The sequence below is a fragment of the Roseburia sp. 1XD42-34 genome, from assembly GCF_009917385.1.
In the GTDB taxonomy this organism is placed as follows: Bacteria; Bacillota; Bacilli; order Bacillales; family Amphibacillaceae; genus Virgibacillus.
On record NZ_QWLJ01000036.1, the window covers coordinates 1 to 49,636 of the forward strand.

A 49,636-nucleotide genomic window follows, 5' to 3' on the forward strand; every position below is an offset into this window, starting at 1 on the left:
ATCTATGCCTCAAATGGATAATTAGCGCTTGACTTGAAGCATTACTTTTTATGCAACGCTAGTGTAATTTCCTAGACTAGAACAAAAGGTGGATAATTCCATTCATAGTAGTTAGACATGGAAAATAGCCTAAATCCTATAAGATTTTCGATAATGCAATAGGATTTTGTCCTCCGTCTTTATTATACCAAGTGAATCTCCCATCAGTGGATGTTTTCATTATCCCACACTGATCGATCGTTATTACCGTCATGGTATGAACTAAAGACCTGTTATCAAATAAAACAAAGGGCTGTTTTCCTCTACTTTGCCTTGGATTGCAGGACGAACTATTTACCAGACTTACAGCACCTTACCTACTGACAAAAACACAGCAAATAGATGAAGGAGTGGAAAAAACCTGTGGGAAGAAGAAAAGGTTCCATGATTGAAAAACAAGTTAAAAGTGCTTACTTACAAGAAAATATGACCTTAATGATTTATCAGCCAGAAGGTTTTTCTCCCTTGTATAAATATAATCTATGCATCATGCAAGATGGCAATGATTATTATCAGCTTGGCAGAATAGCTACTTTAAGCGACAGACTCCATGCTAGTCAAGAAATTTCTACTACCATCTTTGTTGGTATTCACTATAAGGATAAGTATGATCGCCGTGATAAATATCATCCAAGTGGTAAACAGAACGAAGCATATACGAAATTTTTGTGCCATGAAATCGTTCCCTTCCTGGATGAATTATTTCCAACGTATTATATGGGACAATCGAGAACTTTGTTGGGAGACTCCTTAGCTGGAACGTTTGCTCTGTTGACAGCAATTCGGTACCCAAACACATTTGGCAAAGTTATTATGCAATCTCCTTATGTGGATAATACTGTGTTAGAAGCGGTAAAGTCAGCGAGAGATATGGATCGAATTGATATATACCATACAATCGGGCTAGAAGAAACAGATGTAAACATGACAAATGGTGAAAGCATGGATTTTCTTACACCAAATCGCAAACTCCATCAATTATTAAAAAACACTGCCATTAGTTACGATTATTACGAATTAGAAAATGGCGAACATACTTGGAAATACTGGCAAAAAGATTTGCCACGAGCCTTAACTTCCATATTTCTGTAGTATTTTTCAGATAGTGCAAAATACTCTCTTATTTTAGTGTTATTTTTGTTATAATAAAAGTTAAGTTTAACTAGCTTTTTGGGGTTTGGAACATTGCATAATCATTGATTCTAACGAGGAGGTTTTATGAAATGAAATACGGCATTGTTATTTTTCCAACGAAAGAAATTCAAGATGAAGCAAACTCTTACCGAAAAAGGTACGATCCACACTACGCTTTAATTCCTCCGCATATTACATTGAAGGAAGCTTTTGAAGTAGAGGATCAACGTATTGAAAGTTTAATTACCGAGTTAAAGCGGATTGCCAATGAGACAGAGCCGTTTATGATTAATATCAATAAGGTAAGTACATTTGCTCCAATTACCAACACCGTTTATTTAAAAGTAGAGCCAAGACAAGAGCTTATTGATTTATATAAAAAAATGCATACTGGTAAATTTCCTGACAATCAGGAATACGCATTTGTTCCACATATTACCATTGCTCAAAAGCTACCCCAAGATGAATATTCCGATGTGTACAGTAGCTTAAGTATGAAAAAAATCCGCTTTGAAGACAAAATTGACCGTTTCCAATTAATGTATCAATTAGAAAATGGTTCTTGGACGGTTTATGAAACGTTTGTATTCGGGAAAGAGTACCTATAATGATAACCCGAGTAACTACAAAGGAAGAACTGGAACACGCCTATCATATTCGCACGATAGTCTTTATTCAAGAACAAAACGTTTCTCCTGAAGAAGAAATGGATGAATATGATGATGAGGCGATCCACTTTATTGCTTATGATGGCAAGACCCCCATTGGAGCTAGTCGTCTGCGATTTGTAGATGATTATGGCAAGTTAGAAAGAATTTGTGTACTACATGAATACCGCGGTAAATCAATTGGTAAACAATTGATTCAGGCGATGGAACAAGCTGTGCTTGAGCGTGGATACCAGAAAGCAAAGTTAAATGGGCAAACGCATGCGGAAAGTTTTTATCATCATTTAGGATATAAAACGGTTTCCGATGAGTTTCTAGATGCAGGAATACCGCACGTTACGATGATAAAACAGTTAGCTGCCCCGTCCAGATAACCAATCTATATTAAGCTTTACATTGAAACTCATACTATGATTTTCTTTGAACAAAAGTCCCCTGAATTATATTTTTGAGATTCATTGCTTTCATGGAATGTTTGCAGCACCTATGAGCCGGTATATAACAGGAGTTGGTTGAATTATAACCAACTCCTGTTTTTATGAATGATTTTCTCTTATTTGGTAAACCTAGAACTGATTGTGCTCCAAGGAGGTTATTTAATTGAATAATTACTTACAAATGCTTACAGATACCTTATTTGGATTTGTTGCTTTGTTTTTACTTACAAAAGTATTAGGGAAAACGCAAATCACCCAATTAACTCCATTTGATTTCATATCTGCATTAATCCTTGGAGAATTAGTTGGAAATGCGTTATTTGACAAAGAAGCGAGTGTTGTTGAGATTGGCTTTGTGATCGTACTTTGGGGAGGACTCCTTTATTTAACAGAAATTATTACGCAAAAATTCAAACGTACACGAGGCATATTGGAGGGTGGACCCGATTTTGTCATTTATCGCGGTAAACTAATAAGAGATGTAATGAAAAAGAATAATCTTGATATTAACCAATTGCATAGTTTATTGCGCGCAAAAGATGTATTTTCTTTAAAAGAGGTAGAATTTGCGTTCATGGAAACAAATGGAACTGTCTCTGTTATTCGAAGACCTCCATACCAAACCCCAAACAAACAAGATCTTCAAGTTTCTACAGATAAAGTATATTTAGCCACTACGCTAATTAATGATGGTGAAATTATTTATGATAATTTAAAAGAAAAAAACTTGACCGAAGAGTGGTTAATGGAGCAATTAGAAGCGCAGCAATATAAAAACGTAACTGATGTTTTTTACGCGGAATATAAAAAAGGAGAGGATTTATTTATTCTCCCTTTTGTAAACAGAAATCACCACAAATACGATGGGAAGTAATCAGCATTACTTTCCACCGTATTCAGTGAAAATACATAACACGCTTCCTCATACTTCTTTGCTAAACCGTTCTCCTTTTTTGTACTTGGAATAAAATCTAGACGCATTCAGTGCATCCTGTTGTTTTAGCCCGTACCGATCATATCCTGCTGTGTGGAAACGTTCATATTGTTTTGATAATTGCTGATGACGCTTATCAAGTACACTTTTAAATGGACGATGGACTGGTATCGTATCCTGTCGCTTTGTATTCATTCTTTGGTGATATTGCTGATATTGGTATTGCTTTATTGGCAATATATACCCCATTACCACCACTCCTTTATTTACTGTTAATCTGCCTTTCTATTAGTATATACCCTTTTTTAGAAAAGTCTATTCCTTTTTATTCTTCTAATTTAGTTCCAATTTTTTTCAAGACATTTTCGATTTGGACGATTTGTTTTAAAAAAGCGTCATTCCAAGCATCTATTTCCATCTCCAAATGTTCTGCTTTCTTATCTGGATATTGCAGCCACTTTTCATTTTTCTGAAGGTGCTTATCAATAATGTCCATGTTTTGTAACCATTTGGGTACAGATATACTCATATTTTGCTCCTCCAATATAACTCCCTTATAGCATATTTGGTGAAGATTCAAAGAGTATCTATTACTTAGCAAGTACTCTTAGCATTTATTTAAAACCAGGAAAATGGCGATCTGCGTCCATCTTCTCTATGTTCGCCATCAGCTTCTTTGTGCTCTTCTTCCTCAAAAAGTTCATCTTGCTCATGTCCTTCGTTTTCATGCTCATCTATAGGACGGCTTGAAAAGAATGGATCTCTCCTATACGGTGGACGCGGGGTCCGCTGTGGTTCAATATAGACATTATCTGCTTTAATTACAAGATCTTTCACATGAATAACCTGCTTTTTTCTTTCTGACATTTGTATGTCACTCCTCCTTATTATGGTCGTTATTAGTCTATGTTCCATTTTGAAATTAGTATAGTCATTCGCCCGTAATTTATTAGAAAACGATTAGCAAATAAATCCACTTCACACATCATAATTCTCTTCTTAGAATTAGTGGTGGTGCCCACACAATCCTTGTATTCATACATATTCTAGTAAAGACAAATGAGTCAATTACAAGTTGAAAGGAGAAATAATTCATGGGTTGTGGAAAAGATTTTGATACAGGAAATTGCGTATGTGATATTTTAAAGGAGATAGCTGAGGCACAAAATGATGTTATTGAAAATTGCTGTGATTCCAGTTGTGAACAATCAATTAATGATCTTCTAGGGGAAACAGATCAAGGAAATGGTCTTGATACCGTTCCTTTAATTTTGTACTGTAAAGGAAATTGTAAGCCATTTAAAGGTTTCGGGGCTCATCCAAATGATATCGGTGATATCGTTGCAAGCTTCTTCTTTAGAGTGAAAAAGGTAAAAGACGATTGCTGTGCAGTTCTAGAACTATTAAGAGACCCTCGCGACGATAAGGCGAACCCACATGATCCAGTAGAGCAAGATACTAAACCATTACGCGCTACAGGAATTTGTATAACAGTAGACCTAAACTGCTTCTGCCATGTAACTTGTCTACCAGCAATTAATGCATTGAACTAATTTCAAGATGAACACTGAGAGAATATTGTCTCAGTGTTCATCAATACAATGTGTAACTTTAGAAAGTAAAGCAGATACAAAAGTGGGACTAAACCAGTCCCACTACATCCAAATTAAAAACCTAAAAGCTTAATATGCTTAATATCATCTAAACTTACTTTTATGCTGGATGAACGATTTCCTACGCGAATAAATACATCGTTTTCTTCAGCTCCAGTGATGATACCACGATATGTTCGTTGCTCTGTTTTAATTTCACACTTTAATTTTGGAGCATAGCTGGGAGATTTAATAAAATAATCCACTTTTTCTTCAATGGACAAGTCTTTAAACTTTGGCTTTTCTCCAGCTTGCTCACTTTCTTTTGTTTCTTTCTCCACTTCCTCTTCTTGGTTCGTAAAATTTTTGTTAAACGATGGATGCCGCATTGCTTTTTTCTTCCCCCCGTCTGTAGTTGACTTTACACGTTGTTCCTTCTTTGGTGTCACATACATATGCTGCATAGGAGCATGCAGATCCCTTTCATTTGGTTGATGGATGAAAAGTAATGGTTTTTTGGCATACTTCTTCCCCATTCCTTCTTCCCCCTTTCCTTAACTCCATTATATGAAACTACCCACGGAAATGTGTTGTTCTCAAATATATGCCACAAATTTAAAAGTACAACAAATAGTATAAATCCTTCCTAGCCGTTCCCACAGAGGCACAACTAGAACTTAGAATCCCCAAAAGGAATTGCCCTTAAAAACCAATATTGAAATTGGATGCATTCATTTCCTTATCCCAACAAATGTAATAAAGCCTTTATATTCGACTTCGGAGGAGATTGGTGTTTGCAAAAGCGTACAAGATCCCGCCTCCTTTTATGCCGATCATTCTTTGGAAATAATAGCAAGACAAATCTTCCACAATGGACTTTGCTTCTCCTAGATAGCATACTTAACACAAAAAAAGAGACTGGACATAACTAAAATGGCTGATTAACACAACGATCCATAAATCGCAATGGTATATACGCAAGTTTTAGCGTAGTCAAATTAGGTAGACACCTACGGGAACAGCACGAACTGAAGATCCCACATGAAAGCGGTTTTTGCTTTCCGAGGAAGCTGAAAAGATCTGCGGAAAAAGAAAAATTTTGACATAGCGGTCATAAAACTTTTTTCATGCAAATAAGCCGACCATTATAAATGGTTCGGCTTTTGCTATAGTATTTTGCTTACGTCTCAGGGCTCTTTTCTCTAGGTTAAAAACCTCATGAAAAAAGTTGCTAAACTAAAATAAATTAAAATAGAAATTATGTCATTAATTGTAGTTATAAAAGGGCCTGACGCTACCGCTGGGTCAATTTTAATACGATCCATAAAAATAGGAACCAATGCACCGGCAAGTGTAGCTACGAATAAAGTTGCAGCAATGGAAATCCCGACTAGCAAGCCTAAATAAAAATTATGCTTCCAGACATAAATGACGAGCATAATAACAATACCGCAAATAATACCATTTATTAACCCTGTACTCGCTTCTCGTAATACAAGCTTCATCTCCCCTTGCTTGCCATAATCGCCGCTAGCTAAGCCACGAACTGCAACTGCTAATGCTTGGGTGCCTGAGTTCCCTGCCATTCCAGCGATTAGAGGTATAAAAATAGCTAACACAGCTACTTGATTTAACGTTTCTTCAAACCGACCAATTAAACTGGCAGTAAACATACCTAGAAATAACAAAATGATTAACCACGGTAAACGTTTTTTCACGGAAATTAATGCACTATCGTTAGGTCTTTCCACATCAGTTACCCCGGCAAGCTTGGAATAGTCATCGCTTGCTTCTTCTTCCATAACGTCCATAATATCGTCTACGGTGATAATTCCTAATAAATGGTCTTGAAAATCCACAACTGGTAACGCCAAGAAATCGTAGTCTCGCATCATTTGCGCGATTTCTTCCTGGTCTTTTCCTACAGATACAGCAACTACTTTCTCCATCATGATAGCTTCTATCCGTGTATCTTCTTGGGCTACAATTAAATCTCTTAACGATAGCACACCGACTAAGCGTTTATCTTCATCTAACACATATAAATAATAAATCGTTTCTGCATCAGGAGCTTGTTCCTTTAATTGTTGCATCGTTTGCTTTGCTGTGTTCGTTTTATAAGTCGCAATATATTCGGTGGTCATAATACTACCAGCAGTTTTTTCTTCATAATGCAATAATTGTTTTATTTCATCTGCTGCAGATGGATCCATAATGGTCAAAAAGCTAGCAATATGGTCTTTATCCATCTCATTCAGTATATCAACCGCATTATCCGCCGACATCTCTGCCAAAACCATGGAAGCAAATCGTGGGTCCATTTCGCTAATTAAATCACGAACCTGTTCCTCTTCATCTATACTCTCCATAATGTCGGCAACCTCTTCTGGAGATAAGTAGGTGTAGATTTGCAAACGGACGGATTTTTCCTGTTCGATGAAAAACATGGCCTGATCATAAGGGTGCATATCAAGGAATTCGTTGCGAAACCCTTCTATATTGTCCAGTTCCAAAGTCTGCTGTAGTTTCTCCCAATGCTGCTCATACTGCTCTTCATAATTTTTATCATAACGATGATTGGTTTCCATACGATCACTTCCTTCTACCCTATTCTCATACCTGTTTTGGAGTCGAATAAACCCTTTTACTTGGATGAATAACAGGGGTTTGTTTATAATATAGAACAGCTTATACCGTTTACGGAATGTTTTATTACGGACATATCATATCCAAAAACAGACAACAAATCAAGGAGTGTTTTGATGAAAATAGATGTAATTGGCGATGTTCACGGATGTTTAGAGGAATTAGAACAACTATTCTACAAACTACGGTACAAAAAAGAACAGGGGATTTTTATCCACCCAAACCAACGTATACCAGTGTTTGTGGGGGATATCACCGATAGAGGACCACATTCGTTAAAGGTGATCACGCTCGTATATCATATGGTTGTTACCCATGAAAGAGCACGTTATGTTCCTGGAAATCACTGTAATAAATTATATCGATATTTTTCAGGAAATAAGGTGCAATTACGTCACGGACTAGAAACGACAGTCGCTGAGTATAATCACTGCTCAGCAGAAATGCAATCTACCATACGTCACCAATTTATGACATTATATGAACAAGCTCCCCTGTACTTACATCTACCAAACTTAAACGCAATCATCGCCCACGCCGGCATAAAAGAAAGCTACATTGGAAGAATTGATAAGCGCGTAAAAACGTTTGTGTTATATGGAGATATAACTGGTGAATTCCATGCTGATGGTCGACCAATCCGCCGTGATTGGGCAAAGTTATATAAGGGAGATAATTGGATTATTTATGGACATACGCCTGTTTTAGAGCCGCGCTTTTTAAACAAAACAGTAAATATTGATACTGGTTGTGTGTTTGGAAATCAATTAACGGCATTTTGTCTGCCTGAAGAAAAAATAGTGGCTGTCCCTTCTAAACAGCCATTCGTTCCAGAAAATTTTACAACTTTTGAAGTGCCGTAACCATATCCATTGGTAAATCCGCCGAAAAACGCAATATCTGTTTAGTCATTGGATGTGGTATTGACAAGAAATAACAGTGTAATGCTTGACGTTGAATAATGTTGAGGGAACCTCCGTATAATGTGTCTCCGCACAGAGGATGTCCAATTCCTGAAAAATGAACGCGAATTTGATGTGTTCTGCCTGTCTCTAACTGAACATTAATAAAGGAATATGTTTCCAAGTCCCGTTCCACATCATAATGAGTAATTGCCCGTTTCCCATCAAACCGAATTTCTCGCTCAATGATGGAATCAGATTTTCTCCCAATTGGCGCATCAATCGTTCCTGATGGCTTACTCAAAGAACCTTCAACGATAGCCTGGTATTTTCGATTCACTTCACCAGCCTGTTGCAAAGCGGATAAAATAGAATGACTGTATCTGTGCTTGGCAACTAGCATCAATCCAGAAGTATCTTTGTCCAGCCTTGTAACAATATGAACCGTAGAGGTACTATGATGTTTGTCATAATGTGCCAGTAATCCATTGGCTATGGTACCTTTAGGATAGTGATAAGATGGAATAACTGCTATTCCTGAAGGTTTATTAATTACAATAATGTCGTCATCCTCATAAACAATGGAAAGGGGGATATTCTCTGGTACCATCAGGTTACCCCGCTTTTCTACCGGCAATTCAATTTTTACTTTATCTCCTGTTGCTAAAGCATAACGAACAGATTGTTCTATACCATTCACTAAAATCAATCCGCCATCAAATTTGATAGTTTTTAAAATCCTCCTTGAAAACCCCTGAACCTGACGGAGGTAATCGCGAAGCAACATTCCTTCATGCTGTTGTTCAATTTTCCATTCCATATCTTCGTCACTTTCCCGCCATTAGTTATTGTCATCTGCCACAAACGATTCACGCACACGTTTCCAAAACGGAAATTGTCGAAAACGAGCAAATCGTATGCGCTCTTCAGCTACACGACATTGGATCGATTTCACATTTGCATAGTTCGTTGTAAAATGGTCAATAGCAATTAAAAAGCTGCGATCTACTACAGGCTTCAATAAGCATGTGTGATGTTTTGGTAAAATGAGCGGTGAGCCTATTGTTCGAAACACCCGATTATTGATGGATGCCATTTCTGTCAATTGAATGGCATCAATAGAAGGGTGAATGATTCCTCCTCCTAGTGCTTTATTGTATGCGGTACTACCTGAAGGTGTAGAAATACATAACCCATCACCACGAAATGTTTCAAAATGCTCTCCTTTAATCTCTACATCAAAAACGACAGAGCCATCTGACGTCTTAATTGTAGCCTCGTTTAAAGCTAAAAACCGGTCCTCTATACCACCTGATTTTCCCCGAATGATTACTTCTAGTAACGGATATTCAACAATTTGAAATGGGGTTTTGGCAATTTCAATAATTAGTTTCTCTACTTCATCTGGAACCCAGTCAGCATAAAAACCGAGATGTCCAGTATGTATGCCGATAAATGCGGTTTCCTTTAAACGCTGTACATAGGTATGAAAAGCTTCTAAAAAAGTTCCATCTCCACCAACAGATATGACTAAGTCAGGCTCATTTTGATCATATTCCAATTGAAAATCTGTTAAATACTGCTTCATTGTCGCTTTTATTTGTTCGGAGCGCTCGTCTCCTTTTGATACAATAGCGAACCTCATCATTGCCTCCTCCTCTCATTTTTCAAGTAATAAAATGAATCTTCCATCAGTGGTGGTTTTCATTCATTCTCCACTGATGGTTAGTAGCCCTATGACCGAAATCTTACGAAATAGAGCATTTAGATGCATGCTGTTACCTCCAGCTTAGACTTGCTGCAGTACAATTATCCAACTCTCAAGTGGCAGTCTTACAGCACTTTATATACTGGATAAATAAAACGCTATTCAGTAAGACAAGCATTCCTACCTCAATAAATGCTCAAAGTAACATAACCATTAACAATGGAAACATGAAACAATAAAAGCGGTAATATATATTGCTACCATACCTTGCCTCGTTCTGTGAAAGAAAAAGCCATTCCTTGTTATAAAACTTAGGGAGGTCTCTACTTTCGATGAAACATTTTTTGAGCTTCTTGAACTTCATGTTTAATCTTTGACATTTCTTCATCCAATTGAAAAGCAGCTTCTGCTGCATTTTGCAACCGTACTTTAATATTTGCTGGTATACTACCTCTATACTTATAATTTAACGAATGCTCATTGGTCGCCCAAAAATTCATGGCTAGTGTTCGTATTTGAATTTCTGCTAACAATTTTTTCATGCCCGTTATTGTCTCTACCGGATACTCAATAATGAGATGGTAGGATCGATAACCACTTTCTTTTTTCTCGGACACATAATCTTTTTCTTCCATAATAGTTAAATCATTCCTAGCACGAATCATTTCTACAACGGTATAAATGTCATCTACAAATTGACAAACAACTCGTACACCAGCAATATCTTGAATTTCGCTTTCGATATTCTCTAACGAAATTTTACGATTCTCAGCTTTTTCAATGATACTAGGTACTGGTTTTACTCGACCAGTTATAAATTCTATCGGTGAATGTTCAGATTCATATTCGAATTGTTTACGTATTCCTTTTAATTTAATTTTTAATTCTTCAACAACTTGCGCATATGGCGCAAGTATGGACTGCCAGTTCACATTAAACACCGCCTATAGATTGGATCAAATTATAAGCAAAAAAATAGTTATAAGCCCCTATTATTGTACCATAAATTGTAGCGATAACTAATCTTTGCAAATTTACAACAGATTAGCGATAATCAATGATAGCACAACTGTAGTAAATTCTAGAGGAGGTCTAGCATGACCCAAGAAATAGAAATTGAATTTAAAAATTTACTAACTCCCAGTGAGTACAATAAATTATTAACTGATATCCCATTTCCAATCGAAGCGATAACTCAAACCAATTATTATTTTGAAACAAAGGAGCGTACTTTGCAAGATTTAGGGAGCGCGTTACGAATCAGGCAAAAAAACGGACGTTATCAACTAACTTTAAAACAGCCGCATAAGCTTGGTCTACTTGAGACACATGATCTGTTAACAGAAGCAGAAGCAAAATCTTGGATCCATGGGGAGATGGTTAAAAAGAAAGCAACTGCTAAACAGCTAAAACAGCTAGGTATAGATATCTATTCTCTAAAATGCCTTGGCAGTCTAACTACCGAACGCAGAGAATTGCAAATGGAAGATGTTCTTCTCGTTTTAGATTATAGTATGTATAATGGAAAAGCAGACTATGAGCTCGAACTAGAGGCTATATCGCAAAAATCGGGCATTGATTATTTCTATAAATTACTACACAAGTTTGGTATTCCTATACGCAACACACCTAATAAAATCGAACGATTCTTTACCAGTTTGTAGCCGTTTTTTTTAATAGAAGTTCTTAAATACCTCTCTTTATTTAGAGCTTGGATAATCAGATTATTTGCCCAGTAAGCCTTCCGTTGCTACAATATATAGAAACTGGTAAGGGGACTGCACATGAAGAACCAAACAAACTCTATTTTTGAAACAATTGGCGGGATACCTGCTGTTGAACGACTGGTTGAAGCTTTCTACGTAAGAGTTGGCAAACATCCTGATTTAATTCCTATATTTCCTGAAGATTTAACAGAAACAATCCATAAACAAAAATTGTTCCTCACGCAATTTTTTGGTGGACCGCCTTTATATGCAGAAGAACGAGGTCATCCAATGTTACGCAGGAGGCATTTACCTTTTAAAATTACTCCAGCACGTAAAGATGCGTGGCTTAATTGTATGGCACATGCACTCATCGAAGCAGAAATCGAAGAACCTTATCGTTCAGCTATATTTGAAAAACTAACCTTAACTGCAAACCACATGATGAACACGCCAGAATAGGAGAAAGGAGAATCGGTGTGAGTTGGGAATATTCCGGAGTAGATCCCTTGTATCAAAACACATCGGAAAAATATAGCTTTTTTGATTTTGTTCAAAAGCCCATTGAAATTTATGTTTTTATTGACCCACTCTGTCCGGAGTGCTGGGCACTTGAGCCGTTTTTAAAGAAACTTTCTACAGAATATGGTCGTTTCTTTACGATTCGTCCGATCATAAGCGGTCATTTAAACACGTTAAATCAAGATAATTTTGATCGTCCCAGAAACATCAGAGATTTTTGGGAAAAAACAGCAAAACGAACAGGAATGTGTTGTGATGGGGATTTGTGGGTGGAAAACCCTGTAACCAGCCCATGGATTGCTTCTTTAGCTATTAAAGCAGCTGAACTACAAGGGAAAAAAGCAGGAAAGATTTTTCTTCGTAAAATCCGCGAAAGTGCATTCTTATATAAACATAATATTTCTAAAGAATCCACACTTTTAGCTTGTGCGGAAGAAGCTCATTTAGACGTTAACGAATTCGCATCTGACTTATATTCCACATCGGCAAAAAAAGCATTTCAATCTGATGTTAAACTCACAAATGAAATGGAAGTTGATTATATTCCAACGATTGTTTTTTTTAACCAACTAACAGAAGAGCAAGGAATTAAAATTTCTGGTCTTTATCCATATGATATTTACGTGCGCGTACTAAGAGAAATATTGAAAAAGCAGCCAATTCCTTCGGAGAAACCAACGTTGGAAGATTTTCTTTCTTACCACAAAACCGTAAGCACCAAAGAAATAGCAGTCGTTTATGACTGGCCATCAACGAAAGCTGAGCGAGAATTGAAAAAACTGCAATTAAAGCAAAAGGTAAAACGTATCCCTATAAAACATGGCAGCTTCTGGGTGTATCAATCATAACAAACATTTCCTATTCTCAATACGTATAACAGAGAGTGAATAAGGTGAATTTTTCATCCATAGGTTTTCTTCTTTACCCACTTGGTGATTATTAGTACCGCTAAAGTATGGATTAGTGGTCTCTAAACAGAATGAAGCATTTAACTTGCAGTTAGGACATCCTCTCTCTCCCATGATAGAAGAGCAAGTCTTACTGCCAGTTACATCAGGATAAAACCAAACAAGTAAACTTGAAATCATCTAAAAATATTATGTAGATTTGCAATAATGATTCATGGAAATAATTGTTATACGGCTAGCTTATTCACTTCTGTAAATCCATATCGTCCAAAAGCCTTTTTAGGGCTTTTTTATTTTTTCACAAAAAAAAGAAGGATATGCGGGGCAGCGCATATCCTTCTTTTCTCTTTGTAATAACAAAGGGGGATGGGAGAAAGTTTCATGATCAAACAAAGGGGTTTTGTTTGTATCTAACTTACATTCTTAATATACCAAGTAATTTTAGGAGACGCAAGTGTTTTGTGCATCGTTTCACAAAAATGTCACGATTAAAACGCTTACTTGTCAACTTTACTATTTAGGATAGCTAAAAAAGGCATTTTGAACTAATAAAGACCATAAATAAAGTGAAATTTTTACCAGTCTGGGGGAATGGCAACTTATATTCCAGAAAAAAGAGTATAACCTAAAGTTTTTGAACATAAACATAACAGAACGTTTGTTTTCTCGTTAGATCTTTTACTAACTCCTCGGATGATATGACAGCTTTTACTATCAGTTACGTACTGGATAAATTTCCATCCATTAACATACGTTAGTTAAAATCATATGATAAGTAAATTTCTTAAGCGTAAACGAATATTGAAAGCAGATTATTAATAATTTATATATAGAGGTGATCAAATGAAACAGTTCATACAACCGATCCTTTTTTTAATTTTAACTGGCGTTGCTTTTATTTTAAACATTTTAGGCCTGATGCAAGTTATTCCACTTTATATTACATTGCCCTTATTATTTATTACTATCTATTTAACTATCTATTCTTTTGCTCATAGACGTACATATCGAGGTATGCGTTAAAAATATCAAGCTTACAGTTAATGAAATGGTTTGTAAAAAATAGGACAAATCGTTATTTTCTATTACCTACTCATTCCATTAACAAAAGCAAGGTGCTGAATTGCACCTTGCTTTCTATTTATTGAAGCAGTTCTTCCAATTGCTCTAACTTTTCAGCAAACACATCTAATGCATCTAAAACAGTTTGCTTGCTATTCATATCAACGCCTGCTTTCTTCAATACTTCAATTGGATAATCACTGCTTCCAGCTTTCAGGAAATCAATGTAACGCTCAACTGCTCCTTCATTTTCTGTTAAAATTTGCTGTGCTAAAGCAGTTGCAGCCGAATAGCCAGTTGCATACTGATACACATAATAATTGTAATAGAAGTGAGGAATTCGCGCCCACTCGAGGCCAATTTCTTCATCAGACACGACGTCATCACCGTAGTATTTTTTATTTAAGTCATAATAAATTTCTGTAAGTTTTTCTGCAGTCAAAGCTTCTCCTTGTTGTTGCTTTACATGGATCATATGCTCAAACTCAGCAAACATCGTTTGGCGGAATACTGTGCCTCTAAACCCTTCTAAGAAATGGTTTAACAAATATAGCTTTTGCTTTTCGTCACTAAGATTATTTAATAAATAGTCATTTAACAATGCTTCATTACATGTAGAAGCTACTTCAGCAACAAATATGGAATAATTTCCATAGCGATACGGTTGGTTATTTCTCGTATAGTAACTGTGTACAGAGTGCCCTAATTCGTGAGCTAATGTAAACATATCATTTACATTATCCTGCCAATTTAGCAGGATATACGGATTCGTTCCATATGTTCCAGAGGAATATGCCCCACTGCGCTTTCCTCTATTTTCTTCCACATCAATCCACCGATTGTCATATGCTTGTTTCACTATCTCCAAATAATCCTCACCTAAAGGCGCAAGTCCTTCTAGTACATACTGTTGCGCTTTTTCATAGGTTATCTCCATATTAGCATCTTGAACAAGCGGTGTGTAAATATCGTACATATGCAATTTATCTAACTCTAATACCTTTTTACGCAATTTAATATATCGATGAAGCAAAGGTAAGCGCTCATTGACAGCTTCGACTAAATTGTCGTAAACTTTTTCCGGAATATTATTATCATCAAGAGCAGCTTGTCTAGCAGAATCATAATTTCGGACTTTGGCAATGAAATTGTCCTTTTTAATATTTCCACTTAACGTAGACGCAAAGGTGTTTTTAAACTTACCATACGTTTCATACATCGCCTGAAAAGCTGCCTTACGTACTGAACGATCTTGTGATTCCATAAATCGAATATATCTGCCATGTGTAACATCCACATCTTCACCATTTTCATCTTTAATAGACGGAAAAGTTAGATCGGCATTATTTAGCATACCGAATGTCTGTGAGGCAACTCCTAAAGGCTCTGAAGCTTCCGCTAGGATCGCTTCTTCCCGCTTATTTAAAATATGTGGTCTTTGACGGGTAATTTCATCCAATGTTTTTTTATAGTCTTGCAACCCTTTTTCATCTTGTAAAAACTGTTTCAATGTTGATTCATCAATCTCCAAAATCTCAGGAACGATATAGCTCATTTTACTGGACGCAACTGTAAGTACGTTTTCAGCTTGTGCGTTTAGTCGCTGATAAAAAGAGTTTGTTGTATCCTGATCATAGCGCATATGCGAATATGTAAACAGCTTGCCCAACCGCTCTGATAATTGATCCTGAAGCTTTAGCACATCATATAAATTTTTCGCAGAAGCACCTAGTTTGCCTTGAAAAACCTCCATTTCAGGGATAGCTTTTTGCAAAGCTGCCAATTCTTTTTCCCATGCTTCGTCTGTTTCAAAAATATCCTCCAATCTCCATGTTAATTCAACCGGGATTTCCTCTCTTTTAGGTAACTGTTTACTTGCTTTTACCACTTAAATACCTCCTTATTGTTCTTTACTAGGATACCTCTTTCAGCACCCTCTATAAAGAAATTCGCTTTCCTAATGAATTACTTTTATAATCATTTGTTATTTAGTATAGCTTATTATCTACAAAACATGCCTTTATTTTGCTTTTTCAAAGTATGGAGAAGTCGTTTATCTGCCGCAACAGCCTCATCGATTGTTGTTGGAAAATAGATGGTGGCTTGTTTTACAAATGTAGTTTTGGATAGTTGTCTAAATATACCAAGCTGGTGAAGGATGGACATATATTCTTCTAATGGGTTGTACGTATTGGAAATTAAAGGAAGGTCTTCATTTAAGCTGCTATTTTTATCTATCATTGATGTCTCTGGTTCGATATTGATAGCTCGCCCAATTTTACACCATACTAATTGTTCAATCACCCATTGACTTTGCCATTTCCAAAGAGGGGTTTGCATGATAATTTGCGATCGAAGCGGTAAATAAATGATCGGAGGCAGAGTTTGGAGATATAGGTTTTTACTATAAAGCCACCTATGCCATTGAAGTTCCAGATTAGAAAGTCTATTTCGTGGCTTTGTTCGAAAGACTAACTTTTCTTTATTCCATAACGTATATAATTTCTCTCTGGTAAATCGTGTATCGTGAAATAATTCTAAAAATGTTACTTGCCTAAGAGGATGAGTGGTTAAGTTTCCGAGCGCCGTTTGTTTCGTTACCATATATAAATCTTGCACAATAATGATATGTTTTGTGGATGGACAAAGAAAGAAAATGCGAGGAGATATATTTAAGGAGAATTGATGAATAAAAAATCGAATAAATGTATTGACCCGCAGTTTATTCGTACTGCTTCGTTGCAAATGCTTTGCTCCTAAAACCCAAAGCGGTGAAATACCGATAGAACGGTATCCTTCTGTTCGAGCTTTTAAAACTTCTGGAGAAGTAGTTGCACATTGATACTCAATAGCTATTCGCTTTTTTCCAATGTTAAGCAGAATATCTGGACGTTGCTTAATTTCTTTTATATACGGTTCTAATTGAACAGCTAACTTCTGTTCCGACAGCCATCTAAAAAGCAACATCTTCCCTTGTTCATGATATACGCCTTCACCTCCTTCAAAAGAACGGCATTCTTTTATTGAACGATGGGCAAAATGAGGAATGACCTTTTTACCAGCACGTATATATACCGCCCCTTTACAAACAGGACAATGAAAATCTTGCCCGCTTTTCTTTATATCTACTATTTCTCGAAATGATTTTGTAAACAAAATTACTTTGTTCCCATACTGATCTATGGCTTGCAGCATGAAAACCCTCCCTTATACTGATAATTTTATTAAGCTGAAAACATGATCCCCCTGTTGGTTTAACGTCATTACATTTTCGCAAATGATAGACTTAGGATAAGATTCATATTTTCTTTTCTCCAACGAAGCAAGAGTTTGTATCTAGCGTAACATTTCATCAAGGTATACTGTTCACTTTGAAACTAAGATAATTCCCAAATTATTAATTCTAGTTAAAAACGAATGTTAGACCAACAGCGCCTTTCCTTGTCCTAGCAAACTGAATAATCCGTATTTTATAGTTTTTATTTAAAAAATATCAGTCATGTAGACGCTGTGCTAAGGTATCAAAATTATATTCTGTCATTCCCTATCTTATTCTACTCTAGAAAGCAAAATCATATTGATCAAAAGACAAATAGAGATAATTTATGGAGGTATGAAAAAACTGAAAATTCAGATCATAATAGCATTGAATTATGAAAGAAGTCAACAATGAAGGGAATTGGAATGTATTAAATGTACTCTAGGGATATGGAGGGGGCATGGAAGAATTAAATATATAGGCACCCATACTGAGTGCCTATATATTTGCTGGGAAATGTGATCTAACTTCTGAAAACGTGTTACGATCAAAGATTATTTTCCCGTATTCGGATAATACGTGAATGGTAATGTCTGCATCGTTACCAAACTCAAAAACCTTACTAATCATATTCTCTTGTTCTTCTTCTTCTAAATCCTCTTCTGAGAATTCCATATATAAATAATAGGTCTCGTCGTAATGGTACAATGTTTCTGTTGTTCCAACATCGTTATTAGTAAAGTAATGGCTTAACTGTATCACATCTTCAAAGTCTTTGAAGCTAGCAATAATCCAAAGATTTTCGTCATTATCTGGCTCACTAACTTCTTCATCATCTTCTTTGCCAAACTTGTCTTCTAACATATTTTCAATTTTCTTGTCTACAGGGAAATCTACCGTATTTCCATCATCTGTTTGTAATTCAATGCTGTCACCATTTTTAGAAATTTGCGCCTTTGTTACAATTATTTCCAGACCTTTCTCTAAAGCTTGAACTTGAATCCATAAAGGTCCATCGACGTTGAAATCCTCTTTATAATTCACTTCATCCATCATTTGCCAGAATAACTGCTCACTTCGTTCTCGATTGTACCAAATCTCTTCACGCTCAAAACCCCGATCTTCAATATCCATATATGAAATGTAAAACTTAACTGTATTTTCATTTATTCTTTCAATTTCCATTTTTTTCTCCCCCTTCTTTTTTAGGTAGGTGGAAGGTACAGTCTTACCACATACAATTTATAGCACAATACCCTTATTCGTTTATTCTTAACCTTCTTGTATTCAGCATAAAAGGTTTCACATTCTCTCCTCTTTTCAACCAAGGAGACCTTTAAAAAAGAAAACTATACACTTAATCATATTGTATGATAAGAAGAGACGATTTGGAAACATATATGCCTATTTAATTAGTAACATATTTTAACCTATATTAAAAGATTTGTCACGTTCTTTTGGTGACGAATTTAGCAATTAAAAATAAACTGCTTTTCTTTACCTGTTTGTAGTGTTTTTAATACGTTGGCCTCTTTCCTATTTACAAGGCTGTATATATGTTTCCATGTAAAAAACACAGACCAAACATAAGGTCTGTGTTTTTTTACTAATCCCTCAAAGTTGCCGGCCACTTATACTTGCTTTAATATGCTGCCACAGTCATTTTCCCTAGATAATCCTATCCTTGGTTAGTTAACCATTCTCTGCGCTTCACGTAATTGAAATGTACGTACTGTTCTTGGAAGGAAACGACGGATTTCATCTTCATTATAGCCTACTTGAAGACGTTTTTCATCTAAGATAATTGGTCTTCTCAAGAGGCCTGGGTTTTGTTGAATTAAATGAAAGAGGTCTTTCATCGGTAATTGGTCAATATTTACATCTAATTTTTGAAAAACTTTTGACCGAGTTGAAATAATTTCATCCGTACCATTTTCAGTCATACGCAAAATTTCCTTTATTTCATCCAATGTTAACGGTTCGGAAAATATATTACGCTCCGTAAACGGTATATTATGTTCTTCCAACCATGCTTTAGCTTTTCTACACGATGTACAACTTGGTGAGGTATAAAGTGTAACCATCAAAAACTTCACTCCTCATTCTAAATAGTTTATTCCTTTATAAACTTTGAATGTTTTATCAAATTAAAATAAGTTTAAATTACCTTATATGTAGATTATACTACAAATGTCAAGCGAAAGGTAGAGGATATTTGAGAAAAATTTAGGTTTTGCACTTATTCATGAAATTATTTTTTATCAATTACTTGTAAGTTACCCATAATTATTTTTATTTAAACCTGCTATATGAAAAAATTACACATTATCTCTATTTTATTGAAGAATTGGTGCTGATTTTTTGATAAATTTAAATAACACCCTTAATCTTTGCAGGTTCTACAGTTGTTCACCTTACTAGTGCAGCAGGTGCCTTTGTAACGGTACTGTTCTTCGTATCTCATATTAGCGAACATTCAGAAATAAAATTAATACAATTCTAGGTCACAACATTCCGTTAGGTGTTTTAGGAGTTTTTATACTTTGGTTAGGATGGTTTAGTTTTAATGGTGGAAGCTCATTAGCTGCAGACCCTACCTTGGTTCCTATGGTAATCGGCACAACATTAATATCTACTTCTTCTTCGGTAATTGCTTCTTCTTTTTATTCTAAATTGCGGTTTAAACGGGTAGATGCCTCTTTGTCCTTCAACAGCATCTTAGGTGGTTTAGTTGGAATCACCGCTGGTTGTGCTGAAATACCACTGGTACCATTATGGTAGATGCGATATCTGGGTTCATACTAGTTGAAGGAATTCATTTATTAGGTACAAAACTAAAAATGGATGATCCAGTTGGCGCAATTGCAGTTCACGGACTTTGCGGTATTTGGGGGACACTGGCAGTCGGTCTTTTTTTCAACTTCTTCTGGCTTATTTTATGGAAATGGTTTAACACAACTTGGCATTCAAAGTGTTGGTGTTATGGCAGTTGGCTTTTGGACTATGGCCTGTTTAAGCATTTCTTCTATGGGCCATTAAGCAAGTAACTTCATCACGGGTTTCAAAAGAAGAAATAGCCGGGCTGGATTTTAGCGAACACGGTTCAAATGCTTATGCATTTAAAGAGGTTGTTATCTCCAGTGACAAAGCATCTATAATCCCCGAACTTGAGCTAGCTGTTAAACTGAATCATTTGTCTAAAACGGAAGAAGTTGGCTAACGTCCCCTTCTCTTAAATAATTTTTATAGAAGATTTACATTGCACGCATTCTGCCAATATTGCTACATCCGTCTACAAGATGCTTGTAAATCGTAGAAAAGCGGCTGAACATAAGCAAATACTAGCAAAAGCCGAACAATAAATCATAATTGTTCGGCTTATTTGCATTTTAAAAATTTCTATCACCGCTGTGTCAAAATACTTAGCTTTCTGCGGGCACGGTCTCAGCTTCCTTGGCTTTCCTGCAGGATCTTCAAACTCGCGCTGTTCCCGCACTCCCTATTTTGACAACGCTAAAACTTGCGTGTACACCATTGACGATTTATGGTTTGTTTTTCAATCAGCTGCTTTCGTTATGCTCCTACCTCTTTTCTATTCCTTTTACTTATCAACTTCCAAATCATCAAAAATATTATTCATACCTCGATTCTCATCATATGTTAAAACTTCATCTACATGCTGGTAAGACTGACCATAAACTTCTTTATCCTTATACGTATGGATATCCTTATACATTTGCTTCATCTGTTCATATATAAAATCCTCTGATTCATCATTTGGCGACCAATATAGTATTTCCATTTGTGTATCTTTATCGGTAGCAAGTGAACGTCTGCTGTATCCAATGGATTGTGCGTGTGTAAAACCTTCTCTCCGGTAAAAGTGCAAACGTTTTGCTGTATCCGTATCTTCATAATCCACTGGCTCTACCTCTAAGATAATCGGTTTATTCTTTTCTTTTAGTTTCTTAATTAAAGAATGCCCAATTCCTTTCCCTCTTGCTTTAGCTGACACCCATAAATAATCAATAAAGATGAACGTAGCAAATTCCGCATACATCAATACATGCAAATCACTTTCATCCTTATAGTAGACATCAGCTTTTTCTTCCAATAGCCTTTCCATATGTTCCTTTGACTTCATCTCTTCTACTGGAAAATACTTATTTAACTTCACGTACCAATTCATTGATCTACTCCCTTGTTTTTCGTAGTCCTTATAAGTATAACGAAAAATAGAATATTTGTTAAATTGCCACTACACGTATTTTAGATTTCACATACGGATAGGAGCTCATGCAAAGAAATGAAAAAAAGAATACTGGCAAGAAGTAACAAAGGTTTTAGCAACATAGCGAATGGAACAAATCAACGAAAGATAAAACGAACCTTCCATCAGTGGGGTTTTTCTTCATCCCCGCTGATGGTTACACAAAGGTATGACCTAAAGGTCTTTGAACGAATCGAGGATTTTAGGTGCTGTTACCTCCCGCTTCGACTTGTTCAGCTCATATCTTCCATTCTTAGACCGCGGGAGTCTACAACGCCTTTTTACGGGATAAAGGAGTCATACTACTAAAATAGGGGTATGTCGACGTCCGAGGGCAAGCCCGTTTTTAGCCGGTCCTCCTCTTGTAGGAGGACCGATGATGACTTATCGTAGGTCAATAAAGTGAAGTCGCCTAATTGCTGGGCGCTTAAGCCGGAAGTGGCTATTCCATTATATCGTTATCCCAAAGCAACCATTTTTATGCTTTCTTATCTTTTAAAAAAAATAGAAAAGCTTTACTTTTCCTAAGAAAAAAGCAAGCTTTCCCATCATCTTTACTACTCTTTTAATCCAATTGTATAATCAACATTTTCTGTATACGTATTACCAGCATTCCAAAGCAGGAATTCGTTTATTCCATTCTCATACAATGCCTTAATTTGTGCTTCCACTTCAGCTTTTCCGTATTGTTTCGTTGCACCTGAATATAACCACGGTGCTTCAAAGTCCTGTAGCCAAGGCCTTGATACTGGAGGCTCTTCTAATGCTCCCAATACTTTATTTTCTACTTTCGCATATTCTTTCACTAATTTGTATGGCTCTGCATCTGGATTTTCAATACCAAAATAGGAAGTCCAATGACTCGGATAAATCATCGATGAAATAATATCTACGTTCTCAGATATTTTGGAGAAATTTTGCCCAATTCCTGGCGCCTCTTCAATTGTAGCCGCATAGCCAAAAATGTCTACGGAGACATCAACATCATAATTGGATAATTCTTCTCGAGCGTATTTCACAAAATCAGTAACTGCTTGAACGCGCTTTTGAACATCATCTAAATCACTGTCCTTATAATCTCCTAAGCTATAATCCAATTCCTTATCTCTCGTTTCAAATCCTTCTGGAAAACGAACATAGTCGAATTGTATTTCTTGAAATCCCATCTTTGCCGCCATTTTGGCTACTTCTACGTTATATTCCCACACTTCTTTTTGGAAAGGATTAACAAACGCTTCACCTTTACCATTAACCCACACTTGCCCGTTTTTCTTGAATGAAAGTTCAGGACGTTTCTTTGCAAGAACAGAGTCTTTAAAGACAACGATTCTAGCAATCGGGTAGATCCCTTTTTCCTCAAGCACCTCCATCATTTTCTCTGGTTCCTTAATATAATTTTGTGCCATATCTTTATATGGTGATCCTTCCTCAGGTGTAAAGGTTAAATGACCATTATCTTCTTTCACATCAATAACCATTGTGTTTAATTCGGTTTTGTCAATAAGATTAACAAGGGAGTTGAATTTACTTCCTCCTGCAGAATTTCCAGTAACATATATGCCACGTACTGCATCTGGATATTCAAACTGATAATCTGACGTATGTACAAACCGTTTCATTTTATCGTCTAACGGCTTTAGACTAAATTCACGCTCTTGATGTAAACTAGCAGTTGTAGCTCCTTCCCCATGTGCAATTACAGGAGCACTTAGTATTGCAATGCTAATCGCTGAGATTAGTAGATTCCGAGTTTTTTTCATACATATCAATCTCCATTTTAATAATATGATTCTAGTATAAAGGAAAATATGTCAATTTTGAATGAAAAATATCATTTTGTGTTGAAAATGATCACCATTACCTATATTACTGGTTAGTTAGAAATAATTAACAGTAAAAGGAATTTTTCTCTTCATTAATCGCTAACTCATTATAGAAAACATGTGCTCTTTTGTCGCGTATTTAATTACATAACCGCCCCTATATGCAAAATCAAAAAGTTTGTTCTATAATATGGGATAGATATATGAAGAAAGGAAGTCTTCTTTATGACGAAGAAAAACGTGAAGCTTACCACACTTACTACCAAAGGAGGGTGTGGCTGTAAAATCGGTCCTGCTGATTTAGCAGACATCTTAAAACAGCTCCCCTCACCCATCCCTAACCCAAACGTCCTTGTCGGCTTAGATACGAGTGACGATGCAGGAGTATATCAAATTAATAAAGATACGGCCATCGTGCAAACGGTAGATTTCTTTACACCCATTGTAGATGATCCATATTCATTTGGACAAATTGCTGCAGCTAACGCTATTAGTGATATTTATGCTATGGGTGGTACACCGATAACGGCATTGAACATTGTTGCTTTCCCAGTCTCCACCTTAGATAAGCAAATTTTAACCGATATCCTACGTGGTGCTGGTGATAAATTGACAGAAGCAGGGGTTGCGTTAGTAGGCGGACATTCCATTGATGACAAGGAACCAAAGTTCGGTCTCGCCGTAACCGGGATCGTACACCCTGACAAAGTGCGAACAAACAGCGGGGTACAGCCAAATGACAAACTAATTCTGACAAAACCAATTGGTGTAGGTGTCTTAACGACATCGATTAAGCGAAATTTACTTACAGAAGCTGAAACCAAGCATGTCACTGAAGTAATGGCTACTTTAAATAAAACAGCCGCTGATATCATGCAGCATTATGAAGTACATGCTTGCACAGACGTCACTGGTTTTGGATTGTTAGGTCATGCTACCGAAATGGCAATAGGTAGTGGAGTCAGTCTTACTATTTACGACCATAAAGTCCCTAAACTACCTAGGGTTAAGGAACTAGCAGAACTAGGTGCTGTTCCTGGCGGTACAAAGAATAATTTTCAACATGTAGAAGGGAATGTAACTTTTCCTAGTAGTATGGACCAAATAGAGCGGTGGATTTTATGTGATGCCGTTACTTCAGGTGGACTGTTAATGGCTGTAAAGGATGCAGAAGCTGCGCAACTGCTATCTGAACTACAAGCAAAAGGTATACATGCAGCTATTATTGGGGAGGCTACGGAAGATACAAAATCACACATTTACGTACAGGAATAATCTAGGAAGAGGTGGCAAAGCATTTGCAAGATATTACAATTGAAGAACTTAAATCGATGAAGGAAAAAAAGAAACTTACGCTTATTGACGTAAGATCTCCTTCTGAATTCAACACCGCCACTATTCCAAGCAGTATCAATATTCCTTTTTTTAATGATGAAGAGAGAGCAAAAGTGGGTACATTGCACAAACAAAAGAGCCCTAAAATAGCTAGAGAACAAGGCTTGAAAATAATATCTGCAAAACTGCCTGACTTTGTGAAAAGCTTTTCAAATATAGATGGAGAAAAGGTTGTGTTCTGTTGGCGTGGTGGCATGCGCAGTAAAACGACAGCGACTGTTTTAGACTTAATGGGGATTGACGTTTATCGATTAGATGGTGGTTATCGCAGTTATCGAAACTGGGTTGTGAACAAGCTAGAAAACTTAAATTGGAATGCGAAAGCACTGGTGCTAAATGGTCATACTGGATCAGGAAAAACAACTATACTTAGAAGATTAGCAAAGCTAAATTACCCAGTTCTTGACTTAGAAGGAATGGCAAATCATCGCGGGTCCATATTCGGTCAAATAGGCTTACAACCACATAACCAAAAAACTTTTGACGCGTTACTCATCGAACAAATAGACAGGATAAAACAAGCACCTTTTATGCTTATTGAAGGTGAAAGCAAGCGAGTAGGTAGAGTGGTTTTACCAAATTTCCTTTTAACAAAGAAGGCGGAAGGCACACAATTCATCATTGAACTTCCCATCGAAGAACGAACCGCAGAAATTATAAAAGAATACGAACCTTGGAAGCATAAAGATTCATGTTTAGAAGCATTTAAACGGATTAAAAAGCGCATCCATACACCCGTTGCTAAACAAATCGAAGCGGAATTAAAAACAGGACAATACGAAATCGCAGTCATGCTATTGCTCAAATATTATTATGATCCTTTATACGACTATACAACAAAACAAATACCCGATGAGAAAAAAATTATAATTAAAGCAAAGGATATCACCGAGGCCTATCTCTTACTAAGAGAGCAGATAGACGAAGTTATCGCGTCGCATACCATCTAACTTTGACTTTCATGAAAACTATTTCAAGTTTACAGGAGACTGTGTCTGCAGTCTATCAACAGTATTGATATAGCTGAACATCATGAAGTGAAGCACGCCCAAATCTAATTCGTGCTACTTGCATTTCCCCAAAAGACTATATATAATATTAGAAAATCAATATTACTAGCGATGACAAAGATAAAGTACAATTGCCCGCTGATTTTTAGAGAGCTTATGGTTGGTGGAAATAAGCATCAAGGTGAATTGGAATTGGGCTTTCGAGCTAATGAGCTATTAAGTGATTCTACATAAAATGTAGAATAATTAAGGGTGGCACCGCGGTTCAATCGTCCCTATTATAGGGAGTGATTGAACTTTTTTGTATGGAACAAATTAACATAGGAGTGAACAAGATGGCAACGATTTTTTCAGGAATTCAACCTAGTGGCACATTAACACTGGGAAATTACCTTGGGGCACTGAAACATTTTACAGAGCTTCAAGATGACAACACATGTTATTTTTGTATTGTTGACGAACATGCTATTACCGTTCCGCAAGATCGATTAAAACTTCGAAATAACATTCGATCGCTTGCAGCCTTATATTTAGCAGCTGGTATTGATCCAAAAAAATCAATTTTATTTATTCAATCAGAAGTACCTGCACACACGCAATTAGGATGGATGCTACAATCAATCAGTTATATGGGTGAGTTGGAACGTATGACTCAATACAAAGATAAATCAGCAAATAGAGAAACTGCTATTCCGTCAAACCTACTCACCTACCCTACCTTAATGGCGGCTGACATTTTGTTATATCAAACCGATATCGTTCCTGTTGGAGAAGATCAAAAGCAACATTTAGAATTAACGAGAAATTTGGCACAACGATTCAACAATAAATATAACGATATCTTTACGGTGCCTGAAGCGAGTATTCCAAAGGTTGGCGCTCGGATTATGTCCTTGCAAAATCCGATAAAGAAAATGAGTAAGTCAGACGAAAATCAAAAAGGATTCATATCTATGCTCGATGAACCAAAACGGATTGAAAAGAAAATAAAGAGTGCAGTAACTGATTCAGAAGGAATCGTGAAATACGATAAAGAAAACAAGCCAGGAGTATCTAATCTGTTGTCCATCCATTCTATTTGCTCCGGCGAAACGATCGAAGCACTAGAGGAAAAATATGCAGGAAAAGGTTATGGCGAATTTAAACAAGGAACAGCTAATGCAATAATTGATGTGTTAAAACCAATCCAAGACAAATACTATTCCTTATTGGAATCAGACCAATTGGACAACATTTTAGATGCTGGGGCCGAAAAAGCTTCCATTATTGCTAATCACACTGTTGTGAAAGCAAAAAAAGCGATGGGCTTAGGAAGAGTAAAAAAGAAAAAATAGCTAGTTCCGGTAAGCTACACAATCCAACTGTTTTGAAGCGTACTAACTATTCATTTCGGAAAGTACCACATAGACTTCGTAATTGGCATAAAGTAAGAACTATAAATCAGTGATAGATAAAGGAAATCTTGAATCAGTGGGGTTTTTCATTCATCCCCTACTGATTGTTAATATAACCTAAAGACATCCTACGAAATAAGGCGTGTAGGTGTTGTTATCTCCTACATAGACTTGTTGCACAATACAGATTACCCAACTTCTAAAGTGGGAGCCTTACAGCACCTTATATACGGGATAAAAATATCCACTGATGGTTAGTACCCCAACCTAAAGGTATGGAACAGACTCAGAAATATGACTTGTGGTTGCATCCCTTGTTTATCCACGGCTTTACCATCTAGAGTGGAAGATTATCTTAATGCCGTCCATTACATGGATTAGAAATCAAAAAAGCGGGCGAAGCTATATAAAACAGTTCACCCGCTTTTTCATGTGCCCTTACTGTGAGGCATTTTGTTCTTGCCCATTTTCTATTTCCCACATTTTCTCCAAGAAAGGTTGTCCCTTAATAAGCTTACGACATAAATCCTCATGTCGATAACTCCAGCCTTTTTTTACACCTTCATATAATGCATTCCACACTGCATCTTCGTCCATAAACCGAATATACGGGTAGCGCTTTGGGTCCCATTCAGTTAACCAATAACGTAATTCTTCTAAATGATTCGTTGTTCGCAACTGATCTAACCCCATCATAAGTAACTGTTTCAACTGACGCTCTCTTCTAGTTAACCCAAAAATAAGCTCCGGTGGCATAGAGAGCATGTGATATTCTTTCTTATAATTTCTAGCGACATATTTGTAAGACTGTGCTTTTGCGTTTTTAATCATGTCATAGACAAGTTGTTCCTGTCTAGGAATCAATCTACTTTTCCTCACAGGTATTCGGTATCCAATCGTGTCAAATACAAGGGTATTATTCCCATCTGTTATAATGCTAGCATATTCTAGAACAGTCCTTTCCTGTCCTTTACGCATATAAGCACGCTTATAAATAGCGTCTAATAATGGTTTTGGGAGCTCTTGCATGTCATTTTCAATATAAAAAAACAGTTCTTCTGTTATGTATAATAACGGTACCTGATCTAGTAGTTCGATGCCGTCTTCTTTACGCCATTCGTGAAAATAACAGACGTTATAGCCATTTTCTTCTCCCTCAAACCAATTTACCCAAACGTCATGCATGTATAGCATAAAACAACCCTCACTTTTCATCTGAACTTAACATACATTATGACCATCAATGGAACAAAATATTCTATATGTAACGTGTTAATTTATAATTTTATGCTTTAACATACAGGTTAAAGGGCTAGATTATTTGAAGGATCGTAACGTAAGGAACTTCAGAACTAAGGATTCTATTACGTTTGTATTTACTATTAATGATTCGGATAACGTTTTAAAGCAATATGCATGAACAACAGACCTATTGGTAAAAAATAACATTCTACTCTACTTGTAATAAAGCTCATATATTCTCCCCAAGATAAACCCGCTGGAAGGAAATTCATATATGCAATGATGGTTACTCCGCCCATAATAGAAAAGCCAAAGCCTATTAAAAATAAGAACATGTATCCCATTTTCGTCTCTCCTACCTTGTCTCTTTTTATATAGACTATGCTTGTCCTATTCCATACATGAAAAAAAGCCGATCAAAAAGATCGACTTTTTTTAAAATGTAAAAATACAGTAGACTCTTAATTCAAGCGTCGGACACCATAAAATAAGTTTAAGCGAGAAATAACAGCACCTAAATTCACGATTCGTTCGGTTCAATAGGATGTTGCCCGCAGAAAACATGGCTCCGAAAAAAGCGTTCTTCTCTTTCAATGATAAGAAAGACAAGGTAGCGACCTACTGTGTGCAGAAAGAGTGTGTGAATAATCACGTCTGCGATCTAGCCTTTAATTTAGTATGCCAAAGAAGACCTTCACTGATTGAAGTTTCACTTTTTTAAGCTTGATATTTTTTAAAAACTAATGCAACGTTATGCCCGCCAAATCCAAGAGAGTTAGTTAGTACAGTATTGACCTCCTGCTTTCTTGCCTTATTTGGAACATAATCTAAATCACAGTCAAGATCGGGAACTTCATAATTAATAGTTGGCGGAATTATATCTTCCACAATCGCTTTTATAGAAATCACAGACTCTACGCCTCCAGCAGCACCCAATAAATGACCGGTCATTGATTTTGTTGAAGAAATAGCAACATCATTTGCGTGGTCACCTAACACTGCCTTAATAGCGGCTGTTTCAAATTTATCATTAAGCTCTGTGCTAGTTCCATGTGCATTAATATAATCCACTTCAGTTGGGTCAACGGCTGCATCATTTAAAGCCATTTCCATAGCACGTGCTGCCCCCTCCCCGTTTTCAGCTGGTGCAGTAATGTGATAAGCATCACCAGTAGCCCCATAACCGACAATTTCAGCATAAATATGAGCTCCGCGAGCCAATGCTGTTTCTAAATCCTCCAACACTAAGATACCACAGCCTTCCCCCATCACAAATCCATCGCGATTTTTGTCAAATGGGCGGCTTGCTTTATTAGGATTTTCATTTATGGAAAGTGCTCTGGCAGAGGAGAATCCGGCAAATGCCATGTTCGATATAGGCGCTTCCGTTCCCCCAGTAATAATCGCATCGGCATCGCCACGTTGAACAGCTTTAAATGCATCCCCAATAGAGCTTGCTCCAGAAGCACAAGCCGTCACGGTACAAGAATTTATTCCTTTTGCTCCCAAGTGAATAGATACTTGACCTGCAGCCATATCCGGAATCATCATTGGAACAAAGAAGGGGCTGACCCGTTTAGGGCCTTTTTCCAATAGCTTTCGATGTTGATCTTCCCATGTTTGCATACCACCGATACCACAACCAATCCAAACCCCCACTCGATTTCGATTGCTATCATCAATAGATAGTGCCGCATCTTCAACCGCCATTTTCGATGCTACAACAGCATATTGTGTAAATAAATCCATTTTACGAACATCTTTTTTATCAATAAATGGGCTTGGGTCAAAATCTTTCACTTCTGCAGCTACTTTAGCAGGAAATTGTTCTTTATCTACTTTTGTCACAAAGTCAATACCTGATTTCCCAGAAATCAGACTTGCCCACATGTCGTTAACGTTATTTCCAACTGGTGTAACTGCACCAAGTCCTGTAATTACTACTCTTCTTTGTTTCATATGGTTTTCCTCCTAGTTCCATACAGTTATCTTCCCCATCGTATTGCCAAGGCTCCCCATGTTAAACCGCCGCCAAAGCCAACTAAAACGATCAAGTCACCGTCTTTTATTTTACCATCTAAGACAGATTCAGACAAAGCTATTGGGATAGAGGCTGCAGAGTTATTTCCATATTTTTTAATGGTTTTAGCCATCTTATCTTCGGAAATTCCCAAACGCTGACGAGCAGCATCCATAATACGAATATTTGCTTGATGTGGAACTAAGTAATCGACATCATCTTCATCGTATCCCGCAGCTTTAATAACATTTACGGACGATTCTGGCATTTGTCTGACTGCAAATTTAAACACTTCACGTCCATTCATGTATAAATAGCCAGTGTCTTTTTCTTGCTTTAACTCTTTTCCCCCTGCTCCGTTAGCTCCTAATTCAAACGCAAGAATCCCTTTCCCAGCAGATACCTGCCCTATAACGGCAGCACCCGCTCCATCACCAAATAACACACATGTACTGCGATCAGACCAATCGGTGATTTTTGACAATTTTTCTACCCCGACGACTAATATATGTTTATATGTGTTTGTTTCAATAAATTGCTTTGCCGTTACCATTCCATACATAAATCCGGAACACGCAGCGCTTATATCCATAGCTGCTGCATTCTTCGCACCTAAACGGTCCTGAATGATACAGGCAACAGAAGGAAACGGTGTATCAGGGGTTACTGTTGCGACTAAAATAAGATCTATATCTTCAGGGGCCAGATTCGCTTTTTTTATGGCTTTTTCTGCTGCTAAATATGCCATATCTGAGGTATCCATATCTTCTTCTGCTATTCTTCGTTCTTCTATACCTGTTCTCGTGCGAATCCATTCATCATTTGTATCAACGATCTTTTCTAAGTCATGATTTGTAACGACTTTTTCAGGCACGTAATGTCCTAAACCCAAAACACCAACATCCATTTTTCCATCTCCTTAACATACCTAAGTTATTATCTATTATTATTACTTGGTACTAATTTTAATGTATCACTTTCCTTTTTGCAAGCTGAAGCTTTGCAATTAGACTACAACTGTGGGAATAAGTCAGTCTCTATATAATGTTCAATTGCCTGATTTATTTCATATTGATAAGAAACAGGTACTTCATCATTGAAAGGCGCTAGAGAAACCGCCCCATCCTGAAAATCGACAGTTTTCAATTTTCCTGTTAAATTGCCTTCATTCATTTGTTCAGCTACATCATGATAAAGCCCGTCTACATGTTGAACAGTCGAAGTTAGAACAACATTCTCTGCTAATTCAGATTGATCTGTCATATATCCAATTGCGTAAATATCATCTTTTTCTGCTTGTTTAATTATTTCTTTACTGAAGGCATCACCTATGGGGTAAAACACATCTGCACCACCAAGCTTCATTTGCTGATAGACGTCGTTGGCTGTTTGTGTATCATTCCAATCATTTAAAAAAGCCAATTCCACTTCTGCTTCTGGATTTACGTTTTTAACCCCTTCAAAAAAGCCCTCAATTTCTGGTTGCCATTCATAAGCTGCAACAATTCCTACTTTATTTGTAGCAGTCATTTTTCCAGATAACATACCTGCGAAATAACCAGCTGCATGCATATCGAATGTAAAACTAGTTACATTTTCTGCTGCATAAGATCCATTAAAATAAACAAAGTGAATATGCGTATAATTTGCAGCAATATCTGCAAAGTATTTTCCATAATGCGAATTGTGCCCAAAAATAAGGTTTACTCCTTTATTTGAAAATTCCTCTACTGCTTCGATAATCTCTTTTTCTGTTACAATATTTTCTTTATAGAACACATTAATACCAAACTTTTTCCCTAATGAAACAAGACCTTGGTAACCTTTTTCATTCCATACTTGATCAGAGATATTTTCACTTAATAGCATACCTACATTCTGTAATTGTTTCTGAGCTGGGGAAGAACTGCAACTACTTAATATACTTAGCATCATCAAAACGCTGACAAACGCAAGAAAAATTCGCAATTTGAAGCACTCCTGTCTATTTAACGGTGGTTAAACGAAGTAATTGATCACATATGCGGAAAATCAAAGCCATTTTCAGGTTAGTTAAAATGTGCATAGCACGTTCAATAAAAAATAGCAAAATAAACACTCGCTTAGGTGCCTGATGGTCTCACTAATAGTAACTTTAATCATTACGTAACCGATAATTCCGATAGTGCTGGATGACCTGTTTCACCTTATCTTCTTTAGGTCTATTGTCCTGAATTTTCACAAATTTATCAAGGTTTATTTTTTTTACAGTGCCCTTGATATGATGTAAATCCGTTGTACTTAACCAAGTAATAAAACGTGCGACAAAATCCTGAATATAAGTTGCATGTTGATTAAAATTATCGGATGAAAAGGAAATAAATTCTTCTTGAAAATACATGCCGCTTTCTGTCATTGGCATCCATTCACCAAATAGAAGTGGTAATTCAATATATAATTCGTTTGAACTTGTAAGATCATTTACCGTTATTGGATGTGCAAGGGTGATAAAAAGCTCTGATGAAAGGGTAACATCTATGTTCATTGGTCCCACCTGAATGATTTGATCATACGTATTATTTTTTTTATCTATAAAGAATGAGAAATTGCTGTTTCTACCAAAAAAAAGAGTTAGTCCATCATCTTTCTTATCGTTTACCAAACCTTCTACTTTCAATCCTTGTTCCAGTAATCCATTAACAATATGAAAGCCAATCCAATGATTACAATTAACAACTAAAGTAGCCAAACCAATCACTCCTTTGTGTCTATATTAAAAATAAATCTTTATTAAAAATTTTAAGATAACTGCTATCCTTTATTAACAGTGCACGCACCAATATACTCCACGCCTCTGTTTTCAACACTCAGGATAGCGCCTTTTGATAAAATGAACCTTCGGGGTTTTCATTTAGCCCCCACTGATTGCTAGTACCGCAATGGTATGACCTAAAGACCTCTAAACGAATTGGGCATTTAGGTGGTGTTGATTTAGTTGCAGTACAGACTATTCAACTCCTTGGAGGGGGAGCCTTACAGCATCTTATATATAGGATAAATGCAATTTATACTTTTTTTTTCATACGTGTTTTGGTAAACTAGAAGAAGAATACTTGTAATCAAAGTTATTGTAAAAAAATGAGGTGTTATCATGCGATACATTGTTACACTTATCTGGTCATGTTTAATAGGGGCTGCTGTATCCTATGTTCTGTCAAGTATGGGAAGTGAACCGTTCAATTTAACAGCAACGATAGGTTTAGCGGTCGTCTTTTTTATTACGATCTCTGTATTAGGCGACGGTATTTTGAAAGAAGATATCTAAAGTGACGAAAGTTCTATAAAGTGAACCTTCAATCAATGGGGGTTTTCTTATCTCCCACTGATTGAAGAAGTCCAAAGGATCAAAACTGGCGTTCTTGAAAAAGAAAAATACTTTTTCTGCGCGTGTAGCATCGCCGACGTAACTTTCCTTTTCCTTGAAAATAAAACGAACCATTTTTTTACATGGGATTTACTATCTGCAGGACTGGGAAATTACACCCTTGCTTTGTTTGCTTTCCATATGAATGCATGCTTTTTCATACATAAACTATTTGTTTAGCTTGTAATCATGCTATATAGAAATAAAGCCCACATCTAACTTTTGGCAACTTATGATGTACCTAATGTAAGTAAAGCCCTTGCCTCCTTTTACGTTTTTAGGCAAGGGTTTCGTTTTGGTAAGATCTATTCAATACCATGGTAAGATACTTAATGTAGCTAAAGCTGTAAGTGGTAAGATTAAACGTCTAAATCGGGAAGGGGGATACCCAAATCCTCCATAACCATAACCTGGACCGCCATAACCTGGATATCCATAACCGAATTGTCTGTGGTGAGGGTTTTCCCCTTGTTGCATATGCGAATGATGTTGTTCATGTGCTTCTAAGGGTACTGCCAAATAAACTGATTCGTGATCCAAGCCAGTTATAATACCGTCAATACTTGATCCATCTACTAACTCAATAAGCACATAAGCATGCATATGATCTTTACAAACGTCGTATATATGTTGATGACTGTGATTCATATTATCTGCCTCCTCACCACTCAGCCTATTCATTTGCCCATGGGTTGGTGACTTGTATCATGATGGATCTCTACTTGCAAAGACAAAATAAATAACATGGTGTAAACTATCGAATATTTCAATCATTTAATCGAATAAAGTCTTCATCAGTGGGTTTTTTTCATCCCCACTGATGATTAGTAGCCGAAGGATCTAGAGGTCTCTTATGAAACAAGTGCATTTAGGTGCTGTTACCATCCAATTAGATTTGTTGCAGCATGTTTCTCCAGTTCTTGAAGCCAGAGTCTTACAGCACCTTATATGCAGCGTAAATATCAATCAAGATCCAACTAGGAAGGTATTGAATCAATGCTTACAAAACTGTAAGCTTACTGAAAGGAAATTCAATACCTGTATTTTCCACTCGACATTAAACTGACAATAGAACAAACATAGGGAGAGGATTTTTTCAATGGATGCAATAGCTGATCTGAGCATCATTTTAAAATATTTACTACTTGGCTTATTTCAAGGGTTCACGGAACCAATTCCTATATCATCAAGCGGTCATTTAGTTATGCTTCGAGATATACTGAACCTTCAAGTCGAATTAGCTGGATTGTCATTTGAAATTCTAGTAAATTTCGGCTCACTCATTGCAGTTTTAGTCATTTTTCGTAAAGATTTATTTCGTCTGACAAGAAATGGTTTGCGCTATATTTTCCAAAGCGATAGAGACTCTGAAGCAACGGCAGACTTCCAGTTTATTTTATTCTTGATTATAGCAACAATCCCTACTGGAATCTTAGGGTTTTTATTAGAGGATTATATCAGTGAAAAACTAAGTAAACCTATCATTGTCGGCTATACACTGCTGATTACTGGGGCGGCTCTATGGGTGATTCGTAATCTTCATGGAAAGAAAAACGATGGTGACTTAACGATTAAGGATGCCCTTATTGTCGGTGCTGCCCAGGCTGTTTCTTTAATTCCTGGTATTAGCCGTTCTGGTGCAACCATTGTTGCTGCAATGCTTGTCGGTATGAAGCGAGAAACAGCTTTCCGCTTTTCATTTTTACTTTATATTCCAGTTAGCCTTGGGGTTACTATTTTAGGAGTTAGTGATATCGTAAATGATGATAAATTTAGTGCACTATTAATTCCTTATGCCATTGCGTTTTTAGCATCCATAATTGCTTCCTACTTCGCACTTAAATGGTTTGCTAATATTATGGCGAAAGGAAATCTGAAATATTTTAGTTTTTATTGTTTTATAGTCGGAATACTGGCGATCATCTATTTTTTATAGTGCATGTTTAAAACAAATAAATAAAAATACAGCAAAAAAACGTACACACCGGATAGTTTAAAGATATAAGTGACAAGAAGAGCTAGTGATTACTTATCAGAGGGAAAACCTCGGAGTTAACTACAACGTAATGTGCAAAAAATGACCCACAGTTGGATTATTTCATAAACAATGAAAAAGCAGCCATCCCCTCCTAGTTGGGACAGCTGCTTTTTCATTTGCGTTGACTGACTGTGTTATGTGAACAAAGGCGCGGGGATCCCGGTTAGCAACGTAGCGACCGGAGCGAAGCAACTAAAGTTTTAGGAATCATGCCACTAAAAACTGGGGTATGCCGACGTGGGGCGGCAAGCCCGTTTTTAGTCGGCCCTCCCCTTTGTAACGAACCGATGATGACTTATCGGAGGGCGATTCGTGAAGTCGCCTCGTTGCTGGGCGCTTACGCCGGACGTGGCTTATTCGGTTATTTTGTTATACATAAGCCACTAATTGTATGCTTTCTTAACTGATAAAAAAGTTTATTCATTGAAACGAGCAGTAAGCTTTTTGGTATGCTTAATCTGGGATGCCTAACGCAATTTTTGCGTAACGTGACATTCTTTCCTTTCCCCACGGGGGATTCCAAACAATGTTAACTTCTGTCTCTTTAACCTCTGGAATATCTGACAATGCATGCTTAACATCCTGCTCGATATGTCCAGCAAGTGGACAGCCCATAGCAGTAAGTGTCATGGTAACTTTGCATAGACCTTCTTCATCTAATTCTACATCATATATTAAACCTAAATTGACGATATCAATGCCTAATTCAGGATCAATAACATTCTCTAATGCGCCCCATAGGTTTTCTTTTAGAGCTTCATCCATATACTTTTCCTCCTCCAACTTAGTTACTACTATTTAAACATATTTTTGATTAGAATTAAAGAGAATTTGGCTTGTTCCAAGTAAACAATCACAGTGTTTGCTTAGCTGTCCTTTCCTTGTCGCTTCACATTTTTAATACGTCGAGTTCCTCTCTTCTTTAGCTAAAATATTATATTCAGCATACGTACCAAAGAGCTTGGCGATTGAAATACAGACTAGGAATATATTTTTAGTTTCTCTATTAACACATGGCTCGGACAAAATTCTTCTCTACATTACTTACCCTCCGTTATAAATGATTTGCAAACCACTTTACTGTCTCCAATGTAGCATACCTTCCTACTTTATGTCCCCGATTAGCTTCTCTTATAAAAACAATATCATCCGGATTAAAATAACTTGGAGCGACTTGCTCATAAAAAGTATAAGCATGATGGAACGGTACAATTTCATCCTCTTCTCCATGCCAAAAAAACAGTGGACGCTGGTTTAGTTTTTCTGGCTGTTTTGACAAGTCATAGTTAGCTAATTGATCCAATAAATCTGATATTACTTCTTGTTTGAACGGTAGATCGCCTTTTTTCTTAAATTCATTCAAAATAGCATTAGCAAATGTTGTAATTTTAGGTGTACCCATTAATATCGCTGCTGCTTTAATCCAATTATATTGTGTCATTGCGGCAGAGGTAGTTATTCCTCCCATACTTGTTCCAGCTACACCAAAACGATTATCTAATAGTAACCCAGATTCATCAACATAATCTTTTACGTATTGCAATTCAATAACATTTTGCATGACAATATCCCAAAAAGACAGCTGCCTCTTATTAGCCGAAATCCCATTTTCTCTGGCACCATGATATTTACTATCAGGCAGAATAACGCGATATCCATGTTGGGCAAGCAAGTAGGCTAACGGCAAATTATGTTCCTTTGCACTTGTAAAACCATGAAAATAGGTAATTACGGGTAAAGCAATTCCTTCCTTTTTTGTATCAACTACGATTAAACTTGGAATGGTGTTGATTTCAGCTTCATAAACTCCTATCATGCTACAGTCCCCTTATGTACGTATTTGTATGCTTTTCATTCTACTATCCAATAGAATTGCTATCAACTTTTTAAGCTATGCTGTAGTTACGGTTAACGATTTTTTATTTTAAAATTTAAATATCCTCCGTCAGTAAAATTTCTACGATCATATATCAGCTTGATAAGCAATTTTTCATCTAAAATACGTAACAAAATGCGTTCCTATATCAAGCTTGTTATTCAGCAAATCTATTAGCAAGTCAGAGCTAATATTGCTCCTAAACCAACAGTTGTCAAAGTATTTTTGTTAATCAGTTCTAACAGAATTTCTTGTTTAGAAAATACCAGTGATGTTATCACACCTATAATTAATGTCCATCCAGGAATTCCGTACCTTAATAAGTATTTGGTTTCAAATCCCAACTAGAAATCGCCTCCCTTCCTTTATAGCTATCCCCTTATTTCACCACCTATTAGATAATAAAATCTTTAAGAGGTGTTTCTTTAATATTTTCTTTAATACTTTTATATATAATGAGGGAAAAATTTTTACTGTACTCTACGTAGGGTACAGTTAAGGTATACTCTAATTAGGGTACAAACAAAAGTTCCTATACTTATAAATAGACTTTATAAAAAAAGAAAAACCTTGAAAGGCTTGCCCGATCAAGGTTTTATGTTAACTATGTTCTTATTTTTAGCTATCCCTTTTCCACACACATTGCCCGTTAGTTAAATAAACTGCACTTGGTGGGTCATCCGTAGAGAGAGATTTCAACCAATGAACTTTTCTCTTGTCTTAACCAATTATATACACTACCTTCATTAGTAGGAGGATGCGATAAAATGCGATTAACTTGAAATGCAACCGCATGATACTCTGTATAATTCTCATCATCATCATCTAGACCATTATCTGTCTCGAAAAGTGTATCTGGTTCACCAAGAATTTTCAATCTACTCTCCCATTCTATTATTAGTTCACCACCATTATTTTTTAATGCATCTATTAAAGGATCATATCCCATACATATCCTCCTTTTTACTTTCTAAGTGGTTCTGAAGGTACAATATGAGCGCCACTCTTACTATAATGTATCATTCCTCTAGTAGTATTTGTGTATTTGCCAGTATCCATATCATAATACTTACCTATTACTTGATCAAATTCTACTCTTTCTTTATTTTTGTTAATCGAAGTTCCCTTCCCTGCAAACTTATCGAGCAGTTCCTGTGCTGTTTTATTATCCCCATAGAATATACTCTTGTTTTTCCCATTTGCTAATTTTTGTTTATAGTTTGGAGTATTAGGAATATGCTTCTCCTGAGCACCTGACTTTACTTTAACTGGAAATCCATTTACTTCACGATAAGGTCCTACAGGTACTGATTTCTTTTCATAAGAAGGTACTCTATTCTCCGTATCCTTAACTTTCTTCGCTGTATGCTTACCCTTATCCGCAAATTTAATAACTCCGCCAGCTTTAATCAGTTTTAAAGGTTTCCCCACTGGAAGAATAGAAGCTCCCGCCCATATTCTTTCACCCACAGAGGCTTCTGAATCAAGAACCGTATTCACATCATCCAATACAACGAAGTCTAAAGCCTCTTTGGAAAGTTTTAAGCCCGCTTTACCGGTCTTATATCCTGCTAATCCTACATGTAGACCTGCTTTGACTACCCCATCAGTAGCTTTTTCCACCCAGCTCTTTTCCGGCTCTTTTGGCTTGTGTCGATCGGCAGGAATCGTATCCACTAATTCATATTCTACACTTCCAGATTCGGATTGGAACTTCCTTACGATTCTACTATCCGTCAAGATATAGTAAGTTCCCTGACGTACCTTTTTATAGTCCGAGACCTCTACTGCGGAAATGACTTGGTGTTCAATGGTGGAGAACTGCTGTGTAGTTAAATAGTCGCCTGATGCTGCTGTAGATGCATCGATCGGTAACTATAATCCATTGTTTTCAACCCAAAGTGTTTCTGTAAATACGGAACCGGAATAGCTGCAAATCGACTATAGCTATAAAGTAGAAGCTTACCTGCTTCGCCGAGCACTGCCTCTAGCCCAATTGCGTTTCTAATAGCCTTATTCTCAATACCAGCCACAAGTTCTTGATGAAACTTTTGATCATCTAGTTGTCTGGCTTGGTAACTGTCAATACGTAACTTTCCATTGTTGCCTAACTCACGGATTTGAGTCATATAATTCTTCATCGTTTTTAAATCTTGTTCTATGGGGTCTAGCTTAGCTGTATTGTGGCGGTCAAAAGCATGGAGCTTCTCTATCGTCTGACGGTTCATCTTTTTCGCGTGTTGTACGTTTTCTAGGAAGCGGGTACAGGCAAAAGTTATAAATGCTTTTGGCTAACAAGAACAATTGGAACAGATCAATTCTATTACCCTCCTTTCCATCGGTACCTACCAACTTGGTAGTAACTGAAAAATTATTTGTTTTCTCTTCATATAGCGCCTGTCCGTGCGATATTTTATTTACCATTCGTTCATGATTTACATAATAACTTCTAAACTCTCTTTATAGAGCCAAAAGCGTTTCCCCTTTTCTTTTCTCCTTTCCAACAACCTCATGCGTTGATCGGAGAGTATTTCATTTTCAAGAAAAGATTTGCTCATGCAAGTTCTTTTGATCAATTCATTTTCTAATGCTTCATCAAGCTTTGCATTTACATAATCCTTAATTTCCTTGTGGTTTATATCAATATTGATATTAGCGAATGACAATTAATTCACCCCTCCGTTTCATTCAACAGATTATCTTTAGCAACAATTTTCGCAACAAACTTTTTAAAAATTTTCCAGAGATAACCTGAAATTATATACTATACTAAAAAGGGGGATTATCTCACGCCTATATTTCACAGATTGAAAATGGAAAACGCACCAACCCTACACCACAAGTGTTAGACAAATTAGCTAAAGGTTTAGATGAAAGTTCTCATGATATATGGGCAATTGCTGGATATTACGACGAAGATGACCTTCTGGAACCAATAGAAGAAAAGAGAAAGCAAATTTCGGAAAAGAAAAAGAACAAACGTTTGAGTAAAAAACGTGCAAAAGAATTATCGGCAATAGATTTAAACGCTCTACTAGAAGAACCTAATTTAAAATATAAAAATCATTTTATAACAACCAAAGAAAAGGAACTTATAAAGTCATATTTAGAAGCTCTTTTCTCTGATCGAAATTAGTATAATTGCAACTATAAAATTTCTTTCTGCCACAAGTGCAGAAATTAAAACCACTGACTAAAATACAAACACGCACATGCATATTCTTAACACAAGTAATCTTCTATGCATTTTTATTGCTTTTTAAAGAAATAACACATTATATATATAACATCACACAAAGCCTTAAAACAGCTTTTAATTACATACTATTTTTAAGGAGGTATTGCTTAAAGTAAAATTCTATTCTCTTCAAATAGCGCCTGTCCGTGCGAAAGAAGGGATAGGATATAAATGGAAATGCAGAAGTCGAACAAAGATTCAGAGCTATTCTTTTATTTTAATGCTAAAGGGGAAAAACTTTGGTGTTTAGACATAGATATTACGATTCTCTAGATAAACGTAGAGAAAAAACAAAACGTGGTTATAAGAAAGAAAATGAAGCTTACATGGCTCTTTTGGAGGTAAAAACCAATATAATAACAGTAAACCGTACTCGAGATAAATACGGAACACGAGCTCATAAAAGTGAAAAGAGTTATCGAAACAATTAAAATTGACGACATTCTAATAACGCAATTAAAGTCTTATTACTTATCGTGTAAAAAGATAAAAGTATCTCTGGGTTTACATTTACAAGAAAATGACTTAGTGTTTATAAGGAATACTGGTTCTCCATGCAACGATTCAACATTAAATAAAGCATTTGAAAGCTTATTTGATGGACTAGAGATAAAAAGGATTACGCCGCATGGATTGAGGCATACTCATGCGACCATATTAATTAAAAATCGGATCCCCGTCATTGAAATAGCTCAACTCTTAAGGGAACACTCCCTAAATGATTTACAATGTTTGCGGTCATTCATTCGATAGGATAGAAAATGAATCCGTACAAGCTTTTAGTGAAAGTGTAAACTCAAGTGCAATTCAATAATTGGGGGAGGTTTTGGGGGAGGTTTTTCAAAAATCACCTTGAAACCCACTGTTATCAGTATGCTCAAGAACGTATCAACTATAAACTATGGACAGATGAGGTGATTGAAAATATGCAGACAAACAGACATTTAATAGCTTTAGATCTTGATGGAACACTGTTAACGGATAAAAAAGAAATCAGCCCCAAAACGAAACAAGTTGTTTTAAAAGCAATGGCAGAAGGACATATTGTGGTAATTGCTACTGGAAGACCACATCGCGCCAGTATTGGATATTATGAAAATTTAGGTTTGACTACTCCAATGGTCAACTTTAACGGTGCTTTAATTCACCACCCAAGAGATAAAAAATGGGACGCATTACATAGCCCGATGCCGATCCGAACAGCCCATAAAATTATAGGAGCCTGTTATGACCTTAACGTTCGCAATATATTAGCTGAGGTTATGGATGAAGTGTATTTAGATCAATATGACCAAGCAATTATCGATATATTTCATATGACAGCAAATGATCCCCCTTTCACAATAGGGAGCCTTAGAAATAAATTAACGGAAGATCCTACTTCCATTTTGATTCATCCAAAAGATGAACATATTTCTAATTTACGACAACATCTCGATGATTTCCATGCTGATCTCATTGAACACCGAAAATGGGGTGCTCCTTGGAATATCATTGAAATTGTCCGAAAAGGAATGAATAAAGCAGTAGGTTTACAGAAAATTGCGCATTATTTTCACATTCCACAAGAGCGAATCATTGCTTTTGGTGATGAAGACAATGATCTTGAGATGATCGACTATGCTGGAGTTGGTGTTGCTATGGACAATGCCATTGATGAACTAAAGGCAGTGAGTAAATATGTTACAGATTCCAATGAAGCAGATGGGATTGCGAACTTCCTTCAAACCTATTTAAAGCTTGATGAAATCGCTCATTAATATCCAATTATTTCCTTCTATAACATACTTTGAATAAGACCATACTAATGGTGAGTGCAATAAATGTGCTCAGCTTTTTACTTCCCGAGTATAGCTGTATCATTTTGATGGCCATCACTTATGAACGCTAGAGAAAAGCTATGTCTTGGATCATGATTTTTCGAGATAAAGTGTATATCCCTATGCACGAAGGAGGAAATATCGTGAGTAAAGCAAGTAAATCAAAGCGTTTCACCCAACAAAGTGTAGATGCTGTAAAAAAGCATGATGAACGCTTCCCATACCGAAGCAGATTCTCTGAGGCACAAAGAAAGCAAGCTGAAGCCGATAACCATACAGTAGGAGGGTTTTAGGTTGGAAAACAATAACAACAATAACAATAATAACAATTTGTTTCAACAAGCAAGAAACGCTGTAATGAATTTTATGAATCAACAAAATAGTGCTTCTAATGCTCAAGATAAGCAAGCAGCACAAAATGCGATCCAAGCTGCTTATCAGGACGCGACTCCTGAAGAAAAGCAGCAATTACAGCAATTGGAGAACCAATTAAGACAACAAAATCAAATACAGTAACCTCTGCATGCCATGCTGTATTGGTTTTTTTAAGACAAGAAAGCCCCTATCCGTTGATTGGGGCTTTCTGTCAATTTAAACCAATTACATTTTGGGAAATTACCCCTTACCCCTACCCTGACAAGCTGAAAACCTTTATCTATTTCTTCCTTACATTCGCAAAGAGCATCATAACCTGCTTTATCTTTTTTCAATTAAATATACAAAACGACAAAATACTTTTTAATCCTACTTATATCTGCTAATATTGAAATTAAGTATGATGATGTAGGAGGGATGACGTATGGGAATTCGAGCTGAAGCCACCCCAAATCCAAATGCTATGAAATTTACAACGGATAAAATAATTTTCGAAGGTACGAACAGTATATCCGTAATGCCTGGTGATACGAGCGAATACGCAATTTTAAATGATCTGATGCAAGTAGAAGGTGTAGACAATGTGTTCGGCTATCAAAACTTTATTACTGTGAACAAGCAATTTGATACTGAATGGGATCATCTAATTCCAAGGGTTACAGAAGTTATTGAAAAACACGGGTTTTAAGCACTAAATCCATAGAATAGAACAAAGGCGCAGAGCGCCCGTTTAGCAACGTAGCGAATGGAACGAACAACTGAGATAAAGGAATCACGGTGAGGTACGAACCAATGATGACTTATCGTAGGGCGATTCGTGAAGTCGCAACGTTGCTGGGTTTATGCGCCGATGCGGCTATTCGGTTATTTCTTTATCCTTAAGCACCTCATTTTATACATTTTCATCTTATAAAAGAAGGCCAGCAAATCATTATAGCTGGCCTTTTCCCATGGAAAATTCCTCCCTGTAGTAGAAGGAATAATGTGCTCTCTTTTTTCTGTCTACTGTAATGGGATCATAACAATCCGTGGGTTTTTATCCATCCCCACGGCATGTTAGTAACCCAAGGGTAACGGATAAATAACTTCTTACGAAACAAGGCATTTGGCATTTGGGTACTGCTATCTCCCACTTAGCCTTATTGCTGTACAAATGATCCAACTCCTGAAGTGGTAGTCGTACACCAACTTATATATGAGATAAAAATAGTTTATCTCTTACGTGCAACTTGCAATAGAACTGCCCTTCCATCTTGTAAGGAGATACTCAGGAAAGTATGAAGGAGATAAAATTTCAGCGGCAATTTAAATGCTTCATACTGTTAGAGACTTTTAGGTTATATCCCTACGGTACTAACAATTATCAAGGAATAAAGAAAAGCCCAACTATTAAAGTTTCACCTTTACCCAGTAAATAGTTCTATACCAGATCAAAAATAAACCAATAAACCGCACAGTGATTAATTATTTGTTCTCCACATCCACCGGAAAGTAATTCGTATTAATTGGTTCATCTTTATCATTCTTTCCATATAGAGCGAGAACAGGTGGTTCCTTTGCAGTCAGTGTTTGCTTTGGCAAATCTATTTCTAAAGTGAACTTCTTCCACCTGCTTGCATTTTCCTTGAGAGATAATTTCGCCTCTTTATTTAGCGGTTCTCCTTCATGATCCAGCCTATAATAAACATTTGTATCTGTTGCCATTGCTTCGCCTTGTAAAATCACAATTCCATCTATTACTTCCATATCTACATTACGGAAGCTAACGGCGCTCGGCTGTTGTTCCCTTACTGATGAATTTTCTTCTCGTGTTGAAGCCTCCTTAGCTTCCTCTCCGCTACATCCAATTAACAGTACTGCTGTAAGTATGAAAACAAAATTTTTCTTCCACATGGTCCCTTCCCCTTCTTTTCTTTAATCTCTGCGGAAAAACCCAAAAATACCTGTCGTTTGGACAATATTTGTAAATGCATGAGGGTCTACCTCTTTAATAATACGTTCTAAATCATATAACTCATAACGTGTGATAACTAAATACAGCATGTCCTTATCTGTTTTAGTATAAGCTCCTTTGGCAGGAAGAATCGTAATTCCACGTACCATTTTTTTGTGGATAGAAGCTTGAAGCTCATCTGCTTTTCGAGTAATAATCATAGCTGTAACCTTCTCATGACGTGTATGAATAGCATCTATCACGCGTGTAGTTACATATAATGTTAGCAATGTATATAATGCATTTTCTGGTTCATAAAGTATCCCAGCGAATGCTATAATAACAGCGTTTAACATTAAAAAATACGTACCTATTGGCTTGTCCTTCATTCTTGAAAGGACCATAGCTACAATGTCCATTCCACCAGTAGAAGCACCGACCTTAAGGGTGATACCAATCCCGGTTCCGCCAATAACCCCACCAAAAACAGCATTTAAAATAATGTCTTCCGATATTTCAATCATAGGAATAAATTCTAAAAAAAGCGTTGTGCATAATACAGATATAACACTATACACTGTAAACCCTTTTCCAACCTTAAACCAGCCTAAGATAGCAACAGGAATATTAAATAAAGCTAATAAGATTCCTGTACTAATCCCTATGCCAATAAAATCATTAAAGACGCTGGATAATAACTGGGCAGCACCTGTAAAACCACTCGCATAGACATTTGCTCCAATTAAGAAAAAGTTTAAGGATATCGCATTCAGCAAAGCCCCAAAAATAACTACTACAATACGTTTTGCTTCAAATATGAACATAACTGCCTCCTTCTCTTGGCATAGAAAATTAAGTTTGGTCAGCAGAAGAATTCGTAGTGAGAACAGAAGCTCGCTTATGAAGATCAACTTCCACACCAAAACCTATGCGGACCAAGTAGCAAATTTTTAAGTTCGTTATCTCTTAAAGCTAGCAATAAGATAAACAGTTCATTTTACACGCCAGCTAACATCAAATTATATTTGCGTTTGTTCAAACATCGAATATTTTTCAATAATTTCCACCCCAACCATTTATCTCAACCTTTAAGCTTATTTCTATCAATTGGTTATTTTTGAGTATCAACTTATAAAAGCATTCTGCATACCATTTTTATCATACTTGCAAGAATATTATCAAAATTATACATCCCTTTTTTTTGACTATCTACGTGAACAACTATAAACTAAAAGAAAGATTACTTAAAGAAATGTAGGTGAAACAATGAATATAAAAATACTTGCAGATTCCGCTTGTGATTTATCAATGCACTATTATAACGAATTTGATATAGAGATGGCACCGTTAACTGTCCATCTTGATGATAAAGATTATGAAGACGGAAAGTCAATTGATCCTAAAACAGTTTATCACGCTATGCGGAATGGGAAAACCCCAAAAACGTCGCAAGTTTCGCCTCAACACTTTAAAGCTATATTTACGTCTTTTGCTGAGGCTAATCAACCTTTAGTTTATCTTGCTTTTTCTTCACAATTATCAGGTACATATCAAACAGCAAAAATGATCGAGCAAGAAGTGAAGGAAACTTATCCCGAAGCGCCTATTCATGTAATCGATACGAAATGTGCTTCTTTAGGTTGCGGACTTGTAGTTCTCCACGCAGCTAAACTTGCAAAACAAGGAGCAGACTTAGATACAATTATTGCCTCTAGTCGAGCTTGTGCATTAAATATGGAGCATATTTTTACCGTAGATGATCTAGAATACCTTTACCGAGGCGGACGTGTAAGTAGGACAGCAGCATTTGTTGGTTCCCTTCTTAAAATCAAGCCCATTCTTCATGTAGAAGATGGAAAGTTGATCCCATTAGAAAAAATCCGCGGTTCAAAAAAACTGTTCCAGCGAATGTTGGAAATTATGGAAAAACGTGGAGACGACTTATCCAATCAAACCATTGCGATATCTCATGGGGATGACACTGAAAGAGCTGAACAACTTGCTTCGATGATCAAGGAAAAATTTCATGTTAAAGAAGTTATTATTGGTATGGTTGGATCGGCTATTGGCTCCCATTCTGGACCAGGAACTATTGCACTTTTCTTTTTAAAGAATACTAATTTCCAACAACCTGTTCAAGAAGAATAAGCACTTTTTTCATTAGTTATAACAAATATTTCATGATGAGAAATTATTTATTTATTTTATAAAGAGACTGGAACATAACTAAAACAGCTGATTATAAAAATGGACCATAAAGTGAATCTTCAATCAGTGGGCACTTCCTTCACTAATTGGTAGTACCGTAATGGTATAACCTAAAGGCCTCGGCGTTTTAGGTGCTGTTATATCCACTTGGACTTGTTTATCCCCTGGTTTTGAAGTTTGGAGTCTTACAGCACTTTATATTGGGGATAAGATGGCTTATTCGACTTTTGCTATATACTATTTGCTTATGTCCCAGTCTCTTTATTGGTTTATGTCCCTCATCAGATTGAAAATGATATTATTATCGATTATTTGCTTTTTGCTTTTTCGATAATACCACTATTGCGATCATGAATAATAGAAATACTCCAACGATAAAACCAATAAACCACCAGTTAAAGCCTGTATCTTCTTTTACAGAAAATACTTCAGCTGACTCACGGTCTAATCCAATTCGATATTCTCCTTTATCATTTGCTCGAAACGTATGGTCGCCTAAGTACCCCCGCAGCTCTTTCCCTTTTTCCAAGTCTGTAATCGTAACAGAGCGTGTTTTTACATCGTTATTAATGGCAATATACATCGTTTCCTCATTGTAAGTTCGTTTAAACAAGATCATTGCTCCATCCGTACCAACTAATTCATAGCTTCCACGACGCAGAGCAGCAAACTGATTACGTAAAGAAGAGATGCGGTTAAAGAATTCCTTTATTTCCTTTCCACCACTGTTAAATTCTACCATTCGCTGTACTTCTTCTAACGTTTTTCCATACATGGGAAGTTCCGTACCTTGGTATATAACCGGAACGTCTGGCATAGAATACAAATACGTTAAAGCTAACGACCATGCTGTCAGTGGATTTCTGCCATTCTCCGCTAAGGTTTGGGTAAATCGTTCCATTGATTCATCATCCATAAATAACATGCTTAATGCATTGTCGTCCATTGTTTCTTCATAAATTTTTTCCGGTGAAACTCCTGGTTTAGAAAAAACACTACTCATAGTTTGTTGTGCTTGATGATTATCCACTGCATCAATATGATCATTCTCCTGTAATGAGGTTACATCGGAATTTGAGTCTAATACGTCTGCTAACAAATAGAAAGTTTCATCCTTATCTTTTATCTTACTCGTAAGAAGATTTAAAAATGTTTTCGATGATTGATCTGCTGCATGTAATTGAAAACCATCAATATTGGTTTCATCCATCCAATACATTGCTACGTCGACTAAGTAATTTTGTACCTCTTCATTCTCTTGATTCAGCTTAACGACATTTTCACTCCAAGCTGTGTCTATATTATTTGTAGGTTCAATCCAAGATTGCTTTGAATTGTCCTTCGCAATTGGATAGCTCTTGGCAGCATAGTTTGTAACAAGCTCTAATACTACCTTTATATCTCTTTGATGGGCTTCATCAATAAGTTTTTTCAAGCTTTCCATGTCTCCATATTGCTTTTCCACGTTGTAAAAATCTTCTATCCAATAACCATGATAACCATCTGGTGCATTTTCCATAATTGGTGAGAGTACGATCGCAGTATACCCAGCTTCTTCAAACGTATCTAACCTTTCTGTAATCCCTTCCAAATCACCACCATGGTATGCCATTGGATTATCCAAATCCATTTGTTTATCGATCTTAGGATCTGCATTACTATAGCGATCTACAAGGATACGGTAAAAAACTTCTTCTTGAATTCCTTTATCTTCCGCTTGTGCAAATGTTGGTACCCAAGCAAATAATCCAAAACAAACTAGTATTAGTGCGATTATATTTTTCATGCGTCCATTCCCCCATCCATCTATATTTCTTCTTGTCCTATTATTAAGTGTTTTCATTAATAGTCAAGCCTTAAAAACAGATTGTTAAAAAACCTTCATTTACCAAATGCATTAATATGTCCTTTCCTGCTGCTTAAAAGAAGATAAAGTGAAACGTCTAGTCAAGTACGAAGGCTTCAACCCCAATTTATAATTTATTGTTTCCTGTATAATTAGAAAAACTTGGCTTGTCGCCAAGTCTTATGGCGGAAGCCTTTGTTTTTCTTATACTATAAACCAAAAAAATCT

Annotated in this window: 55 protein-coding genes, 1 pseudogene and 1 other annotated feature; of the genes and pseudogenes, 25 read left to right on the plus strand and 31 right to left on the minus strand. The window is 36.5% G+C overall.

Annotated elements, in window-relative coordinates; all coding sequences use genetic code 11:
• The first annotated feature begins 402 nt into the window (after positions 1 to 402).
• The 4 genes from D1839_RS15625 to D1839_RS15640 all read left to right on the plus strand — a co-directional run bounded on the left by D1839_RS15625 (position 403) and on the right by D1839_RS15640 (position 3,152).
• Positions 403 to 1,131 (plus strand): alpha/beta hydrolase, encoded by a 729-nt coding sequence (locus D1839_RS15625; protein WP_120378850.1) that lies wholly within the window; start codon positions 403 to 405, stop codon positions 1,129 to 1,131.
• A gap of 131 nt (positions 1,132 to 1,262) precedes the next feature.
• The gene (locus D1839_RS15630; protein WP_120378849.1) at positions 1,263 to 1,781 is read left to right on the plus strand and encodes a YjcG family protein; all 519 of its coding nucleotides are present in this window, start codon (positions 1,263 to 1,265) and stop codon (positions 1,779 to 1,781) included.
• A complete protein-coding gene (locus D1839_RS15635) occupies positions 1,781 to 2,215 on the plus strand; it encodes a GNAT family N-acetyltransferase (protein WP_199689959.1) in 435 nt (144 codons plus the stop codon). Before D1839_RS15630 ends, D1839_RS15635 begins: the two co-directional genes overlap by 1 nt.
• Positions 2,216 to 2,441: 226 nt before the next feature.
• A complete protein-coding gene (locus D1839_RS15640; RefSeq protein ID WP_199689958.1) occupies positions 2,442 to 3,152 on the plus strand; it encodes a DUF421 domain-containing protein in 711 nt (236 codons plus the stop codon).
• Between the two features lie 48 nt (positions 3,153 to 3,200).
• Here the strand turns inward: D1839_RS15640 and D1839_RS15645 are convergent, their stop codons facing one another.
• The 3 genes from D1839_RS15645 to D1839_RS15655 form a co-directional block, all read right to left on the minus strand.
• Positions 3,201 to 3,461 (minus strand): hypothetical protein, encoded by a 261-nt coding sequence (locus tag D1839_RS15645; RefSeq protein WP_120378847.1) that lies wholly within the window; start codon positions 3,459 to 3,461, stop codon positions 3,201 to 3,203.
• A 76-nt stretch (positions 3,462 to 3,537) separates the two neighbouring features.
• Entirely contained in the window at positions 3,538 to 3,741 is a 204-nt protein-coding gene (locus D1839_RS15650; protein ID WP_120378846.1) for a hypothetical protein, read from the minus strand.
• 89 nt (positions 3,742 to 3,830) lie between these two features.
• Positions 3,831 to 4,079: a hypothetical protein gene (locus tag D1839_RS15655; protein WP_120378845.1), complete on the minus strand. Its 249-nt coding sequence runs from the start codon at positions 4,077 to 4,079 to the stop codon at positions 3,831 to 3,833.
• Between the two features lie 227 nt (positions 4,080 to 4,306).
• On the opposite strand from D1839_RS15655, the gene D1839_RS15660 reads away from it, so the two are divergent.
• On the plus strand, positions 4,307 to 4,765 hold the full coding sequence (locus D1839_RS15660) for a CotY/CotZ family spore coat protein (RefSeq protein WP_120378844.1): 459 nt from the start codon (positions 4,307 to 4,309) through the stop codon (positions 4,763 to 4,765).
• 113 nt (positions 4,766 to 4,878) lie between these two features.
• Here D1839_RS15660 and D1839_RS15665 read toward each other — a convergent pair whose 3' ends face one another.
• Positions 4,879 to 5,340: a CotO family spore coat protein gene (locus D1839_RS15665; RefSeq protein WP_120378843.1), complete on the minus strand. Its 462-nt coding sequence runs from the start codon at positions 5,338 to 5,340 to the stop codon at positions 4,879 to 4,881.
• A gap of 666 nt (positions 5,341 to 6,006) precedes the next feature.
• On the minus strand, positions 6,007 to 7,392 hold the full coding sequence (gene mgtE / locus D1839_RS15670; RefSeq protein ID WP_120378842.1) for a magnesium transporter: 1,386 nt from the start codon (positions 7,390 to 7,392) through the stop codon (positions 6,007 to 6,009).
• A gap of 174 nt (positions 7,393 to 7,566) precedes the next feature.
• On the opposite strand from mgtE, the gene prpE reads away from it, so the two are divergent.
• Entirely contained in the window at positions 7,567 to 8,313 is a 747-nt protein-coding gene (gene prpE / locus D1839_RS15675) for a bis(5'-nucleosyl)-tetraphosphatase PrpE (protein ID WP_120378841.1), read from the plus strand.
• Here the strand turns inward: prpE and D1839_RS15680 are convergent.
• From D1839_RS15680 to D1839_RS15690, 3 genes are all read right to left on the minus strand, one after another.
• A complete protein-coding gene (locus tag D1839_RS15680) occupies positions 8,291 to 9,172 on the minus strand; it encodes an RluA family pseudouridine synthase (protein ID WP_120378840.1) in 882 nt (293 codons plus the stop codon). The genes prpE and D1839_RS15680 overlap by 23 nt on opposite strands.
• A 21-nt stretch (positions 9,173 to 9,193) precedes the next feature.
• Positions 9,194 to 9,997, minus strand: coding sequence for an NAD kinase (locus tag D1839_RS15685; RefSeq protein WP_120378839.1), 804 nt, complete (start codon positions 9,995 to 9,997; stop codon positions 9,194 to 9,196).
• 386 nt (positions 9,998 to 10,383) lie between these two features.
• Complete coding sequence (locus D1839_RS15690) at positions 10,384 to 10,992, minus strand: GTP pyrophosphokinase (RefSeq protein WP_120378838.1); 609 nt, start codon at positions 10,990 to 10,992, stop codon at positions 10,384 to 10,386.
• 165 nt (positions 10,993 to 11,157) lie between these two features.
• Between D1839_RS15690 and D1839_RS15695 the strand changes: the two genes are divergently transcribed.
• The 4 genes from D1839_RS15695 to D1839_RS15710 all read left to right on the plus strand — a co-directional run bounded on the left by D1839_RS15695 (position 11,158) and on the right by D1839_RS15710 (position 14,219).
• Complete coding sequence (locus tag D1839_RS15695; protein WP_120378837.1) at positions 11,158 to 11,724, plus strand: CYTH domain-containing protein; 567 nt, start codon at positions 11,158 to 11,160, stop codon at positions 11,722 to 11,724.
• Positions 11,725 to 11,844: 120 nt separating this feature from the next.
• A complete protein-coding gene (locus tag D1839_RS15700) occupies positions 11,845 to 12,228 on the plus strand; it encodes a globin domain-containing protein (protein WP_120378836.1) in 384 nt (127 codons plus the stop codon).
• Positions 12,229 to 12,245: 17 nt separating this feature from the next.
• Positions 12,246 to 13,136, plus strand: coding sequence for a ClpXP adapter SpxH family protein (locus D1839_RS15705; protein WP_120378835.1), 891 nt, complete (start codon positions 12,246 to 12,248; stop codon positions 13,134 to 13,136).
• A gap of 903 nt (positions 13,137 to 14,039) precedes the next feature.
• Complete coding sequence (locus D1839_RS15710) at positions 14,040 to 14,219, plus strand: hypothetical protein (RefSeq protein ID WP_120378834.1); 180 nt, start codon at positions 14,040 to 14,042, stop codon at positions 14,217 to 14,219.
• Positions 14,220 to 14,337: 118 nt separating this feature from the next.
• Here D1839_RS15710 and pepF read toward each other — a convergent pair whose 3' ends face one another.
• From pepF to spxA, 4 genes are all read right to left on the minus strand, one after another.
• Complete coding sequence (pepF, locus tag D1839_RS15715) at positions 14,338 to 16,146, minus strand: oligoendopeptidase F (protein ID WP_120378833.1); 1,809 nt, start codon at positions 16,144 to 16,146, stop codon at positions 14,338 to 14,340.
• 113 nt (positions 16,147 to 16,259) lie between these two features.
• Complete coding sequence (locus D1839_RS15720) at positions 16,260 to 17,453, minus strand: competence protein CoiA (RefSeq protein WP_120378832.1); 1,194 nt, start codon at positions 17,451 to 17,453, stop codon at positions 16,260 to 16,262.
• A 562-nt stretch (positions 17,454 to 18,015) separates the two neighbouring features.
• Complete coding sequence (mecA, locus tag D1839_RS15725; protein ID WP_120378831.1) at positions 18,016 to 18,702, minus strand: adaptor protein MecA; 687 nt, start codon at positions 18,700 to 18,702, stop codon at positions 18,016 to 18,018.
• Between the two features lie 503 nt (positions 18,703 to 19,205).
• Positions 19,206 to 19,601 carry a transcriptional regulator SpxA gene (gene spxA, locus D1839_RS15730; RefSeq protein WP_120378830.1) on the minus strand — a complete coding sequence of 132 codons (396 nt, stop codon included), beginning with the start codon at positions 19,599 to 19,601 and terminating at the stop codon, positions 19,206 to 19,208.
• A 403-nt stretch (positions 19,602 to 20,004) separates the two neighbouring features.
• Between spxA and D1839_RS21400 the strand changes: the two genes are divergently transcribed.
• Together D1839_RS21400 and D1839_RS20450 are read left to right on the plus strand one after the other, a co-directional pair.
• Positions 20,005 to 20,298, plus strand: coding sequence for a hypothetical protein (locus tag D1839_RS21400; RefSeq protein WP_199689963.1), 294 nt, complete (start codon positions 20,005 to 20,007; stop codon positions 20,296 to 20,298).
• Complete coding sequence (locus D1839_RS20450) at positions 20,292 to 20,564, plus strand: hypothetical protein (RefSeq protein WP_199689957.1); 273 nt, start codon at positions 20,292 to 20,294, stop codon at positions 20,562 to 20,564. The genes D1839_RS21400 and D1839_RS20450 overlap by 7 nt, the downstream gene beginning before the upstream one ends.
• Positions 20,565 to 21,118: 554 nt before the next feature.
• On the opposite strand, the gene D1839_RS15740 is transcribed toward D1839_RS20450, so the two are convergent.
• Complete coding sequence (locus D1839_RS15740; RefSeq protein ID WP_442970625.1) at positions 21,119 to 21,754, minus strand: GNAT family N-acetyltransferase; 636 nt, start codon at positions 21,752 to 21,754, stop codon at positions 21,119 to 21,121.
• A gap of 590 nt (positions 21,755 to 22,344) precedes the next feature.
• Positions 22,345 to 23,547 carry a putative glycoside hydrolase gene (locus D1839_RS15745; RefSeq protein WP_120378828.1) on the minus strand — a complete coding sequence of 401 codons (1,203 nt, stop codon included), beginning with the start codon at positions 23,545 to 23,547 and terminating at the stop codon, positions 22,345 to 22,347.
• 288 nt (positions 23,548 to 23,835) lie between these two features.
• Here D1839_RS15745 and selD point away from each other — a divergent pair, with 288 nt between their 5' ends.
• The 3 genes from selD to trpS all read left to right on the plus strand — a co-directional run bounded on the left by selD (position 23,836) and on the right by trpS (position 27,349).
• A complete protein-coding gene (selD, locus tag D1839_RS15750) occupies positions 23,836 to 24,885 on the plus strand; it encodes a selenide, water dikinase SelD (protein WP_120378827.1) in 1,050 nt (349 codons plus the stop codon).
• A gap of 23 nt (positions 24,886 to 24,908) precedes the next feature.
• Complete coding sequence (gene mnmH / locus D1839_RS15755; RefSeq protein WP_199689956.1) at positions 24,909 to 25,955, plus strand: tRNA 2-selenouridine(34) synthase MnmH; 1,047 nt, start codon at positions 24,909 to 24,911, stop codon at positions 25,953 to 25,955.
• Between the two features lie 162 nt (positions 25,956 to 26,117).
• Positions 26,118 to 26,295, plus strand: a binding site (T-box leader).
• A 55-nt stretch (positions 26,296 to 26,350) separates the two neighbouring features.
• A complete protein-coding gene (trpS, locus tag D1839_RS15760; RefSeq protein ID WP_120378826.1) occupies positions 26,351 to 27,349 on the plus strand; it encodes a tryptophan--tRNA ligase in 999 nt (332 codons plus the stop codon).
• Between the two features lie 498 nt (positions 27,350 to 27,847).
• On the opposite strand, the gene D1839_RS15765 is transcribed toward trpS, so the two are convergent.
• The 6 genes from D1839_RS15765 to D1839_RS15790 form a co-directional block, all read right to left on the minus strand.
• On the minus strand, positions 27,848 to 28,603 hold the full coding sequence (locus D1839_RS15765; protein WP_120378825.1) for a YjbA family protein: 756 nt from the start codon (positions 28,601 to 28,603) through the stop codon (positions 27,848 to 27,850).
• Positions 28,604 to 28,791: 188 nt separating this feature from the next.
• Positions 28,792 to 28,995, minus strand: coding sequence for a hypothetical protein (locus D1839_RS15770; protein WP_120378824.1), 204 nt, complete (start codon positions 28,993 to 28,995; stop codon positions 28,792 to 28,794).
• A 373-nt stretch (positions 28,996 to 29,368) separates the two neighbouring features.
• Complete coding sequence (gene fabF, locus D1839_RS15775) at positions 29,369 to 30,610, minus strand: beta-ketoacyl-ACP synthase II (RefSeq protein WP_120378823.1); 1,242 nt, start codon at positions 30,608 to 30,610, stop codon at positions 29,369 to 29,371.
• Positions 30,611 to 30,636: 26 nt separating this feature from the next.
• Entirely contained in the window at positions 30,637 to 31,578 is a 942-nt protein-coding gene (locus tag D1839_RS15780; protein WP_120378822.1) for a beta-ketoacyl-ACP synthase III, read from the minus strand.
• Positions 31,579 to 31,682: 104 nt separating this feature from the next.
• Positions 31,683 to 32,639: a BMP family ABC transporter substrate-binding protein gene (locus tag D1839_RS15785; protein ID WP_120378821.1), complete on the minus strand. Its 957-nt coding sequence runs from the start codon at positions 32,637 to 32,639 to the stop codon at positions 31,683 to 31,685.
• A 166-nt stretch (positions 32,640 to 32,805) separates the two neighbouring features.
• Positions 32,806 to 33,399, minus strand: coding sequence for a hypothetical protein (locus D1839_RS15790; protein WP_120378820.1), 594 nt, complete (start codon positions 33,397 to 33,399; stop codon positions 32,806 to 32,808).
• 402 nt (positions 33,400 to 33,801) lie between these two features.
• On the opposite strand from D1839_RS15790, the gene D1839_RS15795 reads away from it, so the two are divergent.
• Positions 33,802 to 33,975, plus strand: coding sequence for a DUF2929 family protein (locus D1839_RS15795; RefSeq protein ID WP_120378819.1), 174 nt, complete (start codon positions 33,802 to 33,804; stop codon positions 33,973 to 33,975).
• Between the two features lie 408 nt (positions 33,976 to 34,383).
• Here D1839_RS15795 and D1839_RS15800 read toward each other — a convergent pair whose 3' ends face one another.
• Positions 34,384 to 34,722, minus strand: a complete 339-nt coding sequence (locus D1839_RS15800) for a hypothetical protein (RefSeq protein ID WP_120378818.1) — start codon at positions 34,720 to 34,722, stop codon at positions 34,384 to 34,386.
• A 451-nt stretch (positions 34,723 to 35,173) separates the two neighbouring features.
• On the opposite strand from D1839_RS15800, the gene D1839_RS15805 reads away from it, so the two are divergent.
• Positions 35,174 to 36,010, plus strand: a complete 837-nt coding sequence (locus D1839_RS15805) for an undecaprenyl-diphosphate phosphatase (RefSeq protein ID WP_120378817.1) — start codon at positions 35,174 to 35,176, stop codon at positions 36,008 to 36,010.
• 555 nt (positions 36,011 to 36,565) lie between these two features.
• Here D1839_RS15805 and D1839_RS15810 read toward each other — a convergent pair.
• The 7 genes from D1839_RS15810 to D1839_RS15840 form a co-directional block, all read right to left on the minus strand.
• The gene (locus tag D1839_RS15810) at positions 36,566 to 36,877 is read right to left on the minus strand and encodes a metal-sulfur cluster assembly factor (protein ID WP_120378816.1); all 312 of its coding nucleotides are present in this window, start codon (positions 36,875 to 36,877) and stop codon (positions 36,566 to 36,568) included.
• Positions 36,878 to 37,166: 289 nt separating this feature from the next.
• Entirely contained in the window at positions 37,167 to 37,928 is a 762-nt protein-coding gene (locus tag D1839_RS15815) for a prolyl oligopeptidase family serine peptidase (RefSeq protein ID WP_120378815.1), read from the minus strand.
• Positions 37,929 to 38,161: 233 nt separating this feature from the next.
• A complete protein-coding gene (locus tag D1839_RS15820) occupies positions 38,162 to 38,332 on the minus strand; it encodes a hypothetical protein (protein WP_158589604.1) in 171 nt (56 codons plus the stop codon).
• Positions 38,333 to 38,664: 332 nt separating this feature from the next.
• Positions 38,665 to 38,937 (minus strand): hypothetical protein, encoded by a 273-nt coding sequence (locus tag D1839_RS15825; RefSeq protein WP_199689955.1) that lies wholly within the window; start codon positions 38,935 to 38,937, stop codon positions 38,665 to 38,667.
• A gap of 14 nt (positions 38,938 to 38,951) precedes the next feature.
• Positions 38,952 to 39,728: a polymorphic toxin type 50 domain-containing protein gene (locus D1839_RS20455; RefSeq protein WP_199689954.1), complete on the minus strand. Its 777-nt coding sequence runs from the start codon at positions 39,726 to 39,728 to the stop codon at positions 38,952 to 38,954.
• A gap of 92 nt (positions 39,729 to 39,820) precedes the next feature.
• A complete protein-coding gene (locus tag D1839_RS15835; protein WP_286164834.1) occupies positions 39,821 to 40,267 on the minus strand; it encodes a T7SS effector LXG polymorphic toxin in 447 nt (148 codons plus the stop codon).
• 156 nt (positions 40,268 to 40,423) lie between these two features.
• Positions 40,424 to 40,654: a hypothetical protein gene (locus D1839_RS15840; RefSeq protein WP_120378813.1), complete on the minus strand. Its 231-nt coding sequence runs from the start codon at positions 40,652 to 40,654 to the stop codon at positions 40,424 to 40,426.
• Positions 40,655 to 40,773: 119 nt separating this feature from the next.
• Between D1839_RS15840 and D1839_RS15845 the strand changes: the two are divergent.
• The 7 genes and pseudogenes from D1839_RS15845 to D1839_RS15870 form a co-directional block, all read left to right on the plus strand.
• A pseudogene (locus D1839_RS15845) lies at positions 40,774 to 41,124 on the plus strand (helix-turn-helix domain-containing protein); the annotation flags it as partial.
• Positions 41,125 to 41,468: 344 nt separating this feature from the next.
• On the plus strand, positions 41,469 to 41,657 hold the full coding sequence (locus D1839_RS21405; RefSeq protein WP_353616260.1) for an Arm DNA-binding domain-containing protein: 189 nt from the start codon (positions 41,469 to 41,471) through the stop codon (positions 41,655 to 41,657).
• Positions 41,605 to 41,979, plus strand: a complete 375-nt coding sequence (locus D1839_RS21410) for a tyrosine-type recombinase/integrase (RefSeq protein WP_353616261.1) — start codon at positions 41,605 to 41,607, stop codon at positions 41,977 to 41,979. Before D1839_RS21405 ends, D1839_RS21410 begins: the two co-directional genes overlap by 53 nt.
• 173 nt (positions 41,980 to 42,152) lie before the next feature.
• Positions 42,153 to 42,986 carry a Cof-type HAD-IIB family hydrolase gene (locus D1839_RS15855; RefSeq protein WP_120378811.1) on the plus strand — a complete coding sequence of 278 codons (834 nt, stop codon included), beginning with the start codon at positions 42,153 to 42,155 and terminating at the stop codon, positions 42,984 to 42,986.
• Between the two features lie 203 nt (positions 42,987 to 43,189).
• Positions 43,190 to 43,339, plus strand: coding sequence for a hypothetical protein (locus tag D1839_RS15860; protein WP_166554463.1), 150 nt, complete (start codon positions 43,190 to 43,192; stop codon positions 43,337 to 43,339).
• A 1-nt stretch (position 43,340) separates the two neighbouring features.
• Positions 43,341 to 43,562 carry a DUF3813 family protein gene (locus D1839_RS15865; RefSeq protein WP_199689952.1) on the plus strand — a complete coding sequence of 74 codons (222 nt, stop codon included), beginning with the start codon at positions 43,341 to 43,343 and terminating at the stop codon, positions 43,560 to 43,562.
• Positions 43,563 to 43,845: 283 nt separating this feature from the next.
• The gene (locus D1839_RS15870; RefSeq protein ID WP_077297279.1) at positions 43,846 to 44,109 is read left to right on the plus strand and encodes a NifU N-terminal domain-containing protein; all 264 of its coding nucleotides are present in this window, start codon (positions 43,846 to 43,848) and stop codon (positions 44,107 to 44,109) included.
• 776 nt (positions 44,110 to 44,885) lie between these two features.
• Here D1839_RS15870 and D1839_RS15875 read toward each other — a convergent pair.
• Together D1839_RS15875 and D1839_RS15880 are read right to left on the minus strand one after the other, a co-directional pair.
• Entirely contained in the window at positions 44,886 to 45,314 is a 429-nt protein-coding gene (locus D1839_RS15875; RefSeq protein ID WP_120378810.1) for a hypothetical protein, read from the minus strand.
• Between the two features lie 21 nt (positions 45,315 to 45,335).
• Entirely contained in the window at positions 45,336 to 46,178 is an 843-nt protein-coding gene (locus tag D1839_RS15880; RefSeq protein WP_120378809.1) for a YitT family protein, read from the minus strand.
• 442 nt (positions 46,179 to 46,620) lie between these two features.
• Between D1839_RS15880 and D1839_RS15885 the strand changes: the two genes are divergently transcribed.
• Positions 46,621 to 47,502 carry a DegV family protein gene (locus tag D1839_RS15885; RefSeq protein ID WP_120378808.1) on the plus strand — a complete coding sequence of 294 codons (882 nt, stop codon included), beginning with the start codon at positions 46,621 to 46,623 and terminating at the stop codon, positions 47,500 to 47,502.
• Positions 47,503 to 47,863: 361 nt separating this feature from the next.
• Here D1839_RS15885 and D1839_RS15890 read toward each other — a convergent pair whose 3' ends face one another.
• Positions 47,864 to 49,348: an alpha-amylase family glycosyl hydrolase gene (locus D1839_RS15890; RefSeq protein WP_120378807.1), complete on the minus strand. Its 1,485-nt coding sequence runs from the start codon at positions 49,346 to 49,348 to the stop codon at positions 47,864 to 47,866.
• Positions 49,349 to 49,636 lie beyond the last annotated feature (288 nt).

Excerpts from the sequence above, each read along its gene's own strand:
- D1839_RS15880 (WP_120378809.1), bottom strand. The coding sequence starts at position 46,178 with ATGTTCATATTTGAAGCAAAACGTATTGTAGTAGTTATTTTTGGGGCT.
- D1839_RS20450 (WP_199689957.1), top strand. The coding sequence starts at position 20,292 with ATGGTAGATGCGATATCTGGGTTCATACTAGTTGAAGGAATTCATTTA.
- D1839_RS15685 (WP_120378839.1), bottom strand. The coding sequence starts at position 9,997 with ATGAGGTTCGCTATTGTATCAAAAGGAGACGAGCGCTCCGAACAAATA.
- D1839_RS15650 (WP_120378846.1), bottom strand. The coding sequence starts at position 3,741 with ATGAGTATATCTGTACCCAAATGGTTACAAAACATGGACATTATTGAT.
- D1839_RS15870 (WP_077297279.1), top strand. The coding sequence starts at position 43,846 with ATGGGAATTCGAGCTGAAGCCACCCCAAATCCAAATGCTATGAAATTT.
- D1839_RS15770 (WP_120378824.1), bottom strand. The coding sequence starts at position 28,995 with ATGGGATACATGTTCTTATTTTTAATAGGCTTTGGCTTTTCTATTATG.
- D1839_RS15710 (WP_120378834.1), top strand. The coding sequence starts at position 14,040 with ATGAAACAGTTCATACAACCGATCCTTTTTTTAATTTTAACTGGCGTT.
- D1839_RS15660 (WP_120378844.1), top strand. The coding sequence starts at position 4,307 with ATGGGTTGTGGAAAAGATTTTGATACAGGAAATTGCGTATGTGATATT.
- D1839_RS15795 (WP_120378819.1), top strand. The coding sequence starts at position 33,802 with ATGCGATACATTGTTACACTTATCTGGTCATGTTTAATAGGGGCTGCT.
- D1839_RS15645 (WP_120378847.1), bottom strand. The coding sequence starts at position 3,461 with ATGGGGTATATATTGCCAATAAAGCAATACCAATATCAGCAATATCAC.
- spxA (WP_120378830.1), bottom strand. The coding sequence starts at position 19,601 with ATGGTTACACTTTATACCTCACCAAGTTGTACATCGTGTAGAAAAGCT.
- fabF (WP_120378823.1), bottom strand. The coding sequence starts at position 30,610 with ATGAAACAAAGAAGAGTAGTAATTACAGGACTTGGTGCAGTTACACCA.
- D1839_RS15695 (WP_120378837.1), top strand. The coding sequence starts at position 11,158 with ATGACCCAAGAAATAGAAATTGAATTTAAAAATTTACTAACTCCCAGT.
- D1839_RS15875 (WP_120378810.1), bottom strand. The coding sequence starts at position 45,314 with ATGTGGAAGAAAAATTTTGTTTTCATACTTACAGCAGTACTGTTAATT.
- D1839_RS15885 (WP_120378808.1), top strand. The coding sequence starts at position 46,621 with ATGAATATAAAAATACTTGCAGATTCCGCTTGTGATTTATCAATGCAC.
- D1839_RS15635 (WP_199689959.1), top strand. The coding sequence starts at position 1,781 with ATGATAACCCGAGTAACTACAAAGGAAGAACTGGAACACGCCTATCAT.
- D1839_RS15680 (WP_120378840.1), bottom strand. The coding sequence starts at position 9,172 with ATGGAATGGAAAATTGAACAACAGCATGAAGGAATGTTGCTTCGCGAT.
- D1839_RS15815 (WP_120378815.1), bottom strand. The coding sequence starts at position 37,928 with ATGATAGGAGTTTATGAAGCTGAAATCAACACCATTCCAAGTTTAATC.
- D1839_RS15780 (WP_120378822.1), bottom strand. The coding sequence starts at position 31,578 with ATGGATGTTGGTGTTTTGGGTTTAGGACATTACGTGCCTGAAAAAGTC.
- D1839_RS15800 (WP_120378818.1), bottom strand. The coding sequence starts at position 34,722 with ATGAATCACAGTCATCAACATATATACGACGTTTGTAAAGATCATATG.
- trpS (WP_120378826.1), top strand. The coding sequence starts at position 26,351 with ATGGCAACGATTTTTTCAGGAATTCAACCTAGTGGCACATTAACACTG.
- D1839_RS15810 (WP_120378816.1), bottom strand. The coding sequence starts at position 36,877 with ATGGATGAAGCTCTAAAAGAAAACCTATGGGGCGCATTAGAGAATGTT.
- mecA (WP_120378831.1), bottom strand. The coding sequence starts at position 18,702 with ATGGAAATTGAAAGAATAAATGAAAATACAGTTAAGTTTTACATTTCA.
- prpE (WP_120378841.1), top strand. The coding sequence starts at position 7,567 with ATGAAAATAGATGTAATTGGCGATGTTCACGGATGTTTAGAGGAATTA.
- D1839_RS15890 (WP_120378807.1), bottom strand. The coding sequence starts at position 49,348 with ATGAAAAATATAATCGCACTAATACTAGTTTGTTTTGGATTATTTGCT.
- D1839_RS15765 (WP_120378825.1), bottom strand. The coding sequence starts at position 28,603 with ATGCTATACATGCATGACGTTTGGGTAAATTGGTTTGAGGGAGAAGAA.
- D1839_RS15655 (WP_120378845.1), bottom strand. The coding sequence starts at position 4,079 with ATGTCAGAAAGAAAAAAGCAGGTTATTCATGTGAAAGATCTTGTAATT.
- D1839_RS15630 (WP_120378849.1), top strand. The coding sequence starts at position 1,263 with ATGAAATACGGCATTGTTATTTTTCCAACGAAAGAAATTCAAGATGAA.
- D1839_RS15745 (WP_120378828.1), bottom strand. The coding sequence starts at position 23,547 with ATGAAAAAAACTCGGAATCTACTAATCTCAGCGATTAGCATTGCAATA.
- selD (WP_120378827.1), top strand. The coding sequence starts at position 23,836 with ATGACGAAGAAAAACGTGAAGCTTACCACACTTACTACCAAAGGAGGG.
- D1839_RS15825 (WP_199689955.1), bottom strand. The coding sequence starts at position 38,937 with ATGGGATATGATCCTTTAATAGATGCATTAAAAAATAATGGTGGTGAA.
- D1839_RS15665 (WP_120378843.1), bottom strand. The coding sequence starts at position 5,340 with ATGGGGAAGAAGTATGCCAAAAAACCATTACTTTTCATCCATCAACCA.
- D1839_RS15805 (WP_120378817.1), top strand. The coding sequence starts at position 35,174 with ATGGATGCAATAGCTGATCTGAGCATCATTTTAAAATATTTACTACTT.
- D1839_RS15700 (WP_120378836.1), top strand. The coding sequence starts at position 11,845 with ATGAAGAACCAAACAAACTCTATTTTTGAAACAATTGGCGGGATACCT.
- D1839_RS15720 (WP_120378832.1), bottom strand. The coding sequence starts at position 17,453 with ATGCTGCAAGCCATAGATCAGTATGGGAACAAAGTAATTTTGTTTACA.
- mgtE (WP_120378842.1), bottom strand. The coding sequence starts at position 7,392 with ATGGAAACCAATCATCGTTATGATAAAAATTATGAAGAGCAGTATGAG.
- D1839_RS15855 (WP_120378811.1), top strand. The coding sequence starts at position 42,153 with ATGCAGACAAACAGACATTTAATAGCTTTAGATCTTGATGGAACACTG.